The 56654-nt window shown below is 53.7% G+C and carries 52 protein-coding genes and 1 other RNA gene (1 of these 53 running past the window's edge); 27 read left to right on the top strand and 26 right to left on the bottom strand.

Annotated elements, in window-relative coordinates:
* Positions 1–89, top strand: partial view of a glutamate-1-semialdehyde 2,1-aminomutase gene (gene hemL, locus ACT3UM_RS05440; RefSeq protein WP_498896812.1) — the final stretch only. Its footprint begins 1192 nt before the window's first position; only the last 89 of its 1281 coding nucleotides appear in the window; its start codon lies off the left edge, out of view; it ends in the stop codon at positions 87–89.
* A 76-nt stretch (positions 90–165) separates the two neighbouring features.
* Complete coding sequence (locus ACT3UM_RS05435) at positions 166–528, top strand: hypothetical protein (RefSeq protein WP_498896810.1); 363 nt, start codon at positions 166–168, stop codon at positions 526–528.
* Positions 529–884: 356 nt separating this feature from the next.
* On the opposite strand, the gene ACT3UM_RS05430 is transcribed toward ACT3UM_RS05435, so the two are convergent.
* Positions 885–1577: a LuxR C-terminal-related transcriptional regulator gene (locus tag ACT3UM_RS05430; RefSeq protein ID WP_498896808.1), complete on the bottom strand. Its 693-nt coding sequence runs from the start codon at positions 1575–1577 to the stop codon at positions 885–887.
* 258 nt (positions 1578–1835) lie between these two features.
* Here ACT3UM_RS05430 and rdgB point away from each other — a divergent pair, with 258 nt between their 5' ends.
* The 4 genes from rdgB to ACT3UM_RS05410 all read left to right on the top strand — a co-directional run bounded on the left by rdgB (position 1836) and on the right by ACT3UM_RS05410 (position 5279).
* Positions 1836–2444: an RdgB/HAM1 family non-canonical purine NTP pyrophosphatase gene (rdgB, locus tag ACT3UM_RS05425; RefSeq protein WP_498896806.1), complete on the top strand. Its 609-nt coding sequence runs from the start codon at positions 1836–1838 to the stop codon at positions 2442–2444.
* Positions 2437–3621, top strand: coding sequence for a radical SAM family heme chaperone HemW (hemW, locus tag ACT3UM_RS05420; RefSeq protein ID WP_498896804.1), 1185 nt, complete (start codon positions 2437–2439; stop codon positions 3619–3621). The genes rdgB and hemW overlap by 8 nt, the downstream gene beginning before the upstream one ends.
* A 47-nt stretch (positions 3622–3668) precedes the next feature.
* Positions 3669–4343: a YiaD family glycine zipper/OmpA-like lipoprotein gene (locus ACT3UM_RS05415; RefSeq protein ID WP_498896802.1), complete on the top strand. Its 675-nt coding sequence runs from the start codon at positions 3669–3671 to the stop codon at positions 4341–4343.
* Between the two features lie 90 nt (positions 4344–4433).
* Complete coding sequence (locus tag ACT3UM_RS05410; protein WP_498896800.1) at positions 4434–5279, top strand: 23S rRNA (adenine(2030)-N(6))-methyltransferase RlmJ; 846 nt, start codon at positions 4434–4436, stop codon at positions 5277–5279.
* Positions 5280–5299: 20 nt separating this feature from the next.
* Here ACT3UM_RS05410 and mnmE read toward each other — a convergent pair whose 3' ends face one another.
* The 4 genes from mnmE to rpmH form a co-directional block, all read right to left on the bottom strand.
* Positions 5300–6670 (bottom strand): tRNA uridine-5-carboxymethylaminomethyl(34) synthesis GTPase MnmE, encoded by a 1371-nt coding sequence (gene mnmE, locus ACT3UM_RS05405; RefSeq protein ID WP_498896798.1) that lies wholly within the window; start codon positions 6668–6670, stop codon positions 5300–5302.
* Between the two features lie 121 nt (positions 6671–6791).
* The gene (gene yidC / locus ACT3UM_RS05400) at positions 6792–8480 is read right to left on the bottom strand and encodes a membrane protein insertase YidC (protein WP_498896796.1); all 1689 of its coding nucleotides are present in this window, start codon (positions 8478–8480) and stop codon (positions 6792–6794) included.
* A gap of 121 nt (positions 8481–8601) precedes the next feature.
* Positions 8602–8994: a ribonuclease P protein component gene (gene rnpA, locus ACT3UM_RS05395; protein ID WP_498896794.1), complete on the bottom strand. Its 393-nt coding sequence runs from the start codon at positions 8992–8994 to the stop codon at positions 8602–8604.
* Positions 8995–9007: 13 nt separating this feature from the next.
* On the bottom strand, positions 9008–9142 hold the full coding sequence (gene rpmH / locus ACT3UM_RS05390) for a 50S ribosomal protein L34 (protein ID WP_008959105.1): 135 nt from the start codon (positions 9140–9142) through the stop codon (positions 9008–9010).
* A 534-nt stretch (positions 9143–9676) separates the two neighbouring features.
* Between rpmH and dnaA the strand changes: the two genes are divergently transcribed.
* The 4 genes from dnaA (at position 9677) to gyrB (ending at position 16050) form a co-directional block, all read left to right on the top strand.
* Positions 9677–11143 carry a chromosomal replication initiator protein DnaA gene (gene dnaA, locus ACT3UM_RS05385; protein WP_022521029.1) on the top strand — a complete coding sequence of 489 codons (1467 nt, stop codon included), beginning with the start codon at positions 9677–9679 and terminating at the stop codon, positions 11141–11143.
* Between the two features lie 62 nt (positions 11144–11205).
* Entirely contained in the window at positions 11206–12309 is a 1104-nt protein-coding gene (gene dnaN / locus ACT3UM_RS05380) for a DNA polymerase III subunit beta (RefSeq protein WP_035582420.1), read from the top strand.
* A 120-nt stretch (positions 12310–12429) separates the two neighbouring features.
* Positions 12430–13533, top strand: a complete 1104-nt coding sequence (gene recF / locus ACT3UM_RS05375) for a DNA replication/repair protein RecF (RefSeq protein WP_498896790.1) — start codon at positions 12430–12432, stop codon at positions 13531–13533.
* 96 nt (positions 13534–13629) lie between these two features.
* Complete coding sequence (gyrB, locus tag ACT3UM_RS05370) at positions 13630–16050, top strand: DNA topoisomerase (ATP-hydrolyzing) subunit B (protein ID WP_498896788.1); 2421 nt, start codon at positions 13630–13632, stop codon at positions 16048–16050.
* A 214-nt stretch (positions 16051–16264) separates the two neighbouring features.
* Here the strand turns inward: gyrB and gmhB are convergent, their stop codons facing one another.
* The 3 genes from gmhB to glyQ form a co-directional block, all read right to left on the bottom strand.
* A complete protein-coding gene (gmhB, locus tag ACT3UM_RS05365; RefSeq protein WP_498896786.1) occupies positions 16265–16816 on the bottom strand; it encodes a D-glycero-beta-D-manno-heptose 1,7-bisphosphate 7-phosphatase in 552 nt (183 codons plus the stop codon).
* A 142-nt stretch (positions 16817–16958) separates the two neighbouring features.
* The gene (glyS, locus tag ACT3UM_RS05360; RefSeq protein WP_498896784.1) at positions 16959–19025 is read right to left on the bottom strand and encodes a glycine--tRNA ligase subunit beta; all 2067 of its coding nucleotides are present in this window, start codon (positions 19023–19025) and stop codon (positions 16959–16961) included.
* Positions 19025–19996 carry a glycine--tRNA ligase subunit alpha gene (gene glyQ, locus ACT3UM_RS05355; protein WP_498896782.1) on the bottom strand — a complete coding sequence of 324 codons (972 nt, stop codon included), beginning with the start codon at positions 19994–19996 and terminating at the stop codon, positions 19025–19027. The genes glyS and glyQ overlap by 1 nt, the downstream gene beginning before the upstream one ends.
* 109 nt (positions 19997–20105) lie before the next feature.
* On the opposite strand from glyQ, the gene rfaD reads away from it, so the two are divergent.
* Positions 20106–21062, top strand: coding sequence for an ADP-glyceromanno-heptose 6-epimerase (gene rfaD, locus ACT3UM_RS05350; protein WP_498896780.1), 957 nt, complete (start codon positions 20106–20108; stop codon positions 21060–21062).
* On the top strand, positions 21055–22098 hold the full coding sequence (gene waaF, locus ACT3UM_RS05345) for a lipopolysaccharide heptosyltransferase II (protein ID WP_498896778.1): 1044 nt from the start codon (positions 21055–21057) through the stop codon (positions 22096–22098). The genes rfaD and waaF overlap by 8 nt, the downstream gene beginning before the upstream one ends.
* On the opposite strand, the gene ACT3UM_RS05340 is transcribed toward waaF, so the two are convergent.
* The 8 genes from ACT3UM_RS05340 to ACT3UM_RS05305 all read right to left on the bottom strand — a co-directional run bounded on the left by ACT3UM_RS05340 (position 22088) and on the right by ACT3UM_RS05305 (position 30932).
* A complete protein-coding gene (locus ACT3UM_RS05340; RefSeq protein ID WP_498897215.1) occupies positions 22088–23665 on the bottom strand; it encodes a sulfatase-like hydrolase/transferase in 1578 nt (525 codons plus the stop codon). The two genes, waaF and ACT3UM_RS05340, sit on opposite strands and share 11 nt — an antisense overlap.
* A 167-nt stretch (positions 23666–23832) precedes the next feature.
* On the bottom strand, positions 23833–24807 hold the full coding sequence (locus ACT3UM_RS05335; RefSeq protein ID WP_498896776.1) for a glycosyl transferase family 90: 975 nt from the start codon (positions 24805–24807) through the stop codon (positions 23833–23835).
* A 5-nt stretch (positions 24808–24812) separates the two neighbouring features.
* Complete coding sequence (locus ACT3UM_RS05330; RefSeq protein WP_498896774.1) at positions 24813–25880, bottom strand: glycosyltransferase family 4 protein; 1068 nt, start codon at positions 25878–25880, stop codon at positions 24813–24815.
* Between the two features lie 3 nt (positions 25881–25883).
* On the bottom strand, positions 25884–26666 hold the full coding sequence (locus ACT3UM_RS05325) for a glycosyltransferase family 2 protein (protein WP_498896772.1): 783 nt from the start codon (positions 26664–26666) through the stop codon (positions 25884–25886).
* Positions 26663–27817 carry a glycosyltransferase gene (locus tag ACT3UM_RS05320; protein WP_498896770.1) on the bottom strand — a complete coding sequence of 385 codons (1155 nt, stop codon included), beginning with the start codon at positions 27815–27817 and terminating at the stop codon, positions 26663–26665. The genes ACT3UM_RS05325 and ACT3UM_RS05320 overlap by 4 nt, the downstream gene beginning before the upstream one ends.
* On the bottom strand, positions 27814–28758 hold the full coding sequence (locus ACT3UM_RS05315) for a glycosyltransferase family 8 protein (RefSeq protein ID WP_498896768.1): 945 nt from the start codon (positions 28756–28758) through the stop codon (positions 27814–27816). Before ACT3UM_RS05315 ends, ACT3UM_RS05320 begins: the two co-directional genes overlap by 4 nt.
* Complete coding sequence (locus ACT3UM_RS05310) at positions 28755–30128, bottom strand: O-antigen ligase family protein (RefSeq protein ID WP_498896766.1); 1374 nt, start codon at positions 30126–30128, stop codon at positions 28755–28757. The genes ACT3UM_RS05315 and ACT3UM_RS05310 overlap by 4 nt, the downstream gene beginning before the upstream one ends.
* Before the next feature lie 84 nt (positions 30129–30212).
* Entirely contained in the window at positions 30213–30932 is a 720-nt protein-coding gene (locus ACT3UM_RS05305) for a 3-deoxy-D-manno-octulosonic acid kinase (RefSeq protein ID WP_498896764.1), read from the bottom strand.
* Here ACT3UM_RS05305 and ACT3UM_RS05300 point away from each other — a divergent pair.
* The 3 genes from ACT3UM_RS05300 to waaA are packed head-to-tail and all read left to right on the top strand — an operon-like array spanning position 30931 to position 34751.
* Positions 30931–32028: a glycosyltransferase family 9 protein gene (locus ACT3UM_RS05300; protein WP_498896762.1), complete on the top strand. Its 1098-nt coding sequence runs from the start codon at positions 30931–30933 to the stop codon at positions 32026–32028. The two genes, ACT3UM_RS05305 and ACT3UM_RS05300, sit on opposite strands and share 2 nt — an antisense overlap.
* Positions 32018–33448 carry a bifunctional D-glycero-beta-D-manno-heptose-7-phosphate kinase/D-glycero-beta-D-manno-heptose 1-phosphate adenylyltransferase HldE gene (hldE, locus tag ACT3UM_RS05295; RefSeq protein ID WP_498896760.1) on the top strand — a complete coding sequence of 477 codons (1431 nt, stop codon included), beginning with the start codon at positions 32018–32020 and terminating at the stop codon, positions 33446–33448. The genes ACT3UM_RS05300 and hldE overlap by 11 nt, the downstream gene beginning before the upstream one ends.
* A gap of 10 nt (positions 33449–33458) precedes the next feature.
* Entirely contained in the window at positions 33459–34751 is a 1293-nt protein-coding gene (gene waaA, locus ACT3UM_RS05290; RefSeq protein ID WP_498896758.1) for a lipid IV(A) 3-deoxy-D-manno-octulosonic acid transferase, read from the top strand.
* Between the two features lie 10 nt (positions 34752–34761).
* On the opposite strand, the gene rpiA is transcribed toward waaA, so the two are convergent.
* A complete protein-coding gene (gene rpiA, locus ACT3UM_RS05285) occupies positions 34762–35436 on the bottom strand; it encodes a ribose-5-phosphate isomerase RpiA (protein ID WP_498896756.1) in 675 nt (224 codons plus the stop codon).
* 180 nt (positions 35437–35616) lie between these two features.
* On the opposite strand from rpiA, the gene ilvA reads away from it, so the two are divergent.
* Positions 35617–37131 (top strand): threonine ammonia-lyase, biosynthetic, encoded by a 1515-nt coding sequence (ilvA, locus tag ACT3UM_RS05280; RefSeq protein WP_498896754.1) that lies wholly within the window; start codon positions 35617–35619, stop codon positions 37129–37131.
* Between the two features lie 427 nt (positions 37132–37558).
* Here the strand turns inward: ilvA and ACT3UM_RS05275 are convergent, their stop codons facing one another.
* The 3 genes from ACT3UM_RS05275 to ACT3UM_RS05265 all read right to left on the bottom strand — a co-directional run bounded on the left by ACT3UM_RS05275 (position 37559) and on the right by ACT3UM_RS05265 (position 38806).
* On the bottom strand, positions 37559–38191 hold the full coding sequence (locus ACT3UM_RS05275) for a 5-formyltetrahydrofolate cyclo-ligase (RefSeq protein WP_498896752.1): 633 nt from the start codon (positions 38189–38191) through the stop codon (positions 37559–37561).
* A 40-nt stretch (positions 38192–38231) separates the two neighbouring features.
* A non-coding RNA gene (gene ssrS, locus ACT3UM_RS05270) (6S RNA) lies at positions 38232–38414 on the bottom strand.
* 92 nt (positions 38415–38506) lie between these two features.
* Positions 38507–38806, bottom strand: a complete 300-nt coding sequence (locus ACT3UM_RS05265) for a cell division protein ZapA (RefSeq protein WP_498896750.1) — start codon at positions 38804–38806, stop codon at positions 38507–38509.
* 339 nt (positions 38807–39145) lie between these two features.
* On the opposite strand from ACT3UM_RS05265, the gene ACT3UM_RS05260 reads away from it, so the two are divergent.
* The 4 genes from ACT3UM_RS05260 (at position 39146) to ACT3UM_RS05245 (ending at position 43738) form a co-directional block, all read left to right on the top strand.
* On the top strand, positions 39146–39724 hold the full coding sequence (locus ACT3UM_RS05260; protein WP_498896748.1) for a UPF0149 family protein: 579 nt from the start codon (positions 39146–39148) through the stop codon (positions 39722–39724).
* A gap of 25 nt (positions 39725–39749) precedes the next feature.
* On the top strand, positions 39750–41105 hold the full coding sequence (gene pepP, locus ACT3UM_RS05255) for a Xaa-Pro aminopeptidase (protein ID WP_498896747.1): 1356 nt from the start codon (positions 39750–39752) through the stop codon (positions 41103–41105).
* A gap of 94 nt (positions 41106–41199) precedes the next feature.
* On the top strand, positions 41200–42429 hold the full coding sequence (ubiH, locus tag ACT3UM_RS05250; RefSeq protein WP_498896745.1) for a 2-octaprenyl-6-methoxyphenyl hydroxylase: 1230 nt from the start codon (positions 41200–41202) through the stop codon (positions 42427–42429).
* 34 nt (positions 42430–42463) lie between these two features.
* A complete protein-coding gene (locus tag ACT3UM_RS05245) occupies positions 42464–43738 on the top strand; it encodes a UbiH/UbiF/VisC/COQ6 family ubiquinone biosynthesis hydroxylase (protein WP_498896743.1) in 1275 nt (424 codons plus the stop codon).
* Between the two features lie 11 nt (positions 43739–43749).
* Here the strand turns inward: ACT3UM_RS05245 and ACT3UM_RS05240 are convergent, their stop codons facing one another.
* The 3 genes from ACT3UM_RS05240 to gpmI all read right to left on the bottom strand — a co-directional run bounded on the left by ACT3UM_RS05240 (position 43750) and on the right by gpmI (position 47892).
* Positions 43750–45066, bottom strand: coding sequence for a S41 family peptidase (locus ACT3UM_RS05240; RefSeq protein WP_498896741.1), 1317 nt, complete (start codon positions 45064–45066; stop codon positions 43750–43752).
* Positions 45067–45184: 118 nt separating this feature from the next.
* Entirely contained in the window at positions 45185–46321 is a 1137-nt protein-coding gene (locus tag ACT3UM_RS05235) for a murein hydrolase activator EnvC family protein (protein ID WP_498896739.1), read from the bottom strand.
* 5 nt (positions 46322–46326) lie between these two features.
* Complete coding sequence (gene gpmI, locus ACT3UM_RS05230) at positions 46327–47892, bottom strand: 2,3-bisphosphoglycerate-independent phosphoglycerate mutase (protein ID WP_498896737.1); 1566 nt, start codon at positions 47890–47892, stop codon at positions 46327–46329.
* Positions 47893–48257: 365 nt separating this feature from the next.
* Here gpmI and ACT3UM_RS05225 point away from each other — a divergent pair, with 365 nt between their 5' ends.
* From ACT3UM_RS05225 to ACT3UM_RS05215, 3 genes are read left to right on the top strand one after another with little or no spacing between them, the layout of a single operon-like run.
* On the top strand, positions 48258–48680 hold the full coding sequence (locus ACT3UM_RS05225) for a rhodanese-like domain-containing protein (RefSeq protein ID WP_211594635.1): 423 nt from the start codon (positions 48258–48260) through the stop codon (positions 48678–48680).
* Between the two features lie 41 nt (positions 48681–48721).
* On the top strand, positions 48722–49222 hold the full coding sequence (gene secB / locus ACT3UM_RS05220) for a protein-export chaperone SecB (protein ID WP_498896734.1): 501 nt from the start codon (positions 48722–48724) through the stop codon (positions 49220–49222).
* 3 nt (positions 49223–49225) lie between these two features.
* Entirely contained in the window at positions 49226–49993 is a 768-nt protein-coding gene (locus tag ACT3UM_RS05215; RefSeq protein WP_498896732.1) for a 16S rRNA (uracil(1498)-N(3))-methyltransferase, read from the top strand.
* A gap of 35 nt (positions 49994–50028) precedes the next feature.
* Here the strand turns inward: ACT3UM_RS05215 and ACT3UM_RS05210 are convergent, their stop codons facing one another.
* A complete protein-coding gene (locus ACT3UM_RS05210; RefSeq protein WP_498896730.1) occupies positions 50029–50562 on the bottom strand; it encodes a hypothetical protein in 534 nt (177 codons plus the stop codon).
* Complete coding sequence (locus ACT3UM_RS05205; protein WP_498896728.1) at positions 50555–52183, bottom strand: sodium:solute symporter family protein; 1629 nt, start codon at positions 52181–52183, stop codon at positions 50555–50557. The genes ACT3UM_RS05210 and ACT3UM_RS05205 overlap by 8 nt, the downstream gene beginning before the upstream one ends.
* Before the next feature lie 172 nt (positions 52184–52355).
* Between ACT3UM_RS05205 and ACT3UM_RS05200 the strand changes: the two genes are divergently transcribed.
* The 4 genes from ACT3UM_RS05200 (at position 52356) to ruvX (ending at position 55167) form a co-directional block, all read left to right on the top strand.
* On the top strand, positions 52356–53048 hold the full coding sequence (locus tag ACT3UM_RS05200; protein WP_498896726.1) for a CvfB family protein: 693 nt from the start codon (positions 52356–52358) through the stop codon (positions 53046–53048).
* 77 nt (positions 53049–53125) lie between these two features.
* Positions 53126–54082 carry a glutathione synthase gene (gshB, locus tag ACT3UM_RS05195; RefSeq protein WP_498896724.1) on the top strand — a complete coding sequence of 319 codons (957 nt, stop codon included), beginning with the start codon at positions 53126–53128 and terminating at the stop codon, positions 54080–54082.
* A gap of 72 nt (positions 54083–54154) precedes the next feature.
* On the top strand, positions 54155–54712 hold the full coding sequence (locus ACT3UM_RS05190) for a YqgE/AlgH family protein (protein WP_498896722.1): 558 nt from the start codon (positions 54155–54157) through the stop codon (positions 54710–54712).
* The gene (ruvX, locus tag ACT3UM_RS05185; protein ID WP_498896720.1) at positions 54712–55167 is read left to right on the top strand and encodes a Holliday junction resolvase RuvX; all 456 of its coding nucleotides are present in this window, start codon (positions 54712–54714) and stop codon (positions 55165–55167) included. The genes ACT3UM_RS05190 and ruvX overlap by 1 nt, the downstream gene beginning before the upstream one ends.
* A gap of 37 nt (positions 55168–55204) precedes the next feature.
* Here ruvX and ACT3UM_RS05180 read toward each other — a convergent pair whose 3' ends face one another.
* Positions 55205–56230, bottom strand: a complete 1026-nt coding sequence (locus ACT3UM_RS05180) for an aspartate carbamoyltransferase (RefSeq protein WP_498896718.1) — start codon at positions 56228–56230, stop codon at positions 55205–55207.
* Positions 56231–56654: the final 424 nt, after the last annotated feature.

Genomic DNA, 56654 nt, shown 5'->3' with positions numbered 1-56654 from the left:
ACGAGGCAGGTTTTATGTCCAGCGCCCACACTCCGGAAGATATTCAGTTCACCCTGGACGCTGCAGAAAAAGCCTTTGCCGTTATGTAACGGCAAGTAACAAAAAGCCCGCTATACTGCAAGAGCCGCTCACCTTGAGCGGCTCTTATGTTAGAGAGCTACACTCATGACACGACCAACGGCTTGGCGATACGTGATCTGCGCAGCGGGGCTGCTAACCTGCTTCCCGCTGGCTGCACAGTCGCCTCAGGAGCAAGACATGACCCAGATTCATATCACCATGAGCGGTTCGCCAGGCGCGGAGTTTTCCGCCCACTGGCGGATTACCCATGAAGGCGAAACCACCGAGCACGTTGAAGAGAGCGGGACAGTACCTGCTGAGTACACTTTTACTGGCACAGAGCTGGAAGGCACGGTAAAACTGTTGAGTGATGATGAACGTCTGGAAGTTGATATTCAGAAAGGCAGTAACCGGTCGCGTTCGTCGACTCAAGGGGCGGGAGGTACATTGACGCTGATGATTAGTTAATTTTGCATCATGCTAAAGCAATAAAAAAGCTTTCGCCGTCGTCCAGTATGGAATTCACTCTCAGTATTGATCCATTATATAATCTCTAAGACGATACGACGCGCATAATGAAAGTGTCCAGATTATGATCCTTTGGAGCCCCTTGGATCCTCATCTATCACAATCTGGATACATATTTGTTACCCTCATCCGCCTAGATTTTTATGTCTAAGTCGAGCGAGGCAGTTGTCATCCCCGCTTATGACTTTGACGGCAAAGACCTAGCGGTAACTGAGTTTCTTCCAATATCATCGGAGCGCGTGCCAGGAACGCTTTGGTGGGGTTCGTTCATTGGCCATCACTCGCAAGCTTAATAATTACCGGTGGCGCTGCAGACTCTGTGCGGTTTCAATATTGGGCAGAATCGGCCCCAGGTTTTGATGAATCCAGTTGAGCGCCTGAATGCGGTTGTGAACGTTAATTTTGCGAAAAATGTTGTAAAGATGCGACTTAACGGTGTGTTCGCTAACAAACAGTTTGTCGGCAATTTGTTGATTGGAAGAGCCAGTGCTAAGCAGTGAAATAATTTCCATTTCCCGGTTAGTGAGTCCGCAGGCCGGGCGAAAAGCATTACTTTGGTATTTGCGATAGCACAGTATCAAACGCGCCATTAAATCTCGCGACATCCACAGCTCTCCTTTAAGTAGCGCGTGAATGCCTTTACAGATGACCTCAAGACTTTCACTACGATAAAACACTCCTTTTAGCTGAGCACACGAGAGCGCTTCAAGTGCATGATCCATATCGTGAATATTGAAGGCGGCTAAGGGTATTTTTGTGAGCGCTTCGGGCAACTTATCCTGCCACTCGGGCAGAGCATCGATGCTGATATGGTCGCTATCGATAAGAATTAACATATTGCCCGGTGCGGAAATAGGTAGTGCTGCGTGGGGGGAGTGGATACCAATTTGGCAGCCGGTGTGTTTGTTCAAGTACTCAGCGAAAAGCTGGACTTGAGGGCTTTTTTCGGTGACGACATACACCGTTCCGGTAGACTTTTCCTGCGACATTGTATGGCCTTTGTGGGAAGAAAGAGTGAGCAAGTAACCCATGAAGTGTTTACTATAAGATACTTTTCGTAAAGATTTGTTATTAAAAATGTGATAAAAACAATCGAGGCAGGGCGATATTTTTCCAAACATTTGTTTTTATTTAATTAGTAAAATATTTATTAAATATTTTGTTAGGTACGTCGTGTAACATTTTGACGGCTTTTGATACCGTCAACGAGCGCGTAAACTGAGGTTCCACTTTTTGGAGTGCGTACCATGGCCGCCGTCAATACCCTTGTTCTTGCCAGTGGCAATGCAGGAAAATTAAGAGAGTTCAATCAGTTACTTTCACCTTTGGGGTTTGATGTTCGCCCCCAGGCGGATTTTGGTGTCACGGATGTGGAAGAGACAGGGCTTACCTTCGTCGAAAATGCGCTATTGAAAGCGCGTGAAGCGAGCTTCATTAGTGGATTACCAGCATTAGCTGATGATTCTGGACTTGAAGTGGACGCGCTGAACGGTGAACCCGGTATCTATTCAGCTCGGTATGGTGGTGAGCCCAGAAGCGATGAGAAAAATAATCATACGTTGTTAACCGCACTAAGCGACTGTGCTGAAGGGCAACGTAGTGGCCGTTACTGGTGCGTGCTGGTCTATTTGCGCCACCCGAAAGATCCCGTGCCGGTCATTGTGCAACGCAGTTGGGAAGGCGAGATTCTCGCCCACCCGAGAGGAGAAGGGGGGTTCGGCTATGATCCGCTGTTCTGGTTACCTGATCAGGGTATGAGCGTTGCAGAGCTACCTAGCGAAAGTAAAAATCGTCTTAGTCACCGAGGACGTGCGCTGCAAGGCTTGGTGGAGTTACTGAAGGTGGCGCATGGCTGATACGCTGCCGCTGCTTTCTCTCTATATCCACACGCCGTGGTGTGTGCGTAAATGCCCGTACTGTGATTTCAATTCTCATGAGCCGGGGACGCACGGTTTTACGCCACGGGATTTACCTGAAGCCGCTTATCTTGATGCGTTGTTACAAGACCTGGATGGAGACCTTGCCTTATCGGCTGGGCGAGAAATCCAGACTATCTTTATAGGCGGTGGGACACCTAGCTTGCTCTCGCCCGCGTTTTATGACCAATTATTGAAAGAGATCAAAGCCCGTTTACCCTTCGCGCATGATATAGAGATTACCTTGGAAGCGAATCCAGGTACCACCGAGCAAGCGCGTTTCATCGGTTACCGGAAAGCAGGGATTAACCGTCTCTCGCTGGGGATTCAAAGTTTTCAGCCCGATCAATTGGATGCCCTGGGGCGGATTCATAGCGGTGACGAAGCCATCACTGCGGTAGCCCAGGCGCGCCAGGCGGGGTTTAGCAACATTAATATTGACCTGATGCACGGCTTACCCGGCCAAACGCCCCAATTGGCGATGGATGATATTACTCAAGCGCTGGCATTGGCACCTGAACACCTCTCTTGGTACCAGTTGACCCTTGAGCCGAATACGGCCTTTCACTCCCACCCACCGGCGTTGCCTGAAGAAGAGGCACTTTGGGATATCCAGGACAATGGTCATCAACTCCTGGAAGATGCCGGGTTCATGCGTTATGAAATTTCGGCTTACGCCCGCGCTGATCATCAGAGTAGGCATAACCTTAACTATTGGCAGTTTGGTGACTACCTGGGGATTGGCGCTGGTGCGCATGGCAAGCTTAGCCGTATTGATTCAAATGGGCAGTGGCACATTGAACGGCGCTGGAAAACCCGCCAGCCGGACGCTTATCTAAAGCGCAGGGATGATCTGCGTGGCTTTATTGCCGGTAAGCAGCCGATAGAATTGGATGAGCTTCCGTTGGAGTTTGCCATGAATGCGCTACGACTCACCGACGGGGTTGTTTTGGATACATGGAAGACCAACACCGGCCAGGCTCCTGCAATGTTACTTACGCGTTTACAATCCGCCGAGAAAAAAGGACTTTTGATGCAAATGCCTGAAAAACTGCGTGCATCCCCTCAAGGTCTATTATTCTTGAATGAGTTGCTGGCTTTAATTAGTGAAGATTGACCAGTAATAAATAAAAAGATGTCCCGAACACAAACAAGGAGTGAGTGATGCGTATTTCTCGACTACTGACACCGTTAGCGGCCGCTATCCTTCTGGCCGGTTGCGCTACATCGGACCCCTACGGTGGCCAAACGCAGCGCTCTAGCACCGCGATGGGTACTGGTATTGGTGCCGCCGTTGGTGCCGCGGCTGGTGCGCTTTCTGGCGATGGTAGCACTAGCCGCCGCGACCGTGCATTGATCGGCGCCGCTGTAGGTGCTGCAGCGGGTGCTGGCATTGGTGTTTATATGGATCGCCAAGAGCAGCAGCTGCGTGACAACCTGCAAGGCTCACGCATTGAGATCGATCGCCGCGGCGACGACATCGTGCTCAATATGCCGAGCGGTGTTACTTTTGGTTTTGACTCAGCCGATCTGACCAGTGAGGCGCGTAGCTCTCTTAACGAAGTCGCTAATGTGCTTACCGAGTACCAAGACACACGCGTCAATATTGCAGGCCACACCGATAGCACTGGGGATGCGAGCTATAACCAGCGCTTATCTGAGCGTCGTGCGCAAGCTGTGGGCAGTTACTTAACCCAAAACGGAGTTTCATCTATGCGGCTTAATACCACTGGATATGGCGCTAACCAGCCAGTTGCCAGTAATGACAATGAGCAGGGCCGCGCTCAGAATCGGCGGGTAGAAATTACCCTAACACCGACCGGCGATGGCCAGCGTTAATACATGATTGTCTTAACCTAGCTAATGCACACTCAAGCCCGCTATGCTCTCATAGCGGGCTTTTTTTCATTCACTTGCCGATGAGTCTCCATGCTGTCTTATCAACATGCTTACCATGCCGGTAATTTTGCGGATGTACATAAACATCTAACGCTTTACGCGGTAATTGATTATCTATTACGTAAAAAAACCGCTATTACATATATTGATACTCATGCGGGGCGAGGGCTCTATCCTCTGGATGCTCAAGAGACACAGCGCTTGCAAGAGTATCGCGAAGGTATATGGCCGCTTTGGCAAGCCTGCGCTGGGTTTAGCGATGAGCTGCTAAGCATGTGGCAAGCCGCGCTAACAAGCGCTCAACCTACGCCAGAGACACTGACCCATTACCCGGGATCTCCCTGGTGGTTGAGCCATTCATTGCGTAAGCAGGATCATCTGCGGCTGTTTGAACTGCATCCCGGTGAGCATGAGCAGCTAAGCGGTCAAGGGTTATCGCCGCAAGCGCAGCGCGTGTTTGGTGATGGGCTGATGGGGCTAATGGGGATGCTGCCCGTCACATCGCCGCGGCTATGTGTGCTGATCGACCCCAGCTACGAGCGGAAAGTGGAGTATCAAGAAGTTGCCGAAACAGTGGTTTATACGCTGGAGAAAGCGCGACACGGGGTGGTATTGATTTGGTATCCGTTGCTGCCTTCTGGTCACCATCACACGCTATTGTCCGCCTTAAGAGAGAGCGGCGTAAGCAAAATATGGCGTAGCGAACTGCTGCTGCGCGAACCTGGAGAGCAGGCTCACGGCATGTTCGGTAGCGGTATGCTGGTGGTTAATCCGCCCTGGGGGTTGGATCAACGTTTGGCAACTGCGATGGCGGAGATTTGCCCACTGCTTGGCGCCGATAGCCGCTACCAGGCGGATTGGTGGGTGGGGGAGTAGTGGTTTATCGGGGCATTCTATTACTTCCCGATACAAAAACTGCCAAAGATCTCACCCAATAAATCATCGGCACTGAATTCGCCGGTGATCTCGCCTAAGGCCTGTTGAGCGTCGCGCAAATCTTCCGCCAGCAGTTCTCCTGCGCCATAGCCATCAAGCTGGGCACGACCGGTATCAAGGGCTGCCATGGCGCGATCTAGGGCGTCCAGATGCCGTCGGCGGGCTGAGAAGCGGCCCTCAGTGGTGGCGGCAAAGCCCATCACGTCTTTCAGGTGAGTTTTTAAGTTATCCACACCCATCCCGGTTTTGGCGGATAAGCGTAGCGTTGGCGGAGTTGTGGATAAATCAATGCCCGCCGGTTCGGCACTGGTATCGATTTTATTCCGCACCAGGGTTAAACGTGCCTGGTCAGGCAAGCGAGCAACGAACTCTGGCCAGATGGCCATCGGGTCGGTGGAGGCAGTGGTGCTGGCATCTACCAGTAGCAGTACCCGATCGGCTTTCTCTATCTCGGCCCATGCCCGGGCGACACCTATTTTCTCAACTGCATCGGGCGTATCGCGCAGCCCAGCAGTATCGATAATATGCAGCGGCATACCGTCGATATGGATATGTTCGCGGAGTACATCCCTGGTCGTGCCAGCGATATCCGTGACAATGGCGGTATCTTGTTCGGTCAGCGCATTAAGCAGGCTCGACTTACCTGCATTAGGTCTTCCTGCGATGACCACGCTCATTCCTTCGCGCAGCAGCGCACCTTGGCCTGCGGCCTGGCGTACGTCACTCAGCGCTTGCTGGACGCTGCTTAAATGCTGAGCCACATGGCCGTCGGCTAGAAAGTCGATCTCCTCTTCGGGGAAGTCGATTGCCGCTTCTACGTAGACGCGTAGTTCGATCAGCCGCTCCACCAGTGCAGAGACGCGCTTCGAGAATTCGCCCTGTAATGAGCGTACGGCGTTTTCTGCTGCTGAGCGTGAGGTGGCATCAATGAGGTCTGCGATGGCTTCCGCCTGGGTCAGATCGAGCTTATCGTTTAAAAACGCCCGCTCGGAAAACTCCCCCGGCCGTGCTAGGCGGGCTCCCAGGGCCACACAGCGCTCTAAGAGCATATCCATGATGATCGGGCCGCCGTGCCCCTGGAGTTCCAGTACGTCTTCACCGGTAAACGAGTGCGGGCCATTAAAGAACAGCGCGATACCTTCATCAATGCTGCCTTCAGCACCCTGGAAGGGGCCGTAGTGAGCGAATCGCGGGGTAGGGCAATGCCCAACTATGGCTTCAGCGATCTCGCGGCAGGCAGGGCCTGAAACGCGGATAATGCCTACCCCGCCGCGCCCAGGAGGGGTTGCCAGCGCCGCAATGGTGTCAGGGGTATAAAGGCGTTCGGCCATGGTGAATCTCTTTTTAAATTGGCAGGTGCGAAATGGATCAGCCTAGTGTGAATTTTTCGGTCTTAAAACGCCAGACCCCCGCTCGAGGCGGGGGTCTGAAGGTATTGCTCAAACGGCGGACTTATTTGGTTTTCATGCCTTTGCCGATGCTTGGGTCGTTTTCGATTTTGCGCGTAATGTAGTACTGCTGCGCCACCGAAATAATGTTGTTAACCACCCAGTAGATAACCAGACCCGCTGGGAACCACAGGAAGAAGAACGTAAAGATGATGGGCAGCATCTTCATGATCTTCGCCTGCATAGGATCTGGCGGTGTCGGGTTTAGCATCTGCTGAACGAACATCGAAATGCCCATCAGAATCGGCAGAATGAAGTACGGGTCCTTCACCGATAGATCCTGAATCCAGAAAATAAACGGTGCGTGGCGAAGCTCAACCGATTCCAGCAGCATCCAGTAGAGCGCGATGAAGACGGGCATTTGAATCACAATAGGTAGACAGCCCCCCAGCGGATTAATCTTCTCCTTCTGGTAGAACTTCATCATCTCTTGGGACATTTTTTGCCGATCGTCGCCATACATCTCTTTCAGCCGCTGCATTTCCGGGCCGAGTTTACGCATCCGACCCATGGATTTGTAAGCTTTGGCGGAAAGCGGGAATAGCACCGTCTTGACCAGTACGGTCAGTAGAACAATCGACCAACCCCAGTTACCGACGATGTCATGGATGTGATCCAACAGCCAAAACAGAGGGTTAGCAATAAACCACAGCCAGCCATAATCCACGGTTAATTGTAGGTTAGGCGCGACTTGCTCCAAGTAATCCTGCACTTTTGGGCCCATGTAGAGGGTGGCGCCCAGCGTCGCTTCACTATCAGCGGCAACGGTGCTGGTGGGGCTTGCAAAGGCAACTACGTTACGGTCGCTGGAGTCTGTGGAGACGTAGTAAAGGTTCTGCTGATCCTGCTGGGGCGCCCATGCCGACACAAAGTAGTGCTGAATGATGGCTATCCAGCCGCCTTGCGCTTCACGATTTTCAAAGTTGCTGCCTTGAATATCCTCAAAGTCGATCTTCTCATAGCGCGCATCTGGCGTTGAGTAAGCGGCGCCCAAATAGGATTTCATCCCCATCGAGACACCGCTTGACGGGTCAGGACTATTGTCGCGTACCAACTGACCAATAAACCGCGCACTAACCGGTGCGTCAGTGTTATTGGCTAGGTAGTAATTGACGTTGACCGCATAGCTACCGCGCTCAAAGGTGAGACGCTTAATCACTTCAACGCCGTTAACATCGGCGGTTAGGTCAATCGTTAGCTCGTCATCGTTATCGCCTAAACGATACTCTGAGTTTTGCGGTGTGAAAGTGATACGACTGGCTTGACCATCAAGCTGTAGACCTGATCGAGCCACGTAGCTACGGCTGTTGTTATCGGATAACAGCACATAGTTGCGGTCTGAATCGAGGGATAGTTTGTGCTGGGGTAACGCGGCATAAACAATATCGCCCCCGTGTGGATCAATGCGTACGTCGAGGACATCGGTAGTAACCGCAATAAAGTCGCGGCTTGATGTCTCGCTTTCGGTATCAGGAATACCTTCGCCAACGGCGTTTTGCGATGAAGGCGTGCTCGGAACCGCTAAGCCGCCCTCTTGCTCATCCCCATTGCTGGGAGACGCTGAATCGCTGCGTTGAGTTATATCAGGCACTGAATCGTAATTCGGTTGCCCATAATCCTGATTCCACTGGACGACTAGCAAGTAGGCGAGTACGGCTAGTGGAATCAGTAATAAAAGTCGTTTTACGTCCATGAGGGTTCTGCCCGCTGGGTGGTGAACATGCTAATGGCGCAGTGTCATTTACTCGACTCTTGACACACGAAAGCCTGCCAGTTGGCAGGCCGAGGTCGAGCGGCGAGAGGTGCACCAAAGGTCACGTGTCACGCTTAGGCGTTGGTGCTGCGATCACCGCCTGTGCGTCACGCTGAAGTCGCTTCCACATGCCGTGTAACTGGCGATGCAATGTGTCGTTATCGATATCCTGAACGCCGCGTCGAGCAAGCACTACTATATCCACAGAGGGCAAGTGATGTTGACGAAGGCGAACGGATTCTCGAACCAGACGCTTGAAACGGTTGCGATCTACGGCGCGTTTAACATTTTTTTTGCTGACCACCAGTCCAAGGCGAGGATGTCCCCGAGTACTCAAGCGAACTAACGCCATCATACCTTTGCCATGCACTTTCAGGTCGGCTTGCTCAAACACGTGACTAAAATCCCCAGCATTTAGTAACCGTAACTGCCGGGGAAAGCCTTGCTGCGGCACACGCAATCCGAGATCAGGCGCTCAGACGCTTGCGGCCCTTGGCACGGCGACGTGCGAGGACGGCGCGACCGTTTTTGGTTGCCATACGAGCACGGAAGCCATGCGCGCGCTTGCGCTTGAGAACGCTAGGTTGAAAAGTGCGTTTCATAACTCGTTATTCCCACGTGGTTTAGGACGGAAAGTGAATTCCAAAAAGCCCGGTCCAGTGAGGAACTAGCCGGGGAGATTCAATTCAAGACCGGAAATTGTAGAGACTTCCTCTGCTGGGTGCAATTTTTCCTTGCATAAAAAGCCTTATCACACCACCGGCAGCTTGTTCGATACAGTCAGGTTAGCCATCAATGAAGTCACTATTATTACTAATAGGTAGTTCTAAACCTGTTGTTATTAATAGTGGGGATACTATTTGTGGATAAGTGATTAAATTAATTATCTTTCAATAGGATATAGCAATAAAAAATCTGTGTGTAAGTCCCGTATAAGCGGTCAACAAGGTGTTGGTTAGATGTGATTAAGCGTTGTGTAAGGTGTACTTTTTACGATTATCCCCATCCCTCCACAAGGTTTTCCCATAGGCTCATTGCAAGTTGTCCACAGGCCAATATTGAGGGTGAAACCCGTGTGGATAACCGCGGCTTTGGGCGCTACAATGGTCGGCCGTTTTCAACCGATGGTGAGATGAGTGTCACTGACGCTTTGGCAACAGTGCCTGGACAACCTGCAGGATGAGCTGAATTCACAGCAGTTCAATACCTGGATACGCCCGCTGCAGGCAGAAGAAGGAGAGTCCAACGAGCTGCGCTTATTGGCGCCGAATCGCTTTGTGCGCGATTGGGTGAGCGATAAGTATGCCAAGCGGATTAGTGAGCTGATGCGTGAACTCGCACCGGCCAAGCCGCCAAAGGTCAGCCTGACGGTGGGTAGTCGCCGTTTGGCAGCCCAGGCCCCTCAGCATCGTGATTTAGGTAATCCTGTATCGGCTTCGCCGTCGCGGCCAGCATCGCCAGCGGTACATACGCCGCCACGCGGCGATATTGCCGATGAGCGTGAAATCGATAGGCTGCGCGATGAAGCGCCGAGTCGGCGTAATAATGAACGTCAGGTACAGGTAGAAGGCAGTCTGAAACATGGCAGCGGGCTCAATCCGAATTTTACTTTCGATACGTTCGTGGAAGGTAAGTCTAACCAGTTGGCTCGTGCTGCCTCCCGTCAGGTATCTGAAAACCCTGGTGGCGCTTATAACCCCTTGTTTTTATACGGCGGCGTAGGCTTGGGTAAAACCCACTTAATGCATGCAGTGGGGAACGCTTTGGCAACCCGGCGTGAAAACGCCCGGGTGGTATACCTGCACTCAGAGCGGTTTGTCGCCGATATGGTCAAAGCGCTCCAGCTTAATGCGATTAATGATTTTAAGCGTTTTTATCGCAGTGTTGATGCGTTACTTATTGATGACATTCAGTTTTTTGCTGGAAAAGAGCGCTCTCAAGAAGAGTTTTTTCATACCTTCAATGCGTTATTAGAAGGTGGTCAGCAAATGATCCTGACCTCTGATCGTTATCCTAAAGAGATCAGTGGGGTAGAGGAGCGTCTTAAATCACGCTTTGGTTGGGGGCTCACGGTAGCGATTGAACCGCCGGAGCTTGAAACCCGCGTGGCTATCTTGATGAAAAAGGCTGACCAAGCTAAGGTCGATTTGCCTCACGACGCGGCGTTCTTTATTGCTCAGAAAATTCGCTCCAACGTGCGCGAATTGGAAGGCGCATTGAAAAAAGTCATTGCTGATTCGCACTTCATGGGTAAAACCATTACCCAAGACTTTATTCGTGAATCACTGAAAGATCTGTTAGCGCTTCAGGATAAGCAGGTAGGGGTTGATAATATTCAGCGCACGGTGGCCGAATATTACAAGATCAAGGTGGCGGATCTGCTTTCCAAGCGCCGCTCGCGCTCAGTTGCCCGGCCTCGTCAGGTGGCGATGGCGCTTGCTAAGGAGCTAACCAATCACAGCTTGCCGGAGATTGGCGATGCCTTTGGCGGACGTGACCATACAACGGTCTTGCACGCTTGTCGAAAAGTGAAATCATTGCAGGAAGAGAGCGCGGATATTCGTGAGGACTACAAGAATTTACTGCGCCTGTTGACCAGTTAATCATCCCATGGAACACGGGCCTGTCACGCGCAGGTCTTTCAGGATATAGAACCGGAGTATTGATGAAATTTTCGATTTCCCGAGAGGCGCTGTTACGTCCGCTGACTCTGGTCGCTGGTGTAGTTGAGCGCCGCCAAACGTTACCTGTACTTTCTAATGTGCTGATTCAGGTAGAGGGTGACCAGGTGTCACTTACCGGCACTGATTTAGAAGTTGAGCTCGTTGGCCGCACTGTGGCCAGCCAAGTCGATGAGGCGGGATCCGCGACAGTCCCTGCGCGTAAGCTGATGGATATTTGTAAATCGCTGCCCGATCAGTCTGATATTCAACTTGCCGTTGAAGAGGGGCGTGCAGTACTTCGCAGTGGTCGTTCGCGTTTTACCCTATCGACACTTCCCGTTGCTGAATTTCCCAATATCGAAGATGCAGATGGCAGCCAGGAGATTAGCGTACCCCGCGGTACGCTAAAGCATTTGATTGAAGCCACCTCGTTTGCCATGGCGCAGCAGGATGTGCGTTATTACCTCAACGGTATGCTGCTGGAAATTCAAAGCAACCTGTTACGCACCGTAGCAACGGATGGTCATCGATTGGCGATGTGTTCACGTCCAATCGAAGTCACCGTCAGCCAGTCTCAAAAGCTGATTGTGCCGCGTAAGGGTATTTTAGAACTGTCGCGCTTGTTGGACGATAGCGATGAGCCTGTCAGCCTAACGCTCGGTTCTAGCCATGTGCGTGCCCATACAGGTGATTTTACCTTCACCTCAAAGCTAATCGACGGTAAATTCCCTGACTATGAGCGTGTAGTGCCGCGCAATGGCGACAAAGTATTGATTGCCGAACGCGCAGCACTTCGCCAAGTGCTTTCACGTACAGCTATCCTTTCTAATGAGAAGTACCGTGGTGTACGCCTTTATCTTGAGGAGAATAACCTCAAAGTGATGGCCAACAACCCGGAGCAGGAAGAAGCCGAGGAGAATATCGCCGTCGAGTATAATGGTGGGGCGATGGAGGTTGGTTTTAATGTTGGCTACTTGGTTGATGTGCTGACAGTGCTTAATGAAGATCGCGTGCAGATTACCTTGGCTGACCCGAATAGTAGTGCGTTGCTTGAAGAGCCCGGTGGCGGTGATGCACTCTATGTTGTTATGCCGATGCGCCTGTAATTTTTTTGACGTTTAGCATTATATTTGTAAGCCACGTTAGCGGCGCTTCTGGTAACAGAGCGCCGCTAACACGTTTGAATGCTCCTTTTTTCCGAGGATATTGTAAGTGGTGACTATAGGATGAGCCTGACACTGCTTAAGTTCCATGCGTTGCGTAATCTCCAGTCGGTTGAGATGAGCCCCTCTTCGCGTATCAATGTTATTAGCGGGGCTAATGGCAGTGGAAAAACCAGTCTGCTGGAAGGCGTACATATTCTGGGGATGGGGCGCTCTTTCAGAACGCGTCAATTAAAGAACGCAATCCAAAAAGATGAGCCGTATATGACGCTTTACGGGCGTTTAAGCGGTGAGCCTGAGGTTACCCTGGGCGTGCGCCGTTTACGTGCTCAGAGAGAGCTTGAGCTGCGTTTAAAGGGTGATAAAAACGCTCGGTTGGCAGAGTTAGTAGAGGCGATGCCTCTTCAGTTAATTAACCCAGATGCCTTTCGATTGCTTGAAGGTTCTCCAGCCGGTCGACGTGAGTTTCTCGACTGGGGAGTGTTTCACGTGAAACATGACTTTTTAGCAATTTGGAAGCGCACCCGACGTGCGTTGAAACATCGGAATGCACTGCTCAGGCGTGGTAGAATACAGCCTCAGGAAATGGCGGTGTGGGAGCAAGAGCTAGCCATTTGGGGTGAACAGATGGATACCTTGCGCCGCGCTTGGTTTAGTGACTTTCTGCCTGTCTTTGAAGAGACGCTTAAAGTGTTGCTACCTTTGCCGGATTTGTCGCTCCATTACGCCAGAGGTTGGGATAAAGAGCGATCGCTTGCGTCGGTGTTACACGATAGTCGGCTAACCGATCAGCAGATGGGGTTTACTCAACAAGGGCCTCAGCGTGCTGACTTACGTATTAGGATAAACAAGCAGCCTGCGGTAGAAGTACTTTCCAGAGGCCAGCAAAAATTAGTGGTGAGCGCTTTAAAACTTGCCCAAGGCCGGTTTCTGGAAAGAACAGCACAGCGGCACTGTATTTACCTTATCGATGATTTGCCAGCGGAACTAGACGAACATAATCGTCATCAGTTTTGTGGATTACTCGAAGATATGCAGTGCCAAGCATTTATTACCAGTGTCGAACCTTCCGCGTTGAGAAATACATGGCGGCCTGAGACCGAAGTTAAGATGTTTCACGTGAAACATACCGAGCAGGGTCTCAGCCATTTAGAGCCAACCGGCTAGCGCTGATTAGTTAGAACGGTGTTAGGTTTAGCCGGTCAAATTAGCGTAGAAGGGGTGACAATACGGGATGAGACAGACTTCACGACGGAGTGGTCAATGAGCGAGCAGGCTTACGATTCATCAAGCATTAAGGTGCTCAAGGGACTGGACGCGGTACGTAAGCGACCAGGAATGTATATTGGTGACACCGACGACGGTACTGGGCTGCACCACATGGTCTTCGAATTGGTGGATAACTCCATCGACGAGGCATTGGCGGGGCATTGCAGCGAAATTCGCGTTGTCATTCACCCGGATGAGTCGATCACCGTTAGCGATAACGGCCGTGGCGTTCCCACCGAGCTTCATGAAGGGGAGGGGGTTTCCGCTGCTGAAGTTATCATGACGGTTCTGCACGCAGGCGGTAAATTCGACGATAACTCCTACAAGGTTTCCGGTGGTTTGCACGGTGTTGGTGTTTCTGTTGTCAATGCGCTTTCCGCGGAACTGCGCTTAACGATTTGGCGCCAAGGTGAAGTGTTTGAGCAGATGTACCACCACGGCGTGCCTCAGGCGCCGTTAGGTGTCGTGGGCAAAACTGAAAAAAGCGGTACCCGCGTTCATTTCCGTCCTTCTCCAGAAACGTTTGGTAATATCGAATTCCATTTTGATATTTTAGCCAAGCGGCTTCGGGAGCTCTCCTTTTTGAATTCCGGCGTGGCCATTCGGCTGCTGGATGAGCGCAGCGGTAAGGAAGAACTGTTCCACTACGAAGGTGGTTTGCGCGCCTTTGTTGATCACCTGAATACCAATAAGAGTGTGATTAATCCGGTATTCCACTTTAACGCTGTGCGTGAAGATGGCGTTGAAGTAGAGGTGGCGATGCAGTGGAGCGAAGCCTTCACCGAAAATATTTTCTGCTACACCAATAATATTCCGCAGCGAGATGGTGGCGCGCACTTGGCTGGTTTTCGTGCCGGTCTTACCCGCACGCTCAATAACTATATTGAAGCTGAAAACCTGCTCAAAAAGGCCAAGGTCAATACCACCGGTGACGATGCCCGTGAAGGCCTGACCGCGATTATTTCGGTCAAAGTGCCGGATCCCAAGTTTTCGTCTCAAACCAAAGATAAGCTGGTCTCCAGCGAAGTGAAGACCGCGGTTGAGCAGGAGATGAGCCGCCTGTTTTCCGAGTATCTTGTTGAAAAGCCTAACGAAGCCAAGGCGATCGTTAATAAGATGCTGGATGCAGCGCGTGCTCGTGAGGCCGCCCGTAAAGCGCGGGATATGACCCGTCGCAAAGGCGCGTTGGATATTGCTGGTTTGCCAGGTAAGTTAGCGGATTGCCAAGAGAAAGACCCAAGCCAGTCAGAGTTATACCTGGTGGAGGGTGACTCCGCAGGTGGCAGTGCCAAGCAGGGGCGTGACCGTCGAACCCAGGCTATTCTGCCGCTGAAGGGTAAAATCCTGAACGTTGAAAAAGCGCGTTTCGATAAAATGCTCTCCTCTGCAGAAGTGGGCACGCTGATCACCGCGCTTGGTTGCGGTATCGGCCGGGAAGAGTTTAACCCCGATAAGCTGCGCTACCACTCGGTCATTATCATGACCGATGCCGATGTCGATGGTTCGCACATTCGCACGCTTTTGTTGACGTTCTTCTTCCGTCAGATGCCGGAGCTGATTGAGCGTGGTCATATCTTCATCGCTCAACCACCCCTTTATAAAATTAAGCGCGGCAAGCAAGAGCTTTACCTGAAAGATGAACAGGCGATGGTGGATTATTTAACCACCACGGCCTTGGACGGTGCCGGCCTGCATGTTAACGCTAATGCGCCGGGTATTTCCGGCTCACAGCTTGAAGCGTTAGTGAACCAGTACCGCAACGTGATGAAGCGGATTGATCGCTTGTCGCGGGTTTATCCTAATGAAGTACTTAAGCAAATCGTTCATGCTTCGGCACTGAAAGGTGAAGAGAGCCTGAAAGACCGTGTGACCATGCAGAACTGGATTGATGAACTCCAGAAGATCATGGATGACATGGTTGCCTATGAAGGCGGACCCCGTTACCACTTCCATCTCCATGAAGATTCTGAGCGCGGGCTTTTCCTACCTACCGTCTCGCTGGTTGCTCACGGTGTGACGACTGAGTACAGGTGGGGCCTTGACTTCTTTGAAAGCGCCGACTATCGGGGTATCGCTGAGCTGGGCGAAACCCTGGATGGCTTCCTGGAAGAGGGCGCCTTTATTGCCCGTGGCGAGCGGCAGAAGCCTGTATCGCACTTCTCGGAAGTGCTGGCGTGGCTAATGCAGGAAGGCCAGCGGGGTCTGTCCGTACAGCGCTATAAGGGTCTGGGTGAAATGAACCCGGATCAGCTTTGGGACACCACTATGGATCCCGATAGCCGCCGTATGCTGCGGGTAACGATCGAAGACGCCGTGGGTGCCGACATGATGTTCAACACCCTGATGGGTGACGACGTTGAGCCCCGCCGTGACTTTATTGAAACCAATGCGCTGGTGGCGAATCTAGATGTGTAAGATGGATTGCGTACGTTAAGCTGTTTCACGTGAAACATTGCCTTAACGAGCCTAACCTCGACATTACTTAATGTCACTACGAAAGCGCCGCTATGGAATCCTTTGCGGCGCTTTTTAATGCTTGATAGTTAGGAAGAGTTGTGGGGGGAGAGTTGTCTTTCAGCCGAAGCTTCTCATATAAGAAGAGCGATCAAGACTCTCCACTTTATGCCGGTTATCTATTCATTAACCACTCAACAAATTGCGCTAAATCATCGAAGATCTCAGCCTTTTCAAGACCGGTGCCTTTTTGTTCAGTTTTAAGCCCTTTTCCGGTTCTGACCAGCGCCGTTTTGCAACCTATGGCTTCGCCCGCCTGTAGGTCCCGCAGGCTATCACCAACCATCCAACTCCCTGTTAAATCTTCTAGCCCTAGTGCCTGCTGGATCTGTAGCAGCATTCCTGGCAGCGGTTTGCGGCATTGGCACTTGTCATCTGGACCGTGCGGGCAGAAAGCAATATGGGCGATACGCCCGCCTTCAGCCTCGACCAGTGCTTTTAAGTGATCATGCATGGCATGGAGCGTTGCTTCACTGTAATAACCGCGGGCAATACCCGACTGATTAGTCGCTACAGCTACGCTGTACCCCGCACGAGTAAGGTTGGCGATGGCGGTGATTGAAGTGGGGTAGGGCACCCACTCATCAAGGGATTTAATGTAGTTATCGGAATCATGGTTGATGACGCCATCACGATCCAAAATAACCAGCTTCGCAGCTCTTAGCATAGCAACCCTATATCCTGAAATACTGTCAGACTATATTAGCTGACCAGAGATGAATGTTTCACGTGAAACACATCTTTCCGTGGATCGTAAAAAAGCCCAGCAGCTAAGGCTGTTGGGCTTGAATGGGGTAAAAACGGTATGGCTACTGAGGAAGCAGTGAAATATCGGCCACTTCCAAAAACAGCGCTTGAAGGCTAGCTAGTAACGCTAACCGGTTACGCTGAATAGCCGGGTCGTCCGCCATCACCATTACTTGGTCAAAGAAGGCATCCACTGGATCGCGTAATGTGGCAAGTGCGTCGAGCGCTTGCTGATAGTCACCCGCAATAAATAGCGGTGCAACCTGCGCCTGACTACCCGTCACAGCATCGTACAGCGCTCGCTCGGCATCTTCCTGGAGCAAGTGTTGATCGACCTGGGTGCTGCCATCATGGGCTTGTTTGCTCAAAATGTTTGAGACCCGCTTATTAGCTGCCGCTAACGCTGCGGCTTCATCACGCTGGGCAAAGGCCTTAACCGCGCGCAGGCGACGAGCGAAGTCGAGCGGGTTAGTCACCGGGCGTGCACGCACGGCAAGGTACATTTCAGCGCTGATGCCCTCTTCCTGGCCCCAGGCGCGGAAGCGATCAAGCATATAGGTCAACACATCCTCAACTAGCCCATCGGCTTTAGGGAGACCCTGGTGCTGTTCTGCGGCAACCGTGAGCAGCTCACGCAGATCAAGATTCAATTGGCCCTTAACCAGGATGTTAAGCACACCGATTGAGGCTCGACGGAGAGCGAAGGGATCTTTTGCGCCGGTAGGGCGCTGGCCGATCCCGAAAATACCCACCAGAGTATCCAGGCGATCAGACAGGGCCAATGCCTTGCCAGTGGCGCTTTGGGGAATAGCATCGGTAGCAAAGCGCGGCAGGTACTGCTCTTCAAGCGCTTGGGAAACCTCTGCTGGCTCGCCATCCTGATCCGCGTAGTAGCGGCCCATGATGCCCTGTAACTCAGGAAATTCGAGCACCATCTCGGTTACGAGGTCACATTTTGCTAGTGCTACGGCGCGCTTGGCGTGAGCCACATCGCCGTCGATCTGTTCAGCAATAAAGGTCGCAATAACCGTGCTGCGGCGGGCTTTATCTGCCAGGGTGCCTAGCTGCTGCTGGAAGACCACGCTTTCCAATTGAGGGATACGTGAAGCAAGGGTGCGTTTGCGGTCGGTGTCGTAGAAAAACGCTGCATCGGCCAAGCGTGGGCGAATGACTTTTTCGTTACCGGCAATGACTTGGTCGGGGTCAGCGCTGTCGATATTGGCAATGGTGATAAACAGCGGTTTCAGCTTGCCAGCGTCATCCAGCAGGTGAAAGTATTTCTGGTTAGCCTTCATTGAGGAGATCAAGCACTCGGCGGGCACTTCCAGAAAGCGCTCATCGAAGCTACCGGTCAGTGCTACCGGCCATTCAACCAAGCCGCTCACTTCTACCAGAAGGTCTTCGTCGATAACCGCATTGGCTTCCTGCACTTCAGCCTCTGCTAACACCTGTTCGCGGATACGCTCACGCCGTTGCTCCCGATCCACCAACACATAGGCATTTTCCAGGGCAGCCACATACTCATCGGCGTGGGCCAGCTGGATAGCGTCAGGCGCGTGGAAACGGTGGCCGTAGGTTGTGCAGCTCGCCTCTAGGCCAAGCGCCTCAGCGGCTACGACATCGCTACCGTAAAGTGCCACCAGCCAGTGCACCGGGCGTGAAAACTCAACCCGGGAAGCGCCCCAGCGCATGTTTTTGGGTACGGGGAGGGTAGCGATGGTTTTGCGGATAATCTCGGGCAGCAGTGCTTGAATAGTTTCACCCTGCTGCTGATCACGAAAACCTAGCCAAGTGCCTTTATCGGTTTCTAAATGAATCAGCTCATCTACGCTCACTCCGCAAGAGCGGGCAAAACCCTCCGCCGCTTTAGTGGCTACGCCATCTTTAAAGGCAGCCGCTAACGCCGGGCCCCGGCGCTCTACATCACGATCGGGCTGTTTATCGGCCAGTTCTCGCACTTGTACCGCTAAACGCCGTGGGGTCGCAAAAGCGCTAACGCTGGCAAAGGGCACGTCGGCTTCTTGCAGCCCTTTTGCGATACCTGCGGCAAACGCATCGGAAAGCGCGTCCAGGGCCGTGGGCGGTAACTCTTCAGCACCCAGTTCCAGTAAAAGCGTATTAACAGCCATTAGTCGTCTCCCTGATCGGCGAGTAGCTCTTGTAACAGTTCCCGGCGAAGTGTTTCTGGCGCCATGGGGAAACCTTCGGCCTTACGCGACTCAAAGTATGCAGTGGCGACGTCTCGCGCCATGGTGCGAACGCGTAAAATAAAACGCTGACGCTCGGTGACCGAAATAGCGTGACGGGCGTCTAACAAGTTGAAGGTGTGCGATGCTTTCAGTACTTGTTCGTAAGCTGGTAGCGGCAGGCTGGCAGCGAGCAGTTTGCCGCACTCTTTTTCCTGGTGATCAAAGTTAGCAAACAGCTGGTCGACATCAGCGTGCTCAAAATTGTAGGCGGACTGTTCGCGCTCGTTTTGCAGGTAGACATCGCCGTAGGTCACTTTGCTGCCATCGGGAGCAATGGCCCAGACGAGGTCGTAAACGCTATCGACGTCCTGCAGGTACATGGCGATACGCTCAAGCCCATAGGTCAGTTCGCCGGTGACCGGGTAGCATTCTATGCCCCCGGCTTGCTGGAAGTAGGTAAACTGGGTGACTTCCATGCCGTTTAACCAGATTTCCCAGCCCAGGCCCCAGGCGCCCAGGGTAGGGGATTCCCAGTTATCTTCGACAAAGCGTACATCGTGAATCAGCGGATCAAGGCCAAGCCGCTTAAGCGAGCCCAGATAGAGATCCTGCAGATTGCTTGGCGATGGTTTCATCACTACCTGAAATTGATAGTAGTGCTGAAGGCGATTAGGGTTCTCGCCATAGCGGCCGTCAGTAGGACGGCGGGAAGGCTGTACATAGGCAGCATTCCAGGTTTCGGGGCCAATCGCCCGCAGGAAAGTAGCGGGGTGGAAAGTGCCCGCACCGACTTCCATATCGAGCGGCTGAAGGATGACGCAACCCTGTTCTGCCCAGTACTGCTGCAGAGCAAGGATCAAGCCTTGAAAGGTCGACACATCAGGTGTCGATTGGTTTGTCGAGACACTCATCGCGGAAAGCACCGTTGGCCATGAATTCATAAGGCGTCAAGTATACAATCCTAGGCAGATGGGTTATAGGCACGTATGCCAACAAGCCGCTTTAGGTAAGGAGAACAGTATGATTGTGGTAACAGGCGGTGCCGGTTTTATCGGGGCCAACATAGTTAAAGCATTGAACGCCCGTGGTCGAAACGATGTGATGGTCGTTGACGATCTACGCGATGGTACCAAATTTGTCAATTTAGCCGACTGCACGCTGGCGGATTATCTCGATAAAGATGATTTCCTCGCCAGGGTAAAAGCGGCTCTGAAGGGTGAAAGCGTCGATTTACCCAGGATTGAAGCGATTTTTCACGAAGGCGCCTGCTCGGATACTACCGAGTGGGATGGCCACTACATGATGGAAAATAACTTCGAGTACTCCAAAGTGCTACTTAATTACTGCGAGCAGCAGGGCATTCCCTTCTTATACGCCTCGTCAGCCGCTACCTATGGCGGCAGCGAGGTGTTTAAAGAGGTGCCCGAGTGTGAAAAACCACTTAACGTATACGGCTACTCAAAGCTGCTGTTTGATCAGCACGTGCGCTCGCGCTGGAGCGAGTTAACCACCCAGGTGGTGGGGTTTCGTTACTTTAATGTCTACGGCCCCCGTGAACAGCATAAGGGCAAAATGGCCAGCGTGGCCTATCACAATCATCTGCAAATTCGTAACGGCGAAACGCTCAAGCTGTTTGGTGCCTATGATGGTTTTGATGCCGGCATGCAGAGCCGCGACTTTGTTTATGTGGGCGATGTGGTCGATGTGAATCTTTGGTTTTTGGATCATCCTGATAAGTCAGGAATCTTCAATCTTGGCACTGGTCGGGCTGAGCCTTTTAAAGCCATTGGCGAGGCGGTTATCGACTTTTACGGTAAAGGTGAGATCGACTACATTACCTTCCCCGAAGAACTCAAAGGACGCTATCAGAGCTATACCCGAGCTGACATTGGTCAGCTACGTGAGAGCGGTTGTGATGTTGAGTTTAAAACCGTTGCTCAAGGGGTGAAAGCCTACCTGGAGTGGCTAAATGGCTAACTCAGCTCAGCGTCTGCTGGTGATTGGCCCTTCCTGGGTGGGTGATATGGTCATGGCACAGAGCCTGTTTATGACCTTAAAAGCCCGTCAGCCAGAGGCGACAATAGGCGTGGTTGCACCCGCGTGGTCTCAGCCTATTTTAGAGCGCATGCCCGAAGTGGACGAAGTGCTGCCGCTGGCAGTGGGCCACGGTCAATTTGGCTTGGCCAGTCGCCGTGAACTCGCTAACCGCCTGCGTGGCCGTTTTGATCGTGCCATTGTATTGCCACGCTCTTGGAAGGCAGCGTTGGTGCCCTTTATGGCGCGTATACCTGAACGCATAGGTTTTTTGGGCGAACACCGCTATGGGCTTCTCAAGGAGCGCCGCAAACTCGATAAACAGGTGCTGGATCAAACGGTAAAGCGCTTTGTATCGCTAGGCCTGCCCCTGGAAGAAGCGGCTAGCGGTGCCTTTGCGCTGCCCAAGCCACGCCTGCAAATTGACCATAATAATTTGGTCAATTTGCGGCTAACTCACGCGCTTTCTTCGCGCGCGGCGATTGGTATGATGCCGGGTGCTGAGTACGGCCCCGCCAAGCAGTGGCCGGTAAGCTACTTTCACAGCTTAGCCAAACGGCTGGTGGAAGAAGGGTTTGAAGTACGCGTACTCGGTGGGGCAAAGGATCATCCGGCGGGAGAGGAGATTACTCAGGGACTTGCCCATGCCCATAATCTATGTGGCAAAACGCAGTTGGCCGATGCGGTTGATCTGCTGGCAGATTGTCGGCAGGTAGTCACCAATGACTCGGGATTAATGCATGTGGCAGCAGCGGTAGGTGTTCGTGTCCATGCGCTATACGGCTCTTCATCGCCCGCTTACACGCCGCCTTTGACCGACAACGCCGTCATCCACTACTTAGAGCTCTCCTGCTCTCCCTGCTTTCAGCGTACCTGCCCGTTGGGGCACACCAACTGTCTTAATCAGCTCAGCGTTGAGCAAGTCCATCAGCAGATTCACGCGACTCATCAGTGGGAGAGCGTGAACGTTAATGGATGAGCTCAACTTCGTCTGCTTTGTCCGCAGGCGTCTCAACGGTTTGTTCTGGAGAGGGGGCTGAAGACTCATCGGGCTCGCGCCGCTGAGGGGAGATGCCCTCCCAAAGGCGGTGCTGAAGCGCCGTTTCTTCCTGCAAGCGCTCATTAAGCACCTCGATGCCATGCGCCTCTACTAGCGTTCGGTTATTGCTGAAAAGTGAAGTACCTAATCCAGCTCGGTCGCGTTCCAAACGAAAGCCCAGCGCATCTAACAGCGTGGGGAAAACATCCAGCATGGTCGCGTCGCGGCGAATACGCTGGGGCTCAATACCGTTACCCAGCATAATCAGCGTGTTATCACGATCTAATGCGGTCAGTTGATCCCACACTGAAACCCGCATCGTCAGATGATCGCTGAGTATGACCACTAAGGTGTTATCGAGAAGGCCCTCCGAGTCCAAGCGTTCAACTAGGTCTCGTGCAAGCCAAGTAGCGCACTCCACCGAGTAAAGAATATCCTGTCCATCGAATTCCCCCTGTTCTTCGACGCACGACTGTGAGGGGTAGCCATTGGGCGCATGGCCTGCCAAGTTCAGGCTAACCACGCCCCAGGGGCCGCTATCCTGACTATCTAAACGCCTGATCTCATCGGCGGTAATGTCATACAGCGTATCGTCATACAGTCCCCAGCTATTTACATACTCAGGATCCTCTAACAGAGGCTCTAACTCTTCACGTCCTTTCACTGTATTGAATTGGTGGCCGCGGTAGAACAGTCCTTTACCTGCGAACTGCGTACTGGCACCACCTAAATAGCTCAGCTGGTATCCCTGTGCAGCGAGGATGTCACCAAGGCAGTCGACGCCAGGAACGACTTTAGATAGGGGGTCAAACTGGCTGTCGTGAAGGAGGCCTGCGGGCATTAGCGGTACACCGCATTGGCTGGCGATCATGCCTGCCATGGTCCAGCCCGTGTTATCCATTTGGCGCACGCCTTCAAAGACGGCACCTCGCTCACCCAGCACGTTGAGGTCGGCGTAGACATCGCCAAATAGCTCGTTGGCGTAGGTGCGCTCAATGCTTTCCAAATATAGGATGAGTAAGTTAGGGGCGTCCCTTAGCTCCTCAGCGGGGGGCGGCTTGTAACGACGGTCCAGCCAGGCGCCGTCATCGGTGACTATCGAGGCGCTGCGTTGGCCTAGGCCATAAAGCAGCGGGTTGCTAGCCAGCAATAAAATAGCAAAGAAGCGCTCGGCTAACCGCCAGCGCTGGTCGTGGCGTGATAACCATGTCACGGCAGCCAGTACGCCGATCATTATCAGCGTATAGAGCACCGCGATAAGCATTTTGCCTGCGCCACCATGCTCGGCAATACCTGCCTGGAGGTGAAAAAATACCGCCCCTAGATCGACAATGCCAAAGCTATCCGCCAGGTAAACGTAAACGCCCCACAGGCTTAATGGTAGCAGCGACCAGGGCCACATTTTGCGATAACGAGCGTTGGCAGGCCGTCCCCAGCGTAGCTTAAGCCCCACACCAATCCATGCCGCCGCAACAAAAAATAGCGTCCACCATGGCAGGCGGGTCATTACCGTGACGGTATAACCCAGGCAGAGGCCGATGAGGATCAATGCAATGGCGGCGAGCCTAGCGGTATCCAATGTAGTGAAAGAGCGATAACGTATGATGATATTTACCTAATATAAATAGTGAAAAAGGGTGCACTACAGAAAATTAATTGCTCTGATGATAACGGCTACTCGGAGGGAAGTTGATAGGTGCGCTCGAAATATTTCTGCATGACCAAAAGACCAATCATACGCTCTTGATCGGTATTCATAAATTGAGCAAAGTAGCGGTTCGCATTAGCGATAATTTTTTTTGCCGCAGCGGGGTTTTCCCGGTAATAGGTGACTTTCTCCTCAAGGTCTGAATAATCATCCTTGAGCTGTACATAGTGATAATCGGGTAACAGCGTGCCTTCCATAAACCATGTTTCAAAGCGTGGACGTCGCATAAAACAGAGCGAATTAGAGGCCATTATCCATTTGAGGTTTGTGGCAACATCTTTGCCTTCTATACTGAGCACAAATTTATATTTCAGTTGCTCCAGTACCGACATAAAATGGCGATGCCAGGGCTGACCATGCGCGTTTTTGTGAATATCGCCCACGTTGCATAGTGGGTGATCATAAAAGTCTCGAATGAATTGACGCCGATGCTCTTGATGACAAGAACCTCGCCATACCACAAGGTCGAGCTTGTCATCATAGTGGTAAGGGTCTTTTACCGTGTAGTAGTGACGAACTCGGTTTAACTTAAGTAAAATTGAGTTTTGATTGCTTTCATTAATGGGTCGGCTTTTCACTAGGGTAGGCGCGTCCGGCACGGTGGTTACATCACCAAACCGATGGCAGAAGCGTAGTTCAGGCGGAAAATAGCGCAACACGCTGAGTAAGTCTAAGTAATAGGTGCCACTTTTTTCGCGCTTGAAACTAGATAAACTTATAGCCTCTTCAGGCAGTTCAACGTTTTTCTCCAGTTGATTACAGTAGTTAACTCGGAGAAGTAGCTGCTGCTGTTCCGCTTTTGACAATCGTTCTAGTGAACGAAGTAAATTTAATCTTTGCCGTTGCAGAAGCGTACTGGGAATCAGGCGGTGAACGGTATGTTGCGCATAAAAGCTTAGCTTATGGAGGTTCTTATGCGCTTTTGCAGTAGCCGCAAGCATAATCGTTAACTCACTATTGTTTGATAGAGGTGCCAGTACGCTGCAGTCATTGACTGAGGGCTATAATGATCTAAACGCTCAGTGGCTCCTTGGGCCAAGTGTTGCCGAAGAACGGCGTCCTGCCTTAATCGCATAATGCTGTTAGCCAGCGCATCGGCATCGCCGGACGGGATCAGTAATCCCGTCTGCTCATGCTTGACGATATCGGGGATGCCGCCAACCTTGGTAGCAATGACAGGAACGCCTAGCTGCATGACATCCAGCAATACGGAGCCCAAGCCTTCATTGCGTGAAGGAAATGCAAACACATCCAGGCCCGCCAGATAGTCGGCAATATTGCTTTTAAACCCCAGCCAGGAGACATTGGTAAGTGACGAGGATTCTGCTTTTAGCGTTTCTGCATCTTCGCCATCGCCTAGTAAAATAAACTGTATATCAGGTGCTTGATGCTCAAGCTTCTGCGCAGCCTGTAACAGCAATCGCTGACCTTTATGACGGTCTACCACGGCGCCTGCATGGCCCACCAAAAATTTGTTGGCAAAGTCATTGCGAAAATTTTTGATCGCCTCAGGCGAGGGCGTTAAGCGCGCATAGGCACTGGGTATCAAAGTAACGTCGCCACACTGATTGTCTTCCAGAAGACGCTTTATGACGTGGGAAAGGGCCACTCTGGCGGATGCATGAGAGTAACACTGCTGGTTGAACCACTTACGTTTGACGGGCGAATCGACACGGCGCGTAATTAAATAGGGCGTGCCTTTTAAACGATAGTGTAAGTAAGCCCAATGAACGCCTTTGGCATCGTGGGCATGTACCAAATGAGTATTACCCTGCCGTGTCTTACCGAACGATGTCTCGCCGAGATGAAAATGTCCGGCTAACTGATAATTGGCTGACTGAAAATTGAGTCGCGCTACACCCTGCAGGTGCCGGCGCATGGGGGAGTCACGACGACAAACCAGCGTTTGCGAAATATCGTTTGATGTCTGCTCTGCTAACGTTTTAATTAATAACTCAGTTTGGCGTTCGCCACCGCGAAATCCACGTGCTAAATTTACATGCGTGATATGCATTGATCACCAAACCTTATTAAAATCTTCCGCTTCAAGCACTTTTGGATCACGCTGGTATTCGAGTAGCTTGGCATACTTTAAGTAGCTATTGAGTCCTGCGCTGATCGCAACGGTCATGCCATCTACCCCGCCCATAAAGCCTCGCTGAAATATATATTTGCGTACAAAGGCATTCAGGCCATGTGCAAACGGTGAAAAAGCGTTGGCTCGTTTCCCTTTCTGAAACATAATCTTGGCCGCACGACCGCTGAAGTTGCGCCCTGGCTTGGCAAATAACTGGCCTAGGTTAGCAAAGGAGTAATGCACTATATCGGCGTTAAGTCGCTTGGGGTTGGAAGCCCCTATGCTAGCGTGCTGTTTTACATCAGCAAAGCGAGCATGGTGTCGGTTGTAGAGTCGAATGCAGTAATCTGGATACCAGCCACAGACTTTAATCCAGCGTGAGCCAATCATATTGCGACGGCGGAAGGCATAAGCATCATGTTCGGTTGTCGCAAGGTCGAGTTGACGAATCGCTTCGACCATTTCCGGGGTTAGGCGTTCATCGGCGTCTAAGCTGAGCACCCAGTCATACGTTACATGCGCTAGCGCGATATTTTTTTGAATGCCGTCGCCTAAATAGGCCTGTTGCACCACCTTGGCGCCTAACTCACGCGCGATAGCGGTGGTTCGATCCTGGCTGCCTGAATCCACTACAACGATGTCGACACATACTTGGCGAGCAGACGCAATGCAGTCCGCAATATTGGCTTCTTCGTTAAAGGTAATAATATTAGCCGATATCATGAAACAGGCATCTCTTGCAGAAAGGCGGAAGTAATGTGTGCTGGAGAAAAACGTTCCAGCCAACGTTCATCAATAGCGTAGCCGTCCGCTTCAAGAATGCCATCAACACGGGCCGCTAACGCCTCCGGTGTCATTTCACAAAGGTAAGCTTCCAGCTCATCGGCCATAATATCACGCACCCCGCCTGGGCAATCGACCGAGACAATGGGGGTTTGGCAGGCCAGTGCTTCGAGCAGTACGATGCCAAGTCCTTCGTGGGCGGAGCTCAAAATGAAGAGACGCGCATGATGCATCCAAGGGTAAGGGTTTAATTGTCGGCCCGCAAAAGTAACGCGTGCCGCAATGCCCAGCTCAATGGCTAGCGCCTCCAGCTCTTTGCGCAGGGGCCCCTCGCCGACAATCACCAGCGGAAGGGTGGTCTGCATCTTGGCATACGCCCGCAGCAGTAGGTGATGATTCTTCTGCGGTACCAAGCGGGCTACGTTGAGTAAATAGGGGAAATTGGGCTGCTCGGGGAAGTCTTCGAGCATCGCCTTTCGGATGGCCGCTAAAGGGCATGGATTGGTGATGGTTCTCAGTGATAATGGCTGCACCTTTAGCGCCTGCATGGACGTTGCGATCTGTTTTTCGACACCGTGAGATACGCTAATCAGATGTTTATTATGAAACAGACAGCGTGCTTTTAATCGCTCCAGCCAGGGAGCTTGGCCTGAGGTAGGTTTGACGATATTTTCCAGTACATAACAGGCGCGCGGGTCTTGGAAAGACCATAGCGTTTCAAAGGTACCAATGCCGCGGAAAATAATTCGGTCGAAAGCACCGTGTTGGCGCTCAAGGCGACGTACTTCGCGACGAAAAAGTTTTCCGCCCCACCAGCCTGACAATAAAAAATAGCTTTTCCGAAACGCGCTATTGAGCAGGCGAGCTGCCACCTCAATAATACCGCCCACACCCGATGTCCAAATGGCACGTGAAAGTGCGAAATGGTGGACATTGACCCGCTCATTGTTCGGCGCTAACTGAGGAGGCCGCCGCTTAAAGTACATCAAATGGCTGTCATGGCCCTGCTCGGCAAAGGCATCAGCAAGGTTCACTGCTACCCGTTCCATGCCACCAATTTTTAACGTACGCACGACAATCAATACCTTCATGTGGGCGAGTCCTTTTGGTGTGAGGGAAGTTGTAACACCGGCTTGCGCTGCAACTGCTGACGCCGCCGCCGAGTCTTAAACCACGCCAGCATTTGCTTGAGGCGCTGTTGTAGGGGCGGAGGGGGAACGCTAACCGACTGCGGCCAGGGGGTTAATGAAAGATAGTGTTGATATAAATAGGCAAGCGGATGGCGGCTGTCCGTGTGCCATGGTTTCTTTGCGCCAATAAAATGGATGATCGCTGGATCACGGGTTGCGTATTCAAGTTCCTGCTGCCAATGGGCATAGTGAGATACTTTTTTTTCCACTGCTGGATAAGCGTATGGCTGCATATTCCAGCGCATGGGTAGTCGATACCAATCTTGGAAAATAAGATTTAAGGCGTCCTGATCGGGATAGCTCAGGCTGTAATCGTGCTGCTTTAATATCTGCTCTACTTGGCCTAGCACATTGCGAGCTTTCCACCCTTCTAGATCCACTACAAGGACACCGGAATTAAAATAGTGTTGATAACCCAGGCCCATTCGACTCAGTTCGGTTCCCTGTAGATTAGCCACACTGGCTAAGGGAGCCCCCTGCATGTCGAATGACAACAGGTTGGCGATATCGTCTATTACCACTAGATCGCAGTCTAAATAAATAACTTTCTGGCAGCTGGATGGCAGCCAATTGTGCATGCCTAGGCGTAGCATGGCGGCGGGACCAAAACGGCCTAATGTTAACTCTGGCCAGCTATTGTTCTCCGCTTCGATGACCGTTAGCGATGCAGGCAGTGTCGTAAACCAGCGGTGCAGCTGTTGATGCTTATGAGTAGATAGCTGGTAGCCTAATAAATGGAAATGCAGCGCTTCAGGTGTCTCGCTGTGACAAATAGTGGATGCCATGACGGCTGCCGCCTTGTCGACATACCCTTCATCGCAGCACAGGACAATAGTAATCATGGCAGATCCTTTTCGATACGAGTATTGGCTTTTGAACTGTTAGACCGCAATGCGGGTTTCCATATGTGAGTAAGGGTGCCTGCCAGAACGACATTAAACAAAAATACCCCTGTCCAAAATATCAAGTATGATTCGAAAAGGTTAACCACACTCCAAAAGCATATAAAAGCATATAAAAATAGCAGAATATCACCTGGCATATCACCGCGTTTCCATGCGGACCAGGCATTTTTTATAAACCATATGACTAAATAAAAGTAAGCGGCTAGGCCTACTAATCCATACTGTAGTGTGATTTCAAGATAGAGGTTATGTAGATGACCAAAATTTAAGGCTTGATAATGTGCTTGGTTATATTTGATATGATCAAACAAATAATCAACGCCTTGTTCACCCCAGCCCAGCAAAGGGCGCTGGGCAATCATATCGATGGCGGCGCGCCAACTATACAATCGCTCTCCTACACTAGAACGTACTTCGTCAGTTGACAAAGGCACAGAACTCCAGTCACCTCTCAGTAGTGCCTGAATGGTATCCAACTCTGCAGTGGCTCTTTCAATCACTAAAGAGCTGTTGCTAATGATAAGAATAACTAAACACGTTGATAGTAGGAAAATTGATAGTAAATATTTGTTTGAAATACGTTTCCGGTACTCGATAAAAACGAACAGACATACCGTTAACAAACCTGCAAACACTCCGAGCCAAGTAGCGCGGGTTTGCGAAATGATAACGCCAGCGATGATGACAAGAAAAGCTAGACTCCATAGGGTCAGTTTTCCATAGTGCTGGAAAGGAGCTCTTAGCAGCCGAGGCAGGAAAATGATCAATCCCATTAGAACCGTGCCAAAAAACATGGCTGAATGCTGAACGTTACGAATGCCAAACCCAATGCGTTCGCCGAGAAAACCAAGTTGAAAATCAGCGAGTCCATTGCCCGCGATCCATGGTGCCAGTACGACGGCTGCGCTAGCAATACTCCAGAAAAGAAGTGTGTTTCGCGTACTTCCCGCAAGCCACCAGGCAAAAATAACAAATACAAACAGTCGGGCAATGTGATCCAATTTAGGGTAGTCACCTGCCAGGTGTGGAAGTGTCAGCGTTAAATAAAACCAATGACACACAGCCAAGAGTAAAGCCCACCACAGCATATGAAGGACATGATGCTTCCATATGGAGTTGGCATAGATTTTTATGCTAACTAAACCGGTGATAGATAATAATAACTTATTAAGATCGCTAAAATCGTCAAAGTGCGGTTTTGAAAAAACGTAAAACAACGTAGTTAACACACCTATCACTATTAAAGGTAGGGGCGTTTTTCCTAAATAATGTGTTTCCCATAAGCTCGAAGGGATCTTTCGTTGCATATACTCAATTTCTCAGTTATTTGCCGCATCGATGGATTGCCAGGCATTTCAAAAAAGCTAATTTGAGTGGGTCTCGTTATACGTTTAGCCAAAATAACCTTTTAGAATGTTGCCCATTGCGTCTGAGCTGTGAGGGGCAGCAGAAAATTTACCTAGCGAGCGCTCTAAGCGAGCTAAATTATTTCTCTGCCATTTTCCCGGTCCACGAAGGCGGCAGCGATCCAGGTCAATTAGCCAAGGTGCACCAGTAGGATCGATCAAAATATTGCGCGCGTTCAGGTCGACATGATCAAGCCCCGCTTGATGAAAGCGGTGAATCATAGCACCTACACGCTGCAACAGCGCTTCATCGGCCAAGTCGTTGACCAGTAGCTCAGCGAATGCTTTGGCGCCGGCAATGCGCACGGTGATCAACGCGGCTTCATAAGTCAGCCCAGATCTGAAAACTCCGCACGCAACGGGGCGTGGGACAGGAAGCCCTTGCTCAAACAGCGCGGCGGTCAAGCGCAGCTCACGAAATGCCCGGGTTCGCTCAGCGCCAGTCCATAAGTAGCGTTTTTCACTGAGCTTGGCTGCCATACCGCCGCGACGGTAGGGTCTTAGCACCCACTGCTCGGTTGGCGTTGCCTGTAAAAACAGGCTGCTGCCCCGGCCAGGCGCTTCGCCCACAATTAACCCGCGTTCACGCCAGTAATCGCTAGTGAATAGGTCGGGATCAATTTGGTGTGTTCCCGGCGCGTCACATAAACTGTCTACATCATGTAAAATCAGCCAATTTCTCTGCCGGAGTGCCGCTAAGCGCATGAAGCCCTCTCTGCCTGTTCAGCCTAACCACATTGCCATTTTGCGCCTCTCCGCCCTAGGAGACGTGTGCAATCTTGTGCCCACGGTGCGGGCGTTGCAGCGCCAGTGGCCCGATGCGCGCATTACCTGGATTATCGGTAAGGGGGAGCACAGTCTACTGGCGGGGCTATCCGGGGTCGAGTTCGTTGTTTACGACAAGTCGACCGGTCTTGCCGGTATGCGCGCGTTATGGCGTCAGCTTGCCGATACGCGCTTTGATGTGCTGCTGCATATGCAGCAGGCCATCCGTGCCAGCGTGCTGTCGTTAGGGCTGAAGGCTGACGTACGCGTGGGCTATGACAAGGCGCGCGCCAAAGATGCTCAGCACTGGTTCACTCAGCATCAGCTTGCGCCGCACCCCAATGCCCATGTGTTGGAGTCGTTTATGGACTTTGCCCGAGTGCTTGGCGTAGAGGATGATCGCTTAACTTGGGACTTGCCGGTGCCTGACACGGCACGTAACGAAGCGCGGGTTATCAGCGGTGACGCCCCGTACCTAGTGATTAACCCGTGCAGCAACGTGCGTCTGCGTAATTTTCGCAACTGGTCGGTAGAGGGTTATGCCAGCGTGGTTGAACACGCCTGGGTGCAGCACGGTCTTAAAAGCGTGTTGACCGGCGGTGGCAGTGCTCTGGAGCGGGAAATTGGCGATCAAATTGAAGCGCTTTGCCAGCCTGGGTGCGTAATTAATGCCATTGGCGGCACCTCGCTAAAAGGGGTTTTAGCGCTGATCGATCAAGCCCAAGCAGTGATAGCGCCGGATACCGGCCCTATCCATATGGCCAATGCGATGGGAACGCCTGCTTTGGGGCTTTATGCGTCCACCAATCCCCAGCGTGCCGCGCCCTATTTATGGCGTGATTTTGCAGTGAACGTTTATCCTGAAGCGGTGCGTACCTATCTGCATAAGTCAGTAGACGAGGTGAGTTGGGGCCAGCGGGTGCGTCACCCCAGCGCCATGATGCTGATTAAAGCAGACGATGTTATCGCTAAACTGGATACACTGCTGGCGCATTCCGTCTCTGCCGCCAGCGCAGGGAGCAACGATGAAAATTGATTTAACCGCCTTAGAGCATGCCCGCGTGCTAGTGGTCGGCGATGTGATGCTAGATCGCTACTGGCATGGCGGTACCTCTCGGATTTCCCCCGAAGCGCCGGTGCCGGTTGTGCGGGTGGAAGATGTCGAAGATCGCCCAGGTGGGGCGGCCAATGTGGCGCTGAACATTACCTCCCTTGGCGGCCATGCCGTACTGGCGGGTGTGATCGGCGACGATGACAACGCGCAGATTCTACAAGCCAGTTTAAATGCCTCGGGTGTAAGTACTTACTTTCAGCGTAGTGCTGAAATACCCACGATCACTAAGCTGCGTGTGATGAGCCGTAACCAACAGCTGCTGCGTCTGGATTTCGAGCAGCGGTTGGACAGTGTTGATACTAGCGAGCTAGTGACGCAGGTAGAACGGGCGCTACCCGACTGCGACGTCGTGATTCTTTCCGACTATGGCAAAGGTACCCTGAATCAGGTGGAAAATCTGATTGCCAACGCAAGGGCCCAGGGCAAGCGAGTGCTGATCGATCCGAAAGGGCAAGATTTCAGCAAATATCGTGGGGCTAGTTTAATCACCCCCAATCTCATCGAGTTTGAAGCGGTGGTTGGCCCCTGTGCGACGGATGCCGAGTTATCGAGTCGTGGCGAAGCACTGCGCGCGGAGTTGGAGCTGGAAGCGTTGCTGATTACTCGCAGCGAAAAGGGCATGACGCTGATCCGCGAAGGCCACGCGCCGCTGCACTTACCTACCCGCGCTCAGGAGGTCTTCGATGTAACAGGGGCAGGGGACACCGTTATTGGTTTGATGGGGCTCGCACTGGCGGCGGGCCACGCCTTTCCCGAAGCGATGATGCTCGCTAACTTAGCGGCCGGATTGGTAGTGGCCAAACCGGGTACAGCCACGCTGTCGATCGCCGAGCTCTACACCGCGCTACACGGCGATAAGCTGGCCGAGTTTGGGGTCATTGAGCCAGACGTGCTGATAGAAGCTGTAAGGGCTGCTCAGCTACGTGGTGAGCGAGTGGTCATGACCAACGGCTGCTTCGATATCCTACACGCAGGCCATGTCGCTTATCTGGAGCAGGCTAAACGGCTGGGAGATCGTTTAATCGTCGCGGTTAACGACGACGCCTCCATTGGTCGGCTAAAAGGCCCTAAGCGTCCAATCAACCCCTTACATCGGCGTATGCAGGTGTTGGCGGGGTTAGGCGCCGTCGATTGGGTCGTGCCGTTTAGTGACGATACCCCCCAGGCGCTGATCGAAGCGGTATTGCCGGATATTTTAGTCAAAGGCGGCGACTACCGGCCAGAAGATATCGCCGGGGGCGCAGCCGTTATGGCCAATGGTGGCGAGGTTAAAGTGCTGGGTTTTGAAGACGGCGTTTCGACCTCGGCGATGATTAGTTCGATTCTAGATCGTGAGCGCTAAGAAACCTCTGATGGCTTTACCCACTTGGCCTCGTCTTGCCTACTCAGCGGCGCTGTATGCGCTCTCACCGCTGATTGGCTGGCGTATCTGGCATGAGCAAGTGCCCACTTACTCACGTCTCCAGAGGCTGGGGTTGCGCCTTGAGCCGCTTCCACCCACACCGCGCATTTGGCTGCACTGCGCCTCGGTGGGAGAAATACGCGCTGCGCGTCCGCTGATAGAGGGGCTATTAGAACGCTATCCAGCCCATAGCCTACTGCTCACCACCATGACGGCCACCGGTGCCCAGCAGTCCAAGGCGCTGATTGGCGAGCAATCCCTAGCCGATCAAGCCAGGCTTGCCCATCGTTTCCTGCCGCTGGACTTTCCTGGTGCTGCCAAACGCTTTGTGCAGCGTGTTAAACCCGAGCTTGCCATTCTGTTTGAAACCGAGCTATGGCCTAATCTGATCCACGCCTGTCGTCAGCAGGGGCTACCCGTGGCGGTAGTGAATGGGCGCTTATCGCCTCGGGCTTTTAAGCGTTACCAACGGCTGCGCCCGTTGATGGCCTGCACGCTTGCCGAGATTAGTTGGCTAGCCGCCAAATCACCGGCAGACGCAGAACGCTTTATTGCCCTAGGCTGTAGTTCGGACATCACGCATACAGTCGGTTCGTTAAAATTTGAATTAGTCAGCCCAGGAAAAGCGATAAAAGAGGGTGAGCACTTACTTCGAGAATGGGGCGAGCGTCCTGTTTGGGTAGCGGGCTCCACTCGCGAAGGCGAAGAAGCGTTGCTGCTTCAGGCCCATCGCCGACTGCTGCAGCGCTACCCTGATGCGCTGCTCGTGCTGGTGCCCCGCCACCCCCAGCGCTTTGACGAGGCGGCCAAGCTGTGCCAAACAGAGGGTTGGGCATTCAGTCGCCGCAGCCAGCAGCAGCCCGTCACAATGCAAACCCAGGTTTACCTGGGGGATACGCTGGGTGAACTGGCGATGCTTTATACAGCGGGCCGTGTGGCCTTTGTCGGGGGCAGTCTAGTGTCGCTGGGCGGGCATAATGTACTTGAACCGGCGGCTTTGGGACGCCCGGTGCTCAGTGGCTCTTCAATTGAAAATTTTGCCGATGTGGCAGAGCCGCTGCAAGCAGCAGGTGCGCTCACCTTGGTCGACACCCCTGACGCCTTAGCAGAGGCAGTGGCGGGCTACCTTGCTGCGCCGGAGCTTGCCCAACAGGCTGGGCAAGCAGGGCGCGCGGTGATTGAGGCACACAAAGGCGCCCTGGCCCGTACCCTGGCTGGGCTGGAGGCCCTGCTGCCCCGGTAACGCAGCAGCGTTATTTAAGCGCGATCCTTTCTACGCCATCTTCTTTGCCTAGCAGCAGAACATCCGCGCCGCGGGCAGCAAACAGCCCATTGGTCACCACGCCGACGATAGCGTTGATGCGCGCTTCCATGGACACCGGATCTGCGATCATAAATTCATAGCAGTCGATAATTTGGTTGCCATTGTCGGTGACCACTCCCTGGCGATAGACCGGCTCGGCGCCAAGTGCGACAAGCTCGCGGGCGACATAGGAGCGTGCCATAGGGATGACTTCTACCGGTAGCGGAAAATGACCTAACTGGGGCACGTACTTTGAGCCATCGGCGATGCAGATAAAGCGTTTTGCGCAGGCAGCTACGATTTTCTCGCGGGTAAGCGCAGCACCTCCGCCTTTAATCATATGTAAGTGAGCATTCACTTCGTCTGCGCCATCGATGTAAAAGGGAACTGTGCCTACGCTATTAAGCTCAAATACCTCAATGCCTAGTTTTTCAAGACGCTCGGCACTCGCCTTAGAACTCGCTACCGCGCCTTTAAAGCGGTCACGCAACGGCCCTAGGCGATCGATAAACAGGTTCGCCGTGGAGCCGGTGCCAATCCCTAAGATGGTATCCTTTTCCAACTGAGCTTTAATTTCTTCAATCGCTGCATCCGCTACGGCGGCCTTCAGTTCATCCTGGTTCATAGTCAGCCTAGTGGGTCAAAGTATGGTTAGTGTCGAGAGAGTTAGTCAGAGAAGTGCTCGTGGCGCTAGTATAGCGGTCTAAACGCCGCCTGCCGATGGCAACCCGGCTAGACGCCGCTAGGCGTAATCTGCTACCAATAAATGCTTTGTCCGTTCACGTTCTTCCCTTGGGATACCCGCATGCTAGAAGCAACCGTCAAAAAGATCCTCCAAGCCCGCGTTTATGAAGCCGCTTGTGAGACACCGATTTCGCCTGCTCCCTTTTTGTCGCGTCGTTTCAACAACCAGATTTTGATTAAGCGCGAAGACCTACAGCCGGTGTTTTCGTTCAAAATCCGTGGTGCCTATAACAAAATGGCGCAGCTGTCTCAGGAGCAAAAAGATAAAGGCGTGATTGCCGCTTCTGCCGGTAACCATGCCCAAGGGTTGGCCATGGCCGCCAAGCTGATGGGGGTCAAAGCCGTTATAGTGATGCCGCGGATCACGCCGGATATCAAAGTCCAGGCGGTGCGCGCCCGGGGCGCCAAAGTCATCCTCAAAGGGGACGCCTTCGCCGCTGCCGCAGAGCATGCACAGGAACTGATTAAAGAGCACGGCTACACCTACATTCCGCCGTTTGACGATATCGACGTGGTGGCCGGTCAAGGCACTATCGGCGTGGAAATTCTGCGTCAACACGCTGGGCGTTTAGACGCTATTTTTGTGCCGGTTGGCGGTGGTGGGCTGATTGCTGGTGTCGCGGCCTATGTGAAGTATCTACGCCCGGATATCAAAGTGATCGGTGTCGAGGCCGAAGATAGCGCCTGCCTAAAAGCCGCCTTAGAGGCGGGTGAGCGCGTGGTGCTTGACCAAGTAGGCGTTTTTGCCGAAGGCGTCGCGGTCGCACAAATTGGCGAGGTGCCGTTTTCGCTGGTCAAAGACCTGATCGACGGCGTTATTACCGTCAATACCGATGAGATGTGTGCAGCGGTGAAAGATATTTTTGAAGATACCCGTGCAGTGGCGGAAACCTCCGGCGCGCTCTCGCTGGCAGGACTCAAAAAATACGTGCAGCAAACCGGTGCCGAAGGTGAGACGCTGATCTGTATTAATTCCGGGGCCAATACCAACTTTGATCGTTTGCAGCACATCGCCGAGCGCACGGAGCTAGGCGAACAGCGCGAAGCAATACTGGCGGTGACCATTGCCGAGAAACCTGGAAGCTTTAAAAAGTTTTGCCGCACGCTAGGCAAGCGCATGGTGACAGAGTTCAGCTATCGCTATGCCGATAGCAACGAAGCGCATATTTATGTAGGCGTCCAGGTTAAGCCCGGTGGCGAAGACCGCCAGGCAGTCATCGAAAAACTGCGTGAAGGCGGCTACCAAGTGGAAGATCTCACCGATAACGAGTTGGCGAAGTTGCATATTCGCCACTTGAGTGGCGGCCGTCCCAGCGAGCGTTTCGAAGAAGAAGTGTACCGCTTTGAGTTCCCCGAGCGCCCAGGCGCTTTGATGAACTTTTTGACCCAACTGCCCCACGACTGGAATATCTCGTTGTTTCATTATCGCAACCATGGTGCGGCCTATGGTCGAGTGCTGGTGGGTATGCAAGTGCCTAACGGCGACCGCACCCATGTGGCTGAGTATTTAGATGCCATCGGTTACCGTTACTGGCGCGAGAGCGATAATCCAGCCTATCGACTGTTTATGGCTTAATCATTCACCACTGTATGTAAGTGCTTGCTCACCTTAAACGTCAGAGCTGCTAGTAACGCAACGAAACTTAATCCTCAGAAATGAGGCTAAAAAATGTCGTTAAAGCAGTTGTCAACGATGGCCTTATAGCCCTATAGTCGTGAGTGAAATTAAGCAAATCCGCCATCCTTTAGAAAACAGTAATTGAGTGGCGGGTTTGGCACATTCGGCAACAGCAAAGGTGTTGGAGAAGCGGCATGCGGCGGAAGAAGCCTGATATGGTAATGGCGTTGATGGTGGTGTTTGCATTAGGGGTGCTGGCTACCGGCTATGCACAGGCGCTATCGGGAAGCTAATCCCGACAAGCTAATCTCTATAAGTGATCACCTACAGCGACAACGCTGTTAACCCGCAAGGCGATAGATATCAGACAAGAGGGGCTGATCCTTTATTGGATCGGCCTTTTTTTATGGCGACGTACGCAGCCTTGGTCACTGACCACCGCTTGTAAGGGCACATCCCAGGGCTCTACAGGCAGCGAAGCCACTTGCTGGCAGGCATGGGCGACACCAATCAACGTAGGCGCCGGGCCGGGGCGATGCATGAATGCCAAGCTGCGGTCATAAAAACCGCCCCCCATGCCCATGCGGTTAGCATTAGCATCAAACCCGACTAGCGGCACAATTAACGTATCTAATGCCCAGGCGGATATGCGGTTGCGTCGCTCAGCGCCAAAACGTAAGTCGGGCTCCCAAATGCCAAAGCGGTTTTGCACCATGGGGGTGTCAGGGCGATAGGCGACAAACCACAAGCGGTTAGCGCTAAGCGGGCGTAAAACCGGTAGGTAAATAGCGACGTTACGCTGGCGCAGCCAGGGAAGTAGCGGGGTAGGGTCAATTTCGCCGTTGACAGGCAGGTAGAGACTTAAGCGTCTTGCGCGACGGATTTCAGGCAGGGTTTTCAATTGCTGGCATAAGCGCTGGGCCGCAAGGCGCTGCTCATTCTGAGAAAGGGCTCGGCGTTGATGACGTAGAAAGCGACGCATCTCCCGCTTATCGACGTCCCGATGGAGACTTTCCATGCAGATGTTCTCTCATGCCCTATAGTTTCTCATAAAGCGGGTGTTCTCCAGAGTGCCGCTGTCATTCTGGCCCTGAACCTACTGGTTCAGGTGGGTGGCCGCAGCCAGACCGTCAGGCTTTCCGACGCACGGACATGCACACGGGCCTGGCTAGCATTTGGCCCCCTGGGTATTACGCATAGGCTCGAGGGACTATAACGACTGGCGTACACCCCAGAGAACTCCGCCATCCTAACAGAGCGATGGCTAATGCCAAAGGGCTGGGTTAAACGTTCGCAGCGTCTTTGGATAGTTGACCGCGCTTTCAGATAAAGCCTAAGACTGGCGTGTTTTGGTCAACGCCTTTTCAAGGCGGTCATTTAATCGGTTAAGGTTCTCTTCACCGGCACGATGCTCATCCATGGCTTCAAGCAGCTCGTGGGTGATATTGAGCGCCGCCATAATGGCCACTCGTTCGCTGCCGAGAACGCTGCTTTGGGCATTGATACCCTGCATGGCACGGTCTAAATAGCGTGCTGCGCGGTCAAGTTTGGCTTCTTCGCCCGTGTCGCAGGCAATGATATAGCCGCGCCCTAACAGGGTTATTTCTTTGGTTGGCCGCTTGGCGTTACTCATCAAAGACTCCAGCACGGGCCAGCAAGGCGCCCAATGCGTTAACATCACAGCATAGGAAGATAGGTGTCACTCACTATAAGAGAGGCGCTTGTGCGCGGTCAACGCGCAGAGATCTCTGTGACACATATTATCCAAGGCGCACGATGGCAGGTTGAAGCGAGGATCTTTCGACCATGGCCGGAAAAGGTTCCCAACAATTCCGGCATTTCCGCCATCCATGGCGGTCAGATGGCGAAATTAGCGCCCAGGGATGGGTTCACAGCGCCCTCGCGGAAACCTGTCCTCGTGCCGAATCCCAGATGTGCCACACACCCAGTGAATACGAGGTTATTAACGACTATGTCATTGATTGATGAACGTCAGGACTTTTCTGACGTGGCGGATGTATTTCTCCTGCATGGCAGCATGCAGTCACCGGCTTTTTTGGATGGCCGTTTATGTGCGCTGCTGGCGTTACGCGATGTGAGTGCAGAGGCTTGGTTGGACGAAGTCTGCCAAAGCCTTGGTGTTGAGCAGCCCCGCGATCAGGCAAGTGCTGAGCGACTATTAGGCTGGCGGCGGCAAACCGTAGAGGCGCTCAGCGCTAGCGACCTGGACTATACACCGCTACTACCCGATGAACTGTTCTCCCTTGGCGAGCAGGCGCAAGGCCTTAAAGAGTGGACGCTGGGCTTTATCGAAGTCGTCGACGAAGTGGCGGACAACGAGCTGCGCGAACGCTGGTCCCAAGCGCTGCGCGAGGCGATTAGTGACTTAGAAGGGTTAGGCCGAATCGATACCGATATCGACGATAGCCCAGAAAACGAAAACGATCTGTTTGCGCTTACCGAGCATGCCCGCATGGCGGCGATGTTGCTGTATACCGAGCAGCACCCAGGGATGCCGCAAGTCGAGCAAACCGATGCGCCCGTTCACTAATCACGCCGCTTTGATAGGAGTCGCTATGCTGCCTGACCCTGAGTTGCCAACATTGTTACCTCGTCCCCCTGCGATCAGCGTGGCCGAGTATCGCCACCGCCGCGATGCTCTCATGGCCCAACTGCCGGATAACGCAGTGGTGGTGCTTCCCGGCGCCGGGCTGATGACCCGTTCACGTGACAGCGAATTTGCCTTCCGCCAAAACAGCGATTTTTATTACCTGACCGGCATTTGCGAGCCGGATGCGCTATTGGTGCTGCTCCCTGGGCGCGTTGAAGGTGAGAGCGTGGTGTTCTGTCAAGATCGTGACCCTACCATGGAAGCGTGGACAGGGCGTCGTCTGGGTGCCGCTGGCGTGGTGGCCGAGTACGGCATTGATCAAGCGTATGAAAACGCTGATCGCGATGAACGGCTACCCGAATTGTTAGCGGGGCGTGAGCTGCTTTATCTGCCGCTAGGCAATGGCGAAGCCGTGGCAATTGCCGAAGATGCCTTGGCTGCTGCCCAGGCGGGGCTGAGACGCGGGCGGCCGCCGCTAAAAGGTTGGCTGGATCTCAGCCCGTTGATTCACGCCATGCGGCTAATCAAAAGCGACGCTGAAATCGCTCTGCTCAAGCATGCGGCGCTGATATCTGCCCATGCTCACCGGCGCGCTATGCAGGTCGCCCGCCCAGGCCTGAGTGAATTTCAGCTCCAGGCTGAGTTAGAGCATGAGTTTGTCTGGCAGGGCGCCAGTGGCCCCGCTTACAGCACGATTGTGGGTAGCGGTGCCAACGCCTGCGTACTGCACTATATTGAAAACAGCGCACCGCTATGCGAAGACGGCTTGGTGCTGATTGATGCGGGCGCCGAGTTTGAGCTGTATGCCGGTGATATCACCCGCACATTTCCGGTAGCTGGGCGGTTCAATGACCCCCAGCGGGCGCTCTATCAAGTGGTGCTCGATGCACAAGAGCGTGCCGTTAGCGCTATCCAGCCTGGGGTGACACTGGCGGATATCCATCAAGGCGTGGTGCATGACTTAACCGCCGGGCTAATTCAGCTTGGTCTGCTGGAAGGCGAGGTTCAGGCGCGCATTGATGACGAGAGCTACCGGCGCTTTTACCTGCACTCAACGTCACACTGGTTGGGATTGGACGTCCACGATGTCGGCACTTATAAGTTAAATGAGCAAACGCCCCGACCACTGGTGGCAGGCATGGTGCTTACCGTAGAGCCCGGCCTGTATATCCCTAGCGATGACGATATTCCTGACGCCTATCAGGGCATAGGGATTCGTATTGAAGATAATGTGGTCGTCACTAATGAAGGCCATGCAGTACTGACTGCAGATGTGCCCAAGCAGATCGTTGAAATCGAAGCATTGATGGCTAAAAAGTAACCAGCCATAAATCTTTGCAACGACCTTTATGTAAATTACGTTACGAAATTATTATTGCCTCTTTATGAAGCGGCGCCATGGTCGGGAGAAGCCAATGCAGCAGTCTAATCAGGCGGTTAAGGGAGCGCTGACCCATGACATCGTGATTGTGGGCGGTGGGCTGGTAGGCGCCAGCTTAGGTTGCGCCCTGGCGCCACTGATTGAGCGCTACGGCTGGCGTGTGGCAATCATTGAATCTGCACCGATGGCCGTTCAGCCGCAGGAAAATGCCTGGCAGCCCAGTTTCGATGCCCGAGCCAGCGCCATTGCCGAGGGTTCGGCACAGCGCTTCCAACAGTTGGGTGTGTGGGAAGCGATGCGCGATGAGGCCACGCCGATCAAACGCATTCATATCAGCGAGCGTGGACGCTTAGGTGCGACACGGCTGAGTGCTGACGAACTGGGCGTCGCGGCGCTGGGCCATGTCATACCCAATGCATGGATGGGGCGTGTGCTTCATCACCGGCTTGCTCAGCTACCGCTGGAGTGGCACTGCCCGGCAAAAGTCGAACAGCTCACGCCTGTGGCTGGAGGACATCACCTGCAGCTCTCGGATGGTAGCCAGCTAACGGCAGGGCTAACGGTATTGGCGGATGGTGGGCGCTCGGGTCTCAAAGAGCAGCTGGGCATAGGCAGTCGCCGTGAGTCTTACCAGCAGACAGCGCTTATTGCTCATGTCGGCGTCAGCCAGCCTCATCAAGGCATCGCTTATGAGCGCTTTACCTCGCAAGGACCCATGGCGTTGTTGCCATTGCCGGGCCAAGCCATGGAGCTGATCTGGACGCACCCCAGTGGCAGCGAACAAGCACGCATGGCGCTTCCGGAGCGTGAATTTCTGCTGCAACTTCAGCGTGCGTTTGGCGATCGGGTGGGACGGTTTACCCGGGTGGGCACCCGACACACCTACCCGCTTTCACTGGTTACCGCTGAAGAGCCGGTGCGGCCAGGGCTGGCGGTATTAGGTAACGCTGCCCATGCTTTGCATCCGGTCGCGGGGCAGGGATTTAACTTAGCCCTGCGTGGGGTAATGGATCTTGTCGAAGCGCTGGAACAGGGCGAACAGGCCAAGCGGCCGCTGGGCGATATGATCACACTGCAAGCCTTTGAGAAACAGCGCTCACGAGATCGCGCCAACGTCATTCGCTTTAGCGACGGCCTAGTGCGGCTGTTTGGACTCTCTTTCCCTCTGCTGCCCCATGCCCGCGCAGCGGGGTTAATTGGCCTGAATCTGGTTGGGCCGCTGCGGCGTGGGGTGGCTCGACGCGCCATGGGCTTGGAACGCTAACGCTATTTGCCACTACAACAGGAACGCTATAGATATGGGCTCACCATCAACTACACCGTCGGTAGAAAATTTTGAGGTGGTGATTGTCGGCGGTGGTATGGTTGGCACCGCGCTCTGCGCGCTGCTGGCCCAGGCGGGGATGCAGGTGGCACTTGTCGAAGTTCAACCTGCACCGCTCAGCCTCGAAAGTGCCTTTAATAAACTGCCCACCCCTCGGGTAAGCGCGCTTACGCCTGTCTCTCAACGCCTGCTGACGCATTTGGGTGCCTGGCCCGTCATGCAGAAAACACGGGTAACGCCCTATAGAGGTATGCAGGTATGGGATGCCGAAGGGAGTGGAGAGATCGCTTTCTCGGCGGATGAGGCGGGAGTGGCAGTGCTCGGCCATATTGTTGAGAATACGATCACGCTGGCCGCACTGAACAGCCAAGTGATTAACCATCCTAACGTCACACCGTTGTTTGGTGTGCGGCTTGAAGCACTGCAGCGCACCCGTGGTAATACATCAAAAAGTGCATCCAGCGGCGACTGGCTCATACTTGGCGATGGGCGCCAGCTACATGCGCCATTAATCATCGCGGCCGATGGCGCCCACTCGGTGCTGCGCGAAATGGCCGGTATTGAGGTGGCTAGCGACGATATGCAGCAAGATGCCGTCGTATCAACGGTGCAGTGTGCGAAACCCCATGGGGGTATAGCACGGCAAGCATTTATCGATGGGCGCCCGCTGGCGTTTCTGCCCTTAACCGTTGAAGGCGATGATCGTTACTGCTCAATCGTATGGTCGACCACTGCTGAGCATGCAAAGCAGTTGAGTGAACTGTCTCAGCAAGGCTTGGGAGATGCGCTTGGTGAGGCATTGGGTTACCGCTTAGGCGAGGTGACGGTCTGCGATAAGGCGCATCGATTCCCGTTAGTACAGCGCCATGCCCGCCACTATGTGCAGCCGCATTTCGCACTGGTGGGCGATGCTGCCCACAGTATTCATCCGTTGGCAGGTCAGGGCGTTAATTTAGGGCTGATGGATGCGGCGGTGTTGGCAGAAGAGGTGGTGCATGCCTGGCAGCGGGGGGCGCCCTGGGGAGAACTAAGCACCTTGAGACGCTATGAGCGTCGGCGGCGCTTTGATAACAGCGCCATGCTGGGGCTAATGAAGGGTTTTAAAGTGCTGTTTGGTAGCCACGACCCGGCGTTGACGTTGGCGCGTAATGTGGGGATGAGTGGTATGAACCAGTGGGTGCCATTGAAGCGGGTATTGATGCGACAGGCGACCGGAGAACGCGGCCGCCTGCCGCTCAGTTGTCGTTAATCAGGTCGGCGTTAACGCCGCTGACGATCCACCACATTGAGCGCCTTAAGCAGGTTGAGTGCTTCGCTGAGCTGGTAATCATTAAGTAGCCGTTCGGCCATTTCCTGGCGATCCCGAGGCGCCTGCTGAGCGCTTAGGTGCCCCTCAAGGTCGGCTTCACGAATCTCTCGGCGGCTCTCGGCGACTTCCAGGCGACCACGCACTACTTCCACATCGGGCTCAATACCCTGGGCTTGAATAGAGCGTCCGTTGGGGGTGTAGTAAAGCGCAGTGGTGAGCTTGAGCCCTTCGCCATTGCCTAGCGGCATAATCTGCTGCACTGACCCCTTGCCAAAACTATCGGTGCCCATAATCACGCCGCGCCGCTGATCCTGGAGCGCACCGGCGACAATTTCCGCCGCTGAAGCACTGCCGCCATTGATCAGCACCACCAGCGGTACATCGCGTGCCGGTGTGGTCGTGGAGGCGGAGAACGACATCTCGGTATCTGAGAGGCGCCCCTCGGTATATACAATCAAGCCGTCATCCAGGAACAGGTCGGCAATGCCGACGGCAGCCTGTAGCACTCCTCCGGGATTATTCCGTAGATCGAGTATCAACCCTTCCAGGGGCTGTTCGCGGGCCATACGCTCAAGCGCCTCCCGGGCCTGCTCTGTGGTGCGTGATTGGAACTGGCTGACGCGCAGGTAGCCGTACCCGGGCTCAAGTAACTCATGTTTAACGCTTTCGCTGCGAATCACTTCGCGGGTTAGGGTGAACTCCCGCGGTGAATCTTCGCCTGAACGCAGCACGCTAATGCGTAGATCGGTGCCCGGCTCGCCGCGCATCAGGGTGACGGCTTCTTGCAGCGACATGCTGTTGGTGGGTGTGCCGTCAATGGCGACGATGATATCGCGAGAGAGTAGCCCAGCGCGGGAAGCAGGGGTGTCATCGATAGGTGTAATCACCATGAGCTGACCATTCTCGGTGCCCACTTCGATACCAATGCCGCCAAATTCACCTTGGGTCGACTCCTGCAGGCTTTGGTACTCCTCCTCATCCAGGTAGGCGGAGTGGGGGTCCAGTTCGCTCAGCATGCCGCGCATGGCGTTACGCAACAGCGTGCTGTCATCGACCTCTTCAACATAGGCACGCTTAATGCGCTCAAACACTTCGGCGAAGGTTTGAATATCTTCCAGGGGTAGCTGGTCGTAGGGTGGCTCACCCGCCGCCCCGCTACCGGCTGGTTGGGCGAGCAGCGGTAGCGGGGCCGACAGTAAGGCGATCGGCAGCAGGGTAGCCAAGAAGCGCTTGGCGGGGGCTGATACCCCGGTAACAGATAGCGTCATGCAGACTCCGCAAGGCGATAGGTGGCGTCAGTGTGCGTCACCCGTTAGTTGAAACATAAGTTTGTAATATCAAGAAAAGCTGAGACATTAATCAGGCACAGTAGTGCAGCTTATCCCGTCAACGGCGTGCAATCCAACGCTGAGGGTTAATTGGTTCGCCGCCGCGGCGAACTTCAAAGTAGAGCGCGGCGCGGGTTTGACCACCGCTATCGCCGACACGACCAATTTCATCACCACGATTAACCTGCTGACCAGGCCTGACGCTGAACTGTTGCAGGTGGGCATGTAGCGTCATAATCTGGTCGCCGTGGTCGATAATCAGCAAGTTACCAAACCCGCGCATCCAGTCGGCAAATACCACACGCCCTGTGTGAACCGCGGTGACCGGCATACCTGCGCTGGCTTGAATCACAATACCGTTATAGTGCATGCCGTCGCGGTGGTGGAAACTACTACTGATTGTCCCCTGTACCGGCCAAGGTAAATCGCCTTGAGTACTGACAATATGCGTAGTGGGCGTAGGTTCAGCAAGTCTTGCCATCTCTGCCTGGATATTGCGTAGCACGCGCTCGGCCTCTTCGCGGCTCTGATTGAGGTCCGCCAGCCGCTCCGCTTCACTGCCGTAGCGGTCATCCAGGTTGGAAACCACACCGCGTCGTTCGGTGGTGCGCTGAGCTAGCAGCGCGCTCTGCTCTTCTAACTCATCGGCCAACGTATCCAGGCGGGCTTGTCGCTCGCTGAGCTCCTTCTGGGTATCGGCGAGCGCTGTATCGAGGCGGGCGATTGCATTTAAGCGGCGATTGCGTGCCTCGGTCAACCGATTCATATAGGCCTGCATACGATCAAGCTCGGCAGGGTCGCCTTGGTTAAGCAGCAGTTTGAGTTGCGGCGTTGGGCCAAGGCGGTAAAGCGCTGATAGCTGCTGGCCCAATGCTGCGTACTGATCGGCGCGCTCGCCCTCAAGCCGGTCGCGATGCTCACGGAGTTGAGTGGTTTCATCATTCAACTGGCGGCGCTCAGCTTGCAGCGCATCCAAGCGTTGATGGGTCTCGGCAAGCTCGGTTTCGACTTCCTTGAGCTCGCGCTCGGCGCTATCGCGGGCCTCGCCAGTGGCGCTGAGACGTTGGGCAACAGACTCGATCTCTTGGCCAATGGCATCCAATTGCTGGCGCGCCGCGCCTTCATCCTGCTGAGCGAAGCCTGCTGGCGCATAACTTAACGCCAGCAAGAGTATCAGGGCTAAATACGGCCGCATGGGCACTATTTATAATGAATCAGTGGCTGGCCAGTCATTGCCTCGGGCTGTTCTTGATCCATCATGGTCAGCAGCGTGGGCGCCAGATCGCATAGCTTGCCCTCTTCAAGCGAGGCTGGACGTTCGCCCACGTAAATAAGCGGTACCACAAAAGTGGTGTGGGCGGTTTGCGGCGCGCCTGTTTCGGGATGAACCATCTGTTCGGCATTACCGTGGTCGGCGGTAATTAAGCAGGCGCCGCCTGCACGCTCGATGGCTTCAACAACACGTCCCACGCAGGTATCGACGGTCTCAATGGCTTTTACCGCGGCGTTGAAATCACCGGTGTGGCCGACCATATCACCGTTGGCGTAGTTGCAAACGATCAGATCAAAGCTACCGCCATCGATGGCGTCGACAAGCTTGTCGGTAATCTCAAACGCACTCATCTCAGGCTTTTCGTCGTAGGTGCGCACATCGCGTGGCGAGGGCACTAAGATGCGCTCTTCACCGTCATATTCGGCTTCATTGCCGCCTGAAAAGAAGAAGGTGACGTGGGGGTATTTCTCGGTTTCGGCGATACGCAACTGTTTCAAACCGCGTTTAGCCACGACCTCACCGAGCGTGTCGTTTAGATCCGACGGCGGGAAGGCGGCAGGCGCAGGAATGTCAGCGGCGTATTGGGTCATCATCACCAGCCCTTCACCCGCAAGTTTAGGGCATGTACGCCGCTCAAAGCCTTTGAAGTCTGACTCGGTAAAAGCGCGGGTTAACTCACGGGCGCGATCAGAGCGAAAGTTTAGGAAAATAGCCGCATCGCCATCTTGTAAGGTAATCGGGCTGTCGTTGAGGGGTATGCTACTTGCTGCTACGAATTCGTCGGTTTCGCCACGCTGGTAGGCATCGCGAAGCGCGGTTTCAGCGCTGGAGGCGAAGTACTCCGCCTGGCCATCGGTGAGCAGGCGGTAGGCTTGTTCTACGCGCTCCCAGCGGTTGTCGCGATCCATGGCGTAGAAGCGGCCAATAATCGAGGCAACAAAACCATTATCAGCGCCGACCAGTTCGGCCAGGCGAGCATTGGCGCGCTCTATCGAGGCCAGGGCGCTTTGCGGGGGCATATCGCGGCCATCGAGAAAGGCGTGAACAAAAATACGCTGGGCGCCGCGGCGGGCGGCCAGTTCGGCCATGGCAATAAAGTGCTCTTCATGGCTGTGCACGCCACCGGGGGACAGCAGGCCAATTAAATGTACCGGACGGCCATTGGCGACAGCTTCGTCAATTGGCTGGGTAAGGTTGTCGTTAACATCCAGGTCGCCGTCTTCAATCGCCTTGCTGATACGGGTGAAGTCCTGATAAACGATACGGCCGGCACCAATATTCATATGCCCGACTTCAGAGTTGCCCATCTGGCCTTCGGGAAGGCCCACGTTAAGGCCGTCGGTGTGCACGAAGGCGTGAGGCCGGCTGTCCCACAGTTTATCCATCGTCGGCGTGTGGGCAGCGGCCACCGCATTATGGTCACTTTCGGGGTTATGGCCGTAGCCGTCGAGAATAATCAGCGCCACGGGGCGCGGGGTGCGAGAAGTATCCATAAAAACCTCGTTAAGATTGGCAAGCCGAACGACTCGAAAATTCGGGGTCGCGACAGGCGCACGCTTGGGGCATCATAACGCAAGCAACTGCCAGGCGTCATGATTCAGGAGCCTGTCCGGCTTAACACTGATCTACTGCGAATCTCGGTATTGTGGCCAACTTTCGTCGATCGATTTCGTTAAATAGCGCGCTATTCGCCTCAATCGATCGATAAATTTGACTCAAAATCCGTGCTTCTCGCGACGATCGGCCAAGCCGAACAGCCTCCTGGCCTGCGCGGGAAGCTATCTGACGTGTATACTTGTCGCGTTTTGGCAGCGGTTAGGCCGCTTTTTTCTGCATAGACCAAGAGATTGTGTTCGCGATGATCGATCAGGTGTTCGAATTCGTACAGAACCACCCCCTGCTGGTTGGGGCATTTTTGCTGGTGCTGATAGCGTGGATTATTTATGAAACGCGCAGCGCCTCGACCAATGCACTGACTGCCTCGCAGGCCACTCAGCTTATCAACCGCGAAGACGCGGTGGTGCTGGATATCCGCGAAAATAAAGACTTTAAAGCCGGGCATATCGCGGGGGCGCGGAACATTCCGCAAAGCAACCTCGATAGCCGCATGAACGAACTGGATAAAGTAAAAGCCCAGCCGATCATCGTGGTATGCAAGCACGGGCAGAGCTCTGGCGCCGCACAGGCCAAGCTCACTAAAGCAGGCTTTGAGCGTGCTTATAAGTTGAGAGGCGGTATGGCGCAGTGGCAAGGCGATGGCCTTCCGGTGGTTAAAAAGTAAGCAACGCTACCTTTATTTAATGAATAATCAGGAGTTTTCTCATGGCGGAAGATAACAACACACCGCAAGCGGGCGCCGCGGCAGACGAAAAACCGCAGCTCAAATTCTCGCTGCAGCGTATTTATGTAAAAGATATTTCGTTTGAGGCGCCCAATTCGCCCTCGGTGTTTAAACAAGCGTTCAAACCCAAGGTGAATCTGGATCTGAATACCACCAGCACTAAAATTGCTGATGACCAGTACGAAGTAGTGGTTAAAGTCACCGCTCAGGTGAACGACAACGAAACCGGTACTACCTCTTTCCTGGCAGAAGTTGAGCAAGCAGGCCTTTTCCGTATCGCGGGTATTGAAGGTGCGCAGCTGGATCAAACTCTGGGTGCCTTCTGCCCCAATCTGCTGTTCCCTTACGCCCGTGAGTGCGTGGATAACCTAGTCAACCGTGGCGGTTTCCCGCCGCTGATGCTGGCGCCGGTTAACTTCGAAGCGATGTACGCCCAGCGTAAGCAGCGCGAAGCCAAGCAAGCCGAAGAAAGCACTCATTAAGCGATGCCTGAAACGCTGCAAGCCGCTGAGTGGTATGCCCAGCATGGCAAAATGCCGCGCGTCTATGTGCCTGCTGCATTCGTAGCAGGCAGTGACGTTGTACTGCCTGAAGGCCCCGCCCGGCACCTCACGCGGGTGCTGCGCATGAGCGAGGGCGCACCGCTGGTGCTTTTCGACGGCGACGGTCTAGAGGCCGGTGTCCGCTTGGCGGAGGTAAGCCGCAAGCAGACGCTGGCTCGCGTTGAAGCAGTATGGTCGGGCAGTGGCGAGTCGCCGCTGTCCGTTCATTTGGGTCAAGCGATCTCTAAAGGCGACCGAATGGATTACGCCATTCAGAAGGCCGTCGAGCTGGGCGTTGCGGCGATTACCCCGCTGTATACCGAGCGCGGTGACGTGCGTTTGAAAGGCGACCGGGAAGAGAAAAAGCTGGCCCACTGGCAGGCGGTGGCTGCCAGCGCCTGCGAGCAGAGTGGGCGAGCGGTAGTGCCGCCGATACATTCCCCTGTGGCGCTTCAAACATGGCTTGCTCAAAGAGAAGAGCCGCTGCGCTTGATGCTGCATTTGGCTACCGGCAATGCCTTTGATCGCCAGGAACGCCCCGTGTCGGTAGCGCTGCTCATTGGTCCGGAAGGTGGTTTGAGCGAGAGCGATATTGCTGCCGCCCAAAATGCTACCTTTACACCGCTAACCCTCGGCCCGCGTGTGCTACGCACCGAAACCGCTCCGGTAGTGGCACTATCGCTGTTACAGCACTACTTTGGTGATTTGTAAGTACTTACTATCCCTATTGCCCCCGCTATTCCCTGTTATTTATTATCTCCTCGTTGCACGCTTAACGCTAGGCGCTGTGCTTCTTTGTGCGTTTGCTGAAGACCCTTTAAAGCGATGGGTTTGAGCATCGGCAGCGGCTCACCGGATAGACCACTGATCACCAACAGGCGATGCTGTCGACCATACGTATAGCCCAACCAGCAGGGCAACCATAATGGCGTGGGAGCGCTATCCAATACCTGTATTCGCCAGTGGCGAGGTGTCGCCATGCGCTCCCATAACCATAGCCGGTTGAGCGCTTCTGGCGTTGGCGGTAAGCCACTATCAATGAGAAGATCTGAGCAGGGTTCTTCGACCTGGACAGGTAGTTCGGCACCCACTAATAGCAGTCCGCGGCGGATGCCTTGAGCGTAGAGCAGCCATGCGCCTGGCGTGCCATTGGGCAACCCTAAACCCGCTGCCCACAGACTGACCCAGGCCGGCTCACAAGCGGATGCGCCCAGACCCTGAAGCCGCCGTTTGGCAGTCTCTTCGTCAACTCGCCTTGTTAGCGTTAAGCGCTCAGCCATTCGCCCACCCCTGCAGCGCCGCTAGCATTCCCAGCATTACGCAGAACCAAATCATTAGTCCGATACAGCGACGGCGCGTCAAGCGTGCCTCCTTGCCAATCACCTGGGCATTATCGGCTCTGGCGGCCAGCACGGCCTGCATATCCGGCGCCGCTTCGGCCATCATCACATCGCTTAACTGATCGTGGCTGGGTGCCGGCGCTGACAGACTAACGAGATAGCCAACGCTCATCGAAACCGCTACACCGACGGTGTTGTTATATAGCCAGGAAATATCGAGTAGCGCAGAGACGCCCCAAACGGAGAGCATACCGGTAATCAGTCCGGCCATTGCCCCTCGAGCATTGGAGCGGTGGCTGAAAATTGCCAATAAAAAAGTGCCGAGCAGCGCCCCATAAAACCAAGAGCCGATTTGATTAACCGCTTCAATCACCGGCCCAAGATTGCCTGCAAAGAAGGCGAATAGCGTGGCATAAAGCCCCCAGAAAATGGTGGCCATGCGTGATGCTTTTAAGTAGTGCGCATCGCTGGCATTGGGTTTGATATAGCGGCTATAAAAATCACGCACGGTCACTGCCGAAAGCGAGTTAAGCGCCGAGTCGAGACTCGACATCGCCGCCGCAAACACTCCGGCAATGACCAGCCCGGCCATCCCTGAGGGGAACGCGCTGACAACATAGCGTGGCAGTAACTCATTGAGATCCTCGGGAGGCGTTAGCCCATGCTGTTGATGGTAGGTGGCCAAGATAACGCCAATAAATAAAAACAGCAGCATCTGGGGAATTAGCAGATAGCCGCCAATCAACAGCGAGCGCTGAGCATCGAGCACTGAAGGGCTGGAGAGCACTCGCTGAATTTGGCTTTGATCGGTGCCGAAGTAGGCGACATGGAGGAAAAAGCCGCCGAAGAGCCCGGCCCATAGGGAGTAAGTCACGCTGGGGTCGAAGGACAGATCGATGGCATTGAACATCCCGCTGGTGGCGCCAAAGCTGAAGACATCGCCCCAACCGCCGGGCAGGCTGGTTACCAAAAAGAAGATGCTTAACAGCGCGCCTAGCCAGAGCACGAACATCTGCACCACATCCGTCCAAATCACCGCGCTGATACCGCCCATCACGGTATAGCTGATCGCCAGTACCGCCATAATGATAATGGTGAGGTTAACGCTCCAGCCGGTCACTACCGCGAGTACCAGCGCAGGTGCATAAAGCACCACGCCAGTGGCGAGACCGCGGGCGATGAGAAACAGCAGAGCGGTAAGGGTACGCGTCGCCGGGCCGAAGCGGTGCTCCAGCAGTTCGTAGATACTATAGATGCCTGCGCGGTGGAAAATAGGCACCAACACCAGGATCAATACGATCATGGCCAAGGGCACATTGATAAAGGTCACCAAGCGCTCAAGGCCACCCTCGAACCCCCAGCCCGGCGCGCCGATAAAGGTAATCGCGCTGGCTTGGGTCGCCATAACCGAAAGGCCGATCGCCCAGCCGGGAATTTTGCGGCCGCCTAAAAAATAGTCCTCCGGATTGTGCTGATCTTTCCCGAATCGCGAACCGATCCAGGCAATTAAGCTGATATAACCAATCAAAACGACCGTATCAAAAAGCGTGAACCCTTCCATGTTCGCTCCCCTACGCCTAATTTTGTCTAGTGTTTTGATAGTAGCAGGTTGTGCGCTGTTTGCTTTATTAGGCGGTAAACATGCTTTCAACTACTAAAAAGCGCCATCCTGCTTTGCCCTGAGCTCCCTAGGCACCATAATGTTGATCTATATTTCTTGAAGGACGTCACCCATGGCACGTGAGTCACATTCATCCCCGCGATCCGCCAGCGATGCATCCGCCCAGTTGGGAGAAGTGGCGTACCTAACGGTCACGGCGGTCAATAATGTGGGGGCTTTTTTGCAGTGTGGGCAGCCCAAAGACGTATTGCTGCCTTTTAGTGAGCAGCACTTTCGCCCTGATGCTGGCAAGCGTGTATTGGTCATGCTGTATAGCGATGACCAGGGTCGGCCAGTGGCCACGATGAAGCTGGATCGCTTTTTGACCGATGACGCCTGGGCCTTGGAAAAAGGTGATGAGGTCGCTGTGGTGGTGGCGGAGCGTACTGATTTGGGAATGAAGGTAGTGGTTAACCACCGCTACTGGGGACTCATTTATCAAGACGACGTCACTCAGCCGCTGCGCCGTGGTCAGTCCGTTAAGGGTTATGTCAGGGAGCGTCGTGAAGATGGGCGTCTGAACATCTCTCTATTGCCGCCAGGCGCTGCCCGCCTCGATGTGGTTGGCGAAAAGATACTCCAGGCATTACGTGAAAGCGGCGGTTATTTGGCACTGGGAGATAAAAGTCCTGCTCATGAAGTTAAAGCTCGCTTAGGAGTGAGTAAAAGCGCCTATAAACAAGCCATTGGGCGACTCTATAAGCAGCAGTTGATCACCCTCGAGCCGGATGCTATTCGCTTGGTGCCTGGTGCGCTGAGCGAGTAGTTAGCGGGGGCAGTTGGAGCCGGGCGAGCAGTGCGGCATACTGAGCATCAATTGTTTATGTTTGGATAGTGCCCCCGATGAGCCAATCAAATCTGCACCTCGGCGTTGTGATGGATCCCATCAGTGACATCGCTTACAAGAAAGACACCACCATGGCCATGCTATGGGCTGCCCAGGAGCGTGGCTATACCCTGCACTATATGGAGCAGGAAGATCTTTTCTTGAACGCGGGACAAGCCTACGCGCGTATGCGCCCGCTAAAAGTGCACCGTGATCCAAATCACTGGTATGACCTAGGCGAACCTTCCGCGCGTCCGCTAGTCGAGCTGGACGTTGTGTTGATGCGCAAAGACCCCCCCGTCGATGCTGAGTTTATTAACGCAGTGCATCTGCTGGGCTTTGCCGAGCGGGAAGGTGTGCTGATCGTTAATCCGACGGCAGCGCTTTTGCAATGTAACGAAAAGCTGTTTGCCCAGCAGTTTCCCCAGTGCTGCGCGCCTACGATCGTCGCTAGTCGTGATGATGTGCTGCGCGCCTTCCATGCGGAACACGGTGATGTGATCTTTAAGCCGCTGGATGGTATGGGGGGCACCGGTATTTTTCATATTGGCCCAGAAGGTCGCAATATCGGTGCGGTGATTGAGCAGCTTTCGCTGCGTGGCCAGCGACAAATCATGGCCCAGCGTTACCTGCCGGAGATTAAGGATGGCGACACGCGCATTCTGTTAGTGGAGGGAGAGCCCGTTCCCTTTGGGCTGGCGCGGATACCTTCGGCGGGCGAGACTCGAGGCAATCTAGCTGCCGGTGGGCGGGGTGTGAGTCGCGAACTCACTGACCGCGATCACTGGCTAATTCAGCAGGTGCAACCCATGATTCGTGATAAGGGCTTAATGTTTGTCGGCCTCGATGTTATCGGTGACTATATTACTGAAATTAACGTCACCAGCCCCACCTGTGTGCGTGAAATTGATGATCAGCGGGGCACTAATATTGCTGGTTTACTGCTGGATGCCGTCGAGCGCCGCTTAGCCTAGCTTCGGATTCACTCTTATAATGACACTTATTACGCTATGCCTGCTGAGATACCAGCAGGCAGTGGGAGACGCATGCAAAGTTTGAAACATCACTTTCTAATGGCGATGCCGCATTTAGAAGATCCTAATTTTGCCGGTAGTCTGATCTATCTTTGCGATCATGATAATAACGGCTGCATGGGGGTAATTACTAACCGACCGTTAGAGATCACCCTCGAAGCGCTATTTGATCAACTGGAGTTGGGGGGGGAAGCCAGCCCGCACCGCAATGCACCGGTCTATTACGGCGGGCCGATGCATAAAGACCGTGGCTTCATTTTGCACGTTGGCGATAGCCAGGAGTGGGACTCTAGTATCCAGGTGGATGATGGCATTGCGCTGACGACGTCGCTGGATATTCTCCAGGCCTTCGCAGCAGGCGAGGGGCCTGAGCACTTTTTAGTCTGCTTGGGTTGCGCTGGCTGGGAAGTTGGGCAACTGGAAGAAGAGCTTAAAGAGAACAGCTGGCTAACGGTAGAAGCCCAGAGCAGCGTGCTCTTCAATACCCCACCTATCGAGCGTTTAACCGCGGCGGCTGGCTTGTTAGGCATTGATCTTAATTTAATGACCCGAGACGCGGGGCACGCCTGATGGCCGAGGCGGGGCAACGCTTAATCCTGGCCTTTGACTATGGCACCCGGCGTATCGGTGTGGCGGTAGGCAACGAGCTACTGCACAGCGCTCGGGAGTTGACTCCCTTGACGGCACGGGATGGGATTCCCGACTGGAATGTCGTTTCACGGCTACTTAACGAGTGGCAGCCGGACCTGTTAGTGGTGGGGTTGCCGCTGAATATGGATGGTAGCGAGTCAGAGATGAGCACCCGCGCTCGTAAGTTTGGTAATCGTCTGCATGGCCGTTTTGGCAAGCCATGTGAAATGGTCGACGAGCGTGGCACCACGCGGGAAGCGAAAATGATCGCTCGCGAGGCAGGCCATAAAGGTAACTATCGTCAAGATAGTGTCGATGGCATTGCGGCTATTCTTATTCTTGAAGGCTGGTTTGCCCACCAGGAAGGTTTACCTGGCGGGCGTCTATCCCTATAACCGCTATCTTTAAATTCTCTTCTCAAGCTCTTGAGCTTTAACGATCCAACGTGCCCGTTTGGCTTGGAACGTACCAGCGCACCGGGCGCAAATCTTGCTCGATCAATTTGTCGACATCTAACAACGTTGCGAAAATCGCCATCCGCATAGGAATGCCGTTATCGGTTTGTCGGAAAATCGCCAGACGCGGGTCGCCATTAAGATCCACATTTAAATCATTCGCGCCGGGTCGGCTATCTCTTGGCAGCGGGTGCATAACAATCGTGCTTTGACTGCAGCGGTGATCCAAGAAGTCGCGATTGACCATAAAGTCATCGGATAACCCTTGAAAGCTCTCATTCATCTCGTCGGTGAAGCGCTCTTTTTGGATGCGCGTGGTGTACACCACATCTAAATCTGCAAAGTCGCTGGCCAGTGAGTCGCGCTGCTCAATGCGGTGACCGCGAGACGCCACTAAGTCAATGAGTTTGGAGGGCATCTCAAGACCTGGCGGTGATACCAGGGTAATACGCAGCGGGTCATAGAGTGACAGGAGCTTAATCAGTGAATGGACAGTACGTCCGAATTTTAAATCGCCAGTGAGAAGAATGTGGGCGCCACTGAGTGATTTGCCCAGTCGCTGAAACTCCTTATCAATGGTATAGAGGTCAAGCAGCGCTTGGCTGGGATGCTCCCCTGGGCCATCGCCGCCATTAATTACCGGCACATTTGTCGCCGCTGCAAACTCAGCCACCGAGCCCTGGTCGGGGTGACGCATTACAATCGCGTCACAATAACCGCTCATTACCCGACTGGTGTCGTATAGCGATTCTCCCTTGGCCATAGAGGAGAAGGTAAAACCGGTGGTATCGCACACGCTGCCGCCTAAACGGCAGAAAGCGGCATTGAAACTCACCCGTGTTCGGGTGCTGGCTTCAAAAAATAGATTACCCAGTACTGCTCCTTCTAACACCCGCGTTACTTGGCGCCGCTGAGCAATTGGCTCCATACGTGCGGCCACACGCAGCAAGTGGTCTACGCTTTCGCGGTTAAGTGAGTCGACAGTTAGCAGATGGTGGCTCATGACAGACCTCAGCAAGGTGATAGATAACTCTAGTGTAACCGCCAATGAGGGGAGTGCCGAAGGGCTTTCATTCACGCATGGCAACCAATCTGTAATTTTTCTACAAAACCGCTTGCCAACCCGGCAGCGAATCCGTAAAGTACGCATCCGCTGCCGGGGACGCCAAGCGTTACCAGCGGTGCATAAGGTGTAAAAGCCTTGGTTTGTCAAATGGTTACCGCTTTTGCGATAACTCGCGGTTTTGGATGTAATGAGTACCACATCGAAAACAACGCCCTTGACAAACACCAGGAAATGCGTAGAATACGCCTTCCTCGCTGAGGCAAGCCAGTTCAACGGCAGCCCGGTTACCTTCACAGTAACCAAGCAGCGAAAAAGCTCTTTAACAATTTGATCAGGTAATTCATGTGGGCGCTTGCTGATG

The organism is Halomonas sp. AOP13-D3-9 (assembly GCF_052379125.1).
Classification (GTDB): Bacteria; Pseudomonadota; Gammaproteobacteria; order Pseudomonadales; family Halomonadaceae; genus Vreelandella.
The sequence above is the reverse complement of the archived record's forward strand: the minus strand, read 5'-3'. Positions and strand labels throughout refer to the sequence as shown.

Bases quoted from the DNA above. Each gene is read 5' to 3' on its own strand.
- ACT3UM_RS05305 (WP_498896764.1), bottom strand. From the start codon at position 30,932: ATGCGCTTAGCGGCACTCCGGCAGAGAAATTGGCTGATTTTACATGAT.
- ACT3UM_RS05330 (WP_498896774.1), bottom strand. From the start codon at position 25,880: ATGCATATCACGCATGTAAATTTAGCACGTGGATTTCGCGGTGGCGAA.
- ruvX (WP_498896720.1), top strand. From the start codon at position 54,712: ATGGCCGAGGCGGGGCAACGCTTAATCCTGGCCTTTGACTATGGCACC.
- gmhB (WP_498896786.1), bottom strand. From the start codon at position 16,816: ATGCTAAGAGCTGCGAAGCTGGTTATTTTGGATCGTGATGGCGTCATC.
- ACT3UM_RS05215 (WP_498896732.1), top strand. From the start codon at position 49,226: ATGCCTGAAACGCTGCAAGCCGCTGAGTGGTATGCCCAGCATGGCAAA.
- secB (WP_498896734.1), top strand. From the start codon at position 48,722: ATGGCGGAAGATAACAACACACCGCAAGCGGGCGCCGCGGCAGACGAA.
- gpmI (WP_498896737.1), bottom strand. From the start codon at position 47,892: ATGGATACTTCTCGCACCCCGCGCCCCGTGGCGCTGATTATTCTCGAC.
- ACT3UM_RS05410 (WP_498896800.1), top strand. From the start codon at position 4,434: ATGCTGTCTTATCAACATGCTTACCATGCCGGTAATTTTGCGGATGTA.
- ACT3UM_RS05245 (WP_498896743.1), top strand. From the start codon at position 42,464: ATGGGCTCACCATCAACTACACCGTCGGTAGAAAATTTTGAGGTGGTG.
- ACT3UM_RS05340 (WP_498897215.1), bottom strand. From the start codon at position 23,665: ATGACCCGCCTGCCATGGTGGACGCTATTTTTTGTTGCGGCGGCATGG.
- ACT3UM_RS05335 (WP_498896776.1), bottom strand. From the start codon at position 24,807: ATGCTTGCGGCTACTGCAAAAGCGCATAAGAACCTCCATAAGCTAAGC.
- ACT3UM_RS05235 (WP_498896739.1), bottom strand. From the start codon at position 46,321: ATGCGGCCGTATTTAGCCCTGATACTCTTGCTGGCGTTAAGTTATGCG.
- gshB (WP_498896724.1), top strand. From the start codon at position 53,126: ATGAGCCAATCAAATCTGCACCTCGGCGTTGTGATGGATCCCATCAGT.
- ACT3UM_RS05225 (WP_211594635.1), top strand. From the start codon at position 48,258: ATGATCGATCAGGTGTTCGAATTCGTACAGAACCACCCCCTGCTGGTT.
- gyrB (WP_498896788.1), top strand. From the start codon at position 13,630: ATGAGCGAGCAGGCTTACGATTCATCAAGCATTAAGGTGCTCAAGGGA.
- ACT3UM_RS05320 (WP_498896770.1), bottom strand. From the start codon at position 27,817: ATGAAGGTATTGATTGTCGTGCGTACGTTAAAAATTGGTGGCATGGAA.
- ACT3UM_RS05200 (WP_498896726.1), top strand. From the start codon at position 52,356: ATGGCACGTGAGTCACATTCATCCCCGCGATCCGCCAGCGATGCATCC.
- ACT3UM_RS05415 (WP_498896802.1), top strand. From the start codon at position 3,669: ATGCGTATTTCTCGACTACTGACACCGTTAGCGGCCGCTATCCTTCTG.
- mnmE (WP_498896798.1), bottom strand. From the start codon at position 6,670: ATGGCCGAACGCCTTTATACCCCTGACACCATTGCGGCGCTGGCAACC.
- rdgB (WP_498896806.1), top strand. From the start codon at position 1,836: ATGGCCGCCGTCAATACCCTTGTTCTTGCCAGTGGCAATGCAGGAAAA.
- ACT3UM_RS05190 (WP_498896722.1), top strand. From the start codon at position 54,155: ATGCAAAGTTTGAAACATCACTTTCTAATGGCGATGCCGCATTTAGAA.
- ACT3UM_RS05430 (WP_498896808.1), bottom strand. From the start codon at position 1,577: ATGTCGCAGGAAAAGTCTACCGGAACGGTGTATGTCGTCACCGAAAAA.
- ACT3UM_RS05435 (WP_498896810.1), top strand. From the start codon at position 166: ATGACACGACCAACGGCTTGGCGATACGTGATCTGCGCAGCGGGGCTG.
- ACT3UM_RS05265 (WP_498896750.1), bottom strand. From the start codon at position 38,806: ATGAGTAACGCCAAGCGGCCAACCAAAGAAATAACCCTGTTAGGGCGC.
- glyS (WP_498896784.1), bottom strand. From the start codon at position 19,025: ATGGCTGTTAATACGCTTTTACTGGAACTGGGTGCTGAAGAGTTACCG.
- ACT3UM_RS05240 (WP_498896741.1), bottom strand. From the start codon at position 45,066: ATGACGCTATCTGTTACCGGGGTATCAGCCCCCGCCAAGCGCTTCTTG.
- ACT3UM_RS05205 (WP_498896728.1), bottom strand. From the start codon at position 52,183: ATGGAAGGGTTCACGCTTTTTGATACGGTCGTTTTGATTGGTTATATC.
- hemW (WP_498896804.1), top strand. From the start codon at position 2,437: ATGGCTGATACGCTGCCGCTGCTTTCTCTCTATATCCACACGCCGTGG.
- hldE (WP_498896760.1), top strand. From the start codon at position 32,018: ATGAAAATTGATTTAACCGCCTTAGAGCATGCCCGCGTGCTAGTGGTC.
- waaA (WP_498896758.1), top strand. From the start codon at position 33,459: ATGGCTTTACCCACTTGGCCTCGTCTTGCCTACTCAGCGGCGCTGTAT.
- recF (WP_498896790.1), top strand. From the start codon at position 12,430: ATGAGCCTGACACTGCTTAAGTTCCATGCGTTGCGTAATCTCCAGTCG.
- rfaD (WP_498896780.1), top strand. From the start codon at position 20,106: ATGATTGTGGTAACAGGCGGTGCCGGTTTTATCGGGGCCAACATAGTT.
- ACT3UM_RS05310 (WP_498896766.1), bottom strand. From the start codon at position 30,128: ATGCAACGAAAGATCCCTTCGAGCTTATGGGAAACACATTATTTAGGA.
- dnaN (WP_035582420.1), top strand. From the start codon at position 11,206: ATGAAATTTTCGATTTCCCGAGAGGCGCTGTTACGTCCGCTGACTCTG.
- rpiA (WP_498896756.1), bottom strand. From the start codon at position 35,436: ATGAACCAGGATGAACTGAAGGCCGCCGTAGCGGATGCAGCGATTGAA.
- ACT3UM_RS05180 (WP_498896718.1), bottom strand. From the start codon at position 56,230: ATGAGCCACCATCTGCTAACTGTCGACTCACTTAACCGCGAAAGCGTA.
- ACT3UM_RS05210 (WP_498896730.1), bottom strand. From the start codon at position 50,562: ATGGCTGAGCGCTTAACGCTAACAAGGCGAGTTGACGAAGAGACTGCC.
- ubiH (WP_498896745.1), top strand. From the start codon at position 41,200: ATGCAGCAGTCTAATCAGGCGGTTAAGGGAGCGCTGACCCATGACATC.
- glyQ (WP_498896782.1), bottom strand. From the start codon at position 19,996: ATGAGTGTCTCGACAAACCAATCGACACCTGATGTGTCGACCTTTCAA.
- yidC (WP_498896796.1), bottom strand. From the start codon at position 8,480: ATGGACGTAAAACGACTTTTATTACTGATTCCACTAGCCGTACTCGCC.
- ACT3UM_RS05315 (WP_498896768.1), bottom strand. From the start codon at position 28,758: ATGATTACTATTGTCCTGTGCTGCGATGAAGGGTATGTCGACAAGGCG.
- ilvA (WP_498896754.1), top strand. From the start codon at position 35,617: ATGCTAGAAGCAACCGTCAAAAAGATCCTCCAAGCCCGCGTTTATGAA.
- ACT3UM_RS05325 (WP_498896772.1), bottom strand. From the start codon at position 26,666: ATGATATCGGCTAATATTATTACCTTTAACGAAGAAGCCAATATTGCG.
- pepP (WP_498896747.1), top strand. From the start codon at position 39,750: ATGCTGCCTGACCCTGAGTTGCCAACATTGTTACCTCGTCCCCCTGCG.
- ACT3UM_RS05275 (WP_498896752.1), bottom strand. From the start codon at position 38,191: ATGGAAAGTCTCCATCGGGACGTCGATAAGCGGGAGATGCGTCGCTTT.
- rpmH (WP_008959105.1), bottom strand. From the start codon at position 9,142: ATGAAACGCACTTTTCAACCTAGCGTTCTCAAGCGCAAGCGCGCGCAT.
- ACT3UM_RS05260 (WP_498896748.1), top strand. From the start codon at position 39,146: ATGTCATTGATTGATGAACGTCAGGACTTTTCTGACGTGGCGGATGTA.
- ACT3UM_RS05300 (WP_498896762.1), top strand. From the start codon at position 30,931: ATGAAGCCCTCTCTGCCTGTTCAGCCTAACCACATTGCCATTTTGCGC.
- waaF (WP_498896778.1), top strand. From the start codon at position 21,055: ATGGCTAACTCAGCTCAGCGTCTGCTGGTGATTGGCCCTTCCTGGGTG.